Source organism: Leptolyngbya sp. 7M, assembly GCF_018128485.1.
Genome location: NZ_CP070897.1, coordinates 3392842 through 3448887 on the forward strand (window position 1 = coordinate 3392842; position 56046 = coordinate 3448887).

The window sequence follows — 56046 nt, forward strand, 5'->3', positions numbered from 1 at the left end:
TAGTCTCGATTACTAGTACGCTGGTTATAGCAACTGCGAATGAAGGCAAAAAAATCATCGGTTGATAAATCATCAATAGATTCTTTTTTCAGCTTCAGTTTAAGTTTTAGAATGTAATCAATTTCATCAATTACAATAATCAGCTTGCGGTCTGGAAATCGGGTCAACAAGAAGGTTTCAATAAACTTCCCTAGCCGAGCGGAGGGCGTGAGGTGATCATGCTGTTGCCACCAAGCCGATAGGCTAATCTCGGCTAGCTCAAAGCTCTCCTTAAAGTTGTCCAGTATCGTTGTGTACCATTGGTCTAATGACTTTACTTCGGCTCCAACCGAGGACATGTCAATAAAGGCAAACAAAACCCCTTCGGCTTCTAACTTCTTTCTCGTCCGTACCACCAGGCTGGATTTTCCCATTTGCCGTGAATTGAGGACGTAGCAAAATTCACCTGCTTTCAACAGACTATACAACTTTTGATCGGCGGCGCGTTCCACATAGGTTGGATGATTAGGGTCAAGGGTGCCCCCGACTTGGTACTCATAATATGGGTTAAAGCTCTCAGTATCTGGTTCTAGCATCTGTATTGATTCCAACCATAGGGAATAAATAATCTGCCGATTCTAAATTCTAAGGTTACTAACCAGAGCACTTTATAATAAACATCGCTCTGTTTGCCATCCACCCAACTGCTACAAAGCTGCCATTGACCCATCTACCCATCTACCCATTTACCCATTTACCCATCCACATCTAGCTCTGACGCTTGAAATAGTTATAAAAATATCGTTGATAGAGATGACATCGCGGCGCTGCAACATTTTCAGAGGCGTCAATCAGACGGATTAAGCCCATGCTGTATAGCTTAAAGGCATCAACTGCTGCGATGGGCATTGCTTCATTAACCGTAACAATCTCTTTAAATTGAGCTTTTAATTCGGTGCAGCTTTCCAGGGCTGTGGTAATTTGTAGCAGATGATTCGTATAGATGCCAATTTGAGTGCAAGCAGTTTCCGTGATGCGTTTCAGCACCTTGTCTGTTTCCTTTTTTTGATGCTTGATGTAAAGAAAGGCAGTATCTACCAAGTAGGGATGCCCTCCCACCAGTTTCACCAGTTCATCGGTATAATTGCTTTCCCAGCGTAATCGGTATCGTCTGGCCAGTTCCTCGATTTGGTTGTTATCAAACTCTGACAGTTCAACGTCAGTGCCAATCGAGGTGAAAGGAGAGTAATCGATGTCATTCGATAACCCGTAAATATCGGTTGAATAAACTGTGACTAGCCGAAAGTGGCTCCAGATTTTCTGGCTAGCTGCACTGCCTTTGATCACTTTGTCACCCCAGCTCCGCAGTAGAGCACGAAACTCGTCCATAATATCGAGATTCTCAAAAATATGGTCAACCCGATCCAGAACCAGCAGCAAGGAGCTATGCAGGTTAGCCATTTCCGTCAGCACATATTTTTGAAAATAATTAGTAATCTTTTGGCTGGGCGTTAGCTCATCTAACCAGTAGACATCGAGCTTGACCGGCAAATCTAGTTCAATACTGACCGACACACAGAGCCATTTGAAGAAAGCTTCTGTATTAGTGAGCACCTGTCGATCGATGTCTAGTTCGACCTTACGGAAATCAATGCGCTGGCTGAGTTTGGTGAGTACTTCATTCAGGAATAGGGTTTTGCCCATCAACTGCGGCCCCTTGACTCGCACTATCGCTCCTGGCTTCTGTAGGGCGGCGTAACATCGGGCTTCTTCTTCAGTACGGCGAATATAAAATTCGTAGCTGGCTGGTGGGGCGATAACGTTGGCATCCACAATCGTTTCCATCGATAAATCCAATACCTCGGCGATGGATTCAACGGTTGAAGCATCCACATTCTTCATTGCAAAAAACCGATCAACCGTTGCCTTAGAGACTTGTGCCTGTTCGACTAAATCTTCTCGTCGCCATCCTCGCTTTGCCATCTCAGCCTTGATCCGCTCAAGTCCGTCAGTGGAGGCTGGAATGCTGTTTCTATTCCTTTCCTGCTTGTTCATCATCACCCTGCCTTTGATTTGTCATAGATATGAAAAATGCCTAGATTCGTCGCACTGCTCCGCGGCATTAATGTCGGCGGTAATACGATGTTAAAGATGTCAGATCTCAAGCCCTGCCTCGAACGGGCAGGGCTTGATAATGTCGTGACGTACATTAACAGCGGCAACATCGGATTTGACAGCGATAGATCCGAGAGCGATCTAATTGGTGTGGCAGAAGCGGCGATAGCAACAGAATTTGAAAGGCAGGTGCCCGTCATGATCCGTTCGCGAAGTGATGTCGTGAGAATTATTTCGGCGAATCCTTTCGACGGCGAATTTGAAAGTCACAAGGAGATGCATGTGCTATTTCTCAAAGACGAAATGCCTCTCGACAAACAACAGCAACTCATCGAGGCAGCGACGCCGCCTGAACGTTTTGCTATCGTCGGCCGCGAGATCTATTGCCATCTACCAATGGGCGTTGCTGACAGTCTGCTCGGCAAGAGCTACATTGAAAAGAAACTGAAACTTGCGGTTACCGCACGAAACTGGCGAACTGTACAAAAACTTGTCGAGCTCTGATCTTTAGAGCGGTAAATCCGAGAATTCCGGCGGTGTTTTTCTACCTTACAGCAAATGCATTACATCAATTATTCATGCTGCGGCTTGTCAGTTGTCAAAGCTTGAGTTTGACTCGCATAACGCAAGGCCGCCGTCCGATATGGTCGATTCGCAGAGGCGTCTCCCGTTTCAGTGTGAGAGCAGATTAAGAGATCTTAGGTCACGGCCTTGCCTCTAAGATCATATTAAACGGTGTTTCGGTCGCTCTTCTGAATCGCGTAAATCCGCCGTCTGTGGCAATCTGTCGAAGCCTTGCCTCACCGGCCTGAGCTCCCAGCCCCAATCCTACTTCCTGCGAGCGTGACGCGGGGGTGCAGATCAGCGTCGATGCGGAATAAAAGACGCGTCCAACAGGATTGTGGTTTTCTTGATATGTATCCTTGGCAAACGGCTCGACTATCATCCATGTCCCATCGTCTATCAAGGCATTTTTCACATGCCGTGCCGTACCGACTGGATCACCCATATCGTGGAGGCAGTCAAAGAACGTGATCAGATCGTAACCGTCGCCCGGAAAATCTTTTGATGACGCCACCTCAAATTTTACCCGGTCGCTTACTCCCGCAGCATCGGCTTTTTCTTTTGCCTTTTCGATCGAGGCATCGTGATAGTCAAAACCTACGAACTCAGAGTTTGGATAGGCTTGAGCCATGATAATAGTTGAGGCTCCAAGTCCACAACCCACATCTGCTACTCTTGCCCCGAAGCATAGCTTTTCTTCGACGCCTTCTAGGGCGGGGATCCATGAATTTACCAGATTTGCATTGTACCCTGGTCGAAAGAATAGCTCGGTACCGCAAAAAAGATCTGAGTCGTGTTCATGCCAGCCGAGCCCTTCACCGGTTTTGAAGCGCTCTAGCATTTGAGGCACTGCCTTCAAGGCCGCCGCTGCAAGAATGAAGGCTCCGGGTAAGTACGCAGGGTTATCCTCGCTTGTTAACGCGAAAACCTGTTCCTCACTCAAGAAGTACGCGTCTGTATCAGCATCATATTCTACATAGCCGCCTGCGGCGTTTGCATTCAGCCATTCGCGAATATACCGCTCGTTGGTTCCGGTCCGCTTTGCAAGTTCTGCAGCAGTTATGCGCTCGTTCGGAGTAGCCATTGCTTTATACAAGCCAAGCTTTGCTCCGATCACTATCAGCCCGGCATGTAACGTTGCCCCAAGATCACCAACAAATCTACCCAAGAGTTCGTTCAGTTTTTCCTCATTCACGTTCATATTCGTGTCCTCCATATAACACAGATATTTGAGAACAACCGAACCCCCTGCTCGAATCACCCCGCACGCGTATCAATAAAGACCTTGATGCAAATTCACCAGAACGCCGAAATGGTTATATAATGCACCAAGAGCGACAGACATTATATGCCAATTCGGAGGTCTTTCAACTTTAAAAATTGGATCGACGAGCATCGGCATCTGCTCAAGCCGCCGGTGGGTAATAAATGCCTTTATGATAATGAGGATTTCATCGTAATGGTCGTCGGCGGTCCGAACTCGCGAAAGGATTATCATTGGGACGAGGGCGAAGAGCTTTTTTATCAGATCGAGGGTGACATCAAAGTTCTGATCCAAGAAGATGGAAAACCCGTCGAGGTGCCGATCCGTGAGGGTGAGATGTTCCTGCTGCCGCCGCGGATCCCACATAATCCCATCCGCGGTGAGAACACCATCGGTCTTGTCATTGAGCGCAAACGCCGCAAAGGCGAGCTCGACGGGCTGTTGTGGTTCTGCGAGAACTGCAATGAGAAGCTCTACGAGGAGTATTTCCAGCTTGAGGACATAACTACGCAGTTTCAAGGTGTTTTCAAGAAATTCTACGGTTCCGAAAACCTACGCACGTGCAAAAAATGCGGCGTCGTCATGGAGCCGCCGCCGGTCGTATCATAAATGTTCAAGATCGATGTTCATACGCATATCCTTCCCAAAGACATACCCGCGTGGAAGGAGAGATTCGGGTACGGAGGCTTCATAACTCTCGATCACCACAGGCCGTGTTCAGCAACCATGGTGCGGGACGACGGAAAGCAATTTCGCGATGTCGAATCGAATTGCTGGGATCCTGCAAAGCGCATCGAGGAAATGGACAGTTACGGCGTCAACGTTCAGGTCCTCTCGACCGTGCCGGTGATGTTCACCTATTGGGCAAAGCCTGCAGATGGACTTGAGATATCAAAATTCCTGAACGACCACATTGCCGAGATAGCCGGCGAGTTTCCGCTGCGGTTTATAGGACTCGGAACAGTTCCTATGCAGGACACGGCCCTGGCCATTCGCGAACTCGAACGCTGTAAAGAGATCGGAATGGCTGGCGTCCAGATAGGGACGAACGTAAATCAGCTGAATCTTGGCGAGCCACAGTTTCTCGAATTCTTTCAGGCGTGCGAGGAGCTGGAAATGGCCCTTTTCGTTTGTTGGAGACGGCGCGGGCCGTCCGTGATCGTGCTGTGCAGAGACAGCGAGTGAAAACAAAATAATAAATGCGAAAAATCCTAATACCTTCACAAGGTACCTCCTTTGTAAAACGAAAGGCCGCGCCATTGGGCGCGAGCCAATGGCAAATAAACCGCAAAAATAACTTGCGGAAATTTTCAATAGCTTATCTATCGATCTACAGGCGCGGAGGAGCGCGCGAAGGCCCGGAGAAAAGCTCCGGGGGTGAATGATGATCGGGAGAAAAGTGAAAGTCCGGGATGCCAAGCGTACGAGTATAGTTCAGCTCGAAACGAACTGGCATAAAGGCGATCTGCTCGTTATCTTCGACCGTGTTAAAGGATCTTTTTTCAGTTTTTGCGGAAATGGCCGGGATCGGAAGCCGGACAAGGCAATCGCAATCGACGCGTAATGAATCGCCGGATGGCGTCGGCTGTTCGCTTTGGGCCACCGGTGTTCCATGTGCAGATGAGTGACACGATGAGTTGTTTTCTACCGCCGCGATCTCGTGGTGCGAGCAAGCACACGCCGAGATAGCCGATACGAGCAATGCGAATGTCGTCAGTATTAGAAGACAGGTTTTCGAGGTTCGAATAAGCATTAACAGGCTCGAACTCTAAGCATACTATTTGAAGACTTGCTCGTGAAGCGTGCCCGAGGCATTCCCGGTCAACTTTGGATCAAATGAAAAGAAGGTCGGCAAGTCCGGCCCGCGCTTGATTATCCAACCTTCTATAGATACAAATAGCTTGTATGCAGGTTGAATGGAAATTGCCGGATCTTGATCCATATCTTTTTTTTCGTGTTGCAGAATGGCCGGGATTGACCGTGCGAAGGGCGCGGGTTTTGCCGGGGAGCATATCCGAGCATACGAACGATTTTCATGAGATCAGCGTGTCGCTCGCCGGGAAGCTTAAGACCATCAAGAACACTGGAACCGGCCGCCGAAGGATCACGTGCGTTAACGGCGAGAACATTTGTTTGACTCCGGCTGGACAGGCTATGTCCGCCGAATGGGACGAACCGATCGACAATGTCGGGCTATTCATTGACGCGGGATATGTTTCGGATCTTGCGCTCGAGAATGGTTTTTCGCCGCAGGTAAGGCTTCGCGAGATATATCGCGGGAACGATCAGATGATAAAGACCATCGCTCTTTCGCTGATCGAAAATGCCGACGACACACATCTCGACAAGCTATATGCCGATTCTTTGGTCCAATCGCTTTCGCTGCATTTGCTGACCAATTATTCAGAATCGAGCGCTCAGCCACTTCCTAAGATCGGCGGGCTTTCGGGTTATAAGCTTAGCCGCGTAAAGGAATTTATCGAAGCACATCTCGAGAACGATCTTGGCCTCGCGGAGCTTGCCGCAGCAGCCGGATTGAGCACTTTCCATTTTGCTCGTGCCTTCCGCATTTCGACCGGGCAGACACCTCAGCAGTATGTAATGCAGCGCCGAATAGAACGGGCGAAACAGCTTCTTAGCAAACCTGACATTCCGCTTGTCGAGGTCGGTTTGCGGTCCGGTTTTAAGACCCAGAGCCACTTCACGGCAGCCTTCCGAAGACTGACCAGACTTACGCCAAAGACATGGCGTTCTATGCGAGCCGTTTGAATTCAGCAATCTCAGAACATTTTCAGCAATAAGCCGAAAGACCACAGAGGCCGTCATCTTTTAGACTTCTCAGTAGAGTAAATATGCTCAGGAGGGTCAAGAAATGCGCTCTATTTTATTCTTTGTCTTACTTTCTATTCTGGTTCTTCCTTCTAATGGACAGCCGAGCATCGCCTCAGAGTCATTCACGCGAGGAATTGCCGAATCAAAAAGCGGGGATCACGTCTCAGCATTAAGATCGTTTACAAATGCTTTAGAGGTCGCCGAACATGAAACGAATGACCAAAATTTTCTAGCCAGGACGCATTACAACATCGGCGTTTCAGCCTATCATCTTGGCAAGTTTGATCTCGCGATCCCGCATCTGGAGGATGCAATAATTCTTTCCGGATATAAGTACGAAAAAGCCTACTACGCTCTCGGAATGGCCTATGCGGAGACGGGTGATTGGGTGTCGGCTCGCGATGCTTTTGTCTCCGCTCTTTCGATAAATAGCAAGAACGGCGAGGCCTGGTTCGATCTCGCCTATGCGTATCTCGCACTTAACGAAGATAAAATGGCGATGAAGGCTTTTGAACGTTCGATCCGATATAAAACAGTGGATATGCCGATCGCTGAGAATAATCTGGGTGTATTGTTTGCAAAGTCCGGCGATCTCAAAAATGCCGAAAAGCATTTCAAGAACGCTGTGCGGCTATTTGGCAGTTCCTCAAATATCGCTAGCGAGAATTTAAATGTCAGCAGAGAAATGATGAGGAACCCAAACGATGGGCAACGAGGATCAATGTTCGCGTTGATCGAACGCTATACGAAGCTTCAAACCAATTATGAACAAACAAAATGACACAATGGCAATACTGAAGCTGTACGAGCTTCGACGCGAAGAGGCGATGCGGGCCGCCCGGCAATGGTATTTCACTGAGTTTGCCCCGCAGTCTGCGATGGACATCGCAGCGCTGTTTCAGGCGGGCGAACGCGCAAGCGCAAATTTCAGGATGGTCACATCCTATTGGGACACGGCCGCCTCATTTGTGCTCAATGGAGGGATCGACAAAAAGATGTTTCTGGATGCGAACACCGAGCATATTTTCGTCTATTCAAAGATCGCAGATCATCTGGCGGGCGTCCGCGAAGTGTTTGGTGAACCTGATTTTTTGCTCCACTTTGAGACGCTTTGCCGAGAGGTGCCGGATCTTGAGCTAAAGATCGCGGGGCGTAAGCGTTTGGCTCGGCTTTGGTCAAACGCGGTTTCGGGCTAAACAGCAACCGTGCTATAAATGAAACGCTGTATATGGCACGGTATGTATTAAGACGCGAAGCAGGCAATCTACCTGAGAGACTCAGTCGTTATAAAAGCGAGCCATTCATAGTAGGGGGAGATGCAACTAAGCCAATCGTATTTATTTTACAGAAAACAGGCGAGGAGAGGAAAGCTGTTGCACGCTCGGTACAAATTGGTGAACGCGCTAATGGACAGGTGGAGATTCGCTCTGGTCTACAGCCAGGAGATACATTTGTGGTCCGCAGCAATCAACCGCTGAAATCAGGCCAATCTGTGCGCTTGAGTATTCTTTCTGAAACATCACCGTGAGCAATTGCTTGAGCAATCATCGAGAGGTGAAGCCGGAGGACTATTCACCTACGAGCGACTAGCTGCAAGCGACGATACTGCCTCCTGCTCGACCATCTTGCTCAAAATCGCATCCATGTTCTTGCGGGCATCTCCGAATAGCATCCAGGTATTATCTTTATAGAATAGGGAATTCTCAATTCCTGCATAACCGCTAGCTAGGCTGCGCTTCATCACGATCACAGTCGCGGCCTTCCAAACCTCCAGAACCGGCATACCCGCAATCGGACTGTTGGCATCTTCTAGCGCACTTGGGTTCACCGTATCGTTGGCCCCAATTACCAACACTACATCGGTTTTGGGAAAATCCGGGTTAATTTCATCCATCTCTAGGACAATGTCGTAGGGGACGTTTGCTTCTGCCAGCAGCACGTTCATATGCCCAGGTAATCGGCCTGCCACAGGATGGATTCCAAACCGCACCTCGATGCCACGCTCCCGCAGCAGTTTGGTAATTTCTGCCAGAGGATGTTGTGCCTGCGCCACCGCCATGCCATATCCTGGTACCACAATCACCCGCCTAGCATTACCCAATCGATTCACCGTCTCCTCTACCGTTATCATCTGCACTTCACCCGTCGTTTGTTCGCCCTGTGGTGTCGCAACACCAGTTCCAGACCCAAAACCGCCCAGAATCACACTGAGGAACGAACGATTCATCGCTCGACACATGATGTAGCTGAGAATAGCACCGCTGCTGCCGACTAACGCTCCGGTGATAATCAGCAAATCATTGGAGAGCATGAATCCAGCCGCAGCGGCTGCCCAGCCTGAGTAACTATTCAGCATCGAGATGACTACTGGCATATCTGCGCCACCAATCGCCATCACGAGATGAACGCCCAGAATAGAAGCCAGTACAGTCATAATCAGCAAAGACTGTAATCCAGCAGGGAATGCATTAGGTAATCCAGCAGATACCCCACTGCTGAAGTTTATGCTCATAAATTGCGCGCCCAGAGCAATCGATGCTAGTACTAACCCTAGATTTAGCCAGTGACGGGCCGGTAACAGCAAAGGTTTACTGCTAATTAACCCCTGCAACTTTCCAAAGGCAACAATTGAGCCAGTAAAAGTAACTGCACCAATAAAGACGCCAATGAAAATTTCGAGCTGATGAATCGTGGCTTCTGCTCCAGTCAGGGAAGTTGGTTGTAGGTAATTAGAGATGCCGACTAAGACAGCCGCCGCTCCCACAAAGCTGTGCAAGATGGCAACCATCTGTGGCATGGCCGTCATTGCTACCCGAGAGGCCGCCAGCATGCCAACCACAGCAGCGGGCAAAACAACTCCTGCTAGAATTCCGTCACTGTCGATTCCAAGACCCATGGCGGTTGCTACAAAGGCAATTATCATTCCCACCATGCCATAGAGGTTGCCTCGACGCGCCGTTTCCTGGTTAGACAACCCTCCTAAGCTAAAAATGAACAGGACGCTAGCAGCAATGTAAGCGACGGTCTGAAGATTTTCGAGCATGATTGATTCCCACGGTTATTTCTGAATCTATTCTTAGAGCGACTTCTGAACCCGCATCTGAATCTATTTCTGGAATTACTTTTGAAATTATTTCTGAAACATCTTAAGCATGCGTTGCGTCACCCAGAATCCACCAACAATATTGATGGTTCCTATAAAGACCGCAATTGCCCCCAAAACAGTCGTAGCTAATGAGGCATTGGTCAATTGCAGCATGCCACCAATGATAATAATGCCGCTAATTGCATTAGTCACGCTCATCAACGGTGTGTGTAAGGCAGGTTTCACATTCCAGATCACTTGCCAACCCACAAAGCAGGCAAGCACAAAGACTGTGAAATGGGATAAAAACGAGGACGGCACCCAGAAGGCAATCGCAAACAATGCAAAACCTGCCAGGAGCATCCAGATCCATGAGGTAGGAAGCTCTTGTTGCTGGCTGGAGTGATGGGACGAAATTGGTTGGGCAGAGGTTGAGGCGGTCGTTTGCGGCGGCGCAACGGTGTTTTTCTCGTCCAAATTGTTGTTTTGCTGATTGGATGCAGATGCGGCCTGAACCGGCGAAGCAACAGCATTTTTCTTGGGTAAGGGAGGAGGCGGATAGGTAATCTCACCGTTGTAGCTGACCAACGCCCCGCGAATTACCTCATTCTCTAGATCAATCTGGTAGTGCTCTGCTCCGCCGAGTTCTGCTAGCAAATGGCAGAGATTGGTACCGTAGAGTTGGCTAGCTTGTTGCGACATACGGCTGACCAGATCCGTCAGGCCGACAATCGTGACTCCTTGATGGCAAATGATTTTGCCCGGTTGCGTAACAGCGCAATTGCCCCCTTGTTCAGCTGCCATATCCACAATCACCGATCCGGAACGCATGGTTTCTACCATCTCCCGCGTGATCAGCAGCGGCGCTTTGTGACCGGGAATCAGCGCAGTAGTGATAATAATATCGACCTCTTTGGCTTGAGCCGCAAACAGCGCCATTTCAGCTTGAATAAACTCCTCGCTCATGACCTTGGCATAGCCACCTTCACCGCTGCCATCCTCGGCAAATTGCAGCTCCAAAAACTCAGCTCCTAGGCTTTGCACCTGTTCTTTTACCACTAGGCGCGTATCAAAGGCGCGCACAATCGCCCCCAACCCCTTTGCCGTTGCAATTGCCGCTAGACCAGCCACCCCTGCTCCAATCACTAAAACCTTGGCGGGAGGAATCTTGCCAGCGGCAGTAATCTGACCGCTAAAGAACCGTCCGAAGAGAGCAAGCCCTAGAATTTGAGCTAATCGAAAATCTGCAACGCGAGGATCTCAACCCGATTGAAGAAACCAAAGGAATCCTGCAACTGTTGTCCAAACGGCTGCAACTACAGGAAACTCAAGTGATTGCGCTGTTTCAACGCCATGCCTACCTGCAGCAGAATATCGATATTCAGAACACTGATGCGGAGTTTAGCCAGCATTGGCAAACCATCGAACAGTTGTTTGAGGTCATCGGTAAGTTCACCCCCGATAGCTTCCGCGTCAATCGCCTGCCGCTCTTGAATCTGCCAGAGCCGATTTTAGCCGCCGTTAGTCAGGGACAGTTGGAGTACTCCAAAGCTCGGCTAATTGCGCGAGTCAAGGATGAGTCGATACAGGGTCGCCTACTGCAACAGGCCATTGACGAAGGATTAAGTCAGGCCCAGATTCAGCAAACCATCCAACAGCTAAATCAGCAGCTAGATCAGCAATCTAGGTCAAAGACGCCAGCTCAGTTGCATCAGATCCAAACTCGCGCCACCGGCATCGCCAAAACCCTTAAGAAATCTCAAGTCCTCGCCTCCCTCTCCAAACGCGACCAAGCTAAGGTCGAGAAGCTGCTGGATCAGCTCTGGGAGATTATCTCACCGGAGAAGGAGCGATAGGCGAAGGAAGAAGCTAGGAGTCAGGAGTCAGGAGTTCAACTTAGTTCGAGAGCCAAAATCAAGCCATTGCCCACCCGCGCGTCAACAGCAGGCTAGTCGGGGAAGGCTGCGCCTAAAGCAACCTTCTCGCAGAGTGGCAGACTCGACAAGGGGTTTAGTTCACTACCCTGCGGGAAGGCAAGCGGATGAGGGGGCATGCTGGATTAGCCTATGCTTCAGCAACGGGTAGGCGATGCCACAAACGAACACAGAAAAATTCACAGCCTCCTAACATGTAGGGCTGATTGGAGTGCGGGTATCTGGATGAAGCGAGGTGTCTATCGATGCACACGCGATGTGAAGACACTGTAGGATTTGAATCATCATTCTGGATCATCATTCTGGATCATCATTCTGGATCGCCATTCTGAGGGGCTATTTCAGATCCTCCTTCGGTTAGGCTATTGGCTAAACAGCGGACCCAGATCTGATCTGCGGCATAGAATTCTCCCCTTGACTCCAGGGCAAAATTGCCCAACAAAAGCGCCAACCAAACTTTTACTAAAGGCATCTTCAAAGCACGAATCAATTCCAAAAATGCAATTGGCTGCTCCTGCTGGCTCATCCAATCGGCGATGGATTGGCTCCAAGCCGTAACGTTTTCATCGTGGGCTACACCTAGTGCCTGCTGTTTTTCTACTTCCGTCGCCTCAAGCGCAGTCACCATCTCTAGCACTTTCTGTTTGTCTACTACGCCAGCCACCGATTTGTCTGGCCGTGAAACCGTGGAATTAGGTGCAGCAGGACGGCTTCGCTGCCGAGTTTTGACTAGTTCTGCTAGATCGAGATACATTGTGCGCTGGATCAACCCAGCTAGCAAATCTTCTTCCAGGACAGGGCCATCATCATTGTGCTGATCCTGCCAGTCACCCAACAATCGATCCGCTTTGCTGGCATGGAGTTCGGCAAGCTGCACTAGAACGGTACCGGCGATTTGGAGCTGTTCTGCCTCAGACAGATCAGGCAGCATGCGTTCTACCAACTGCCAGAGCGCTACGATATTTGCTACTTCTGGACAAGTCAACGCATGTCGATACGCTTCTACAAACTGCGAATCTACAAACTGCGAACTCAATGGCGCTTCCATGGCGAAATTCAAGTTGAACTCAAGCCATTCTAATGATTCAGTTCCAATCCTTGCCAGTCAATTCTACAGTACTGCCAAGATTAGATCATGTTTCACTTTCTATTCACTCTCTCTCCATCGAGCTATTATTACACTAATTCTTACACTATAATTGGCTATCACCCTAATACCGCAATTATCTTAAGTTGAGGCAACGGCAATGGCGCGTCCGATCAATCCAAAATGCTGGGAATGCAGCCTGCTCGATAGTAAAACGGCCAAAGCACTGCATGGAGAGACTGGAGATGGCTGCTGGGATGATCAGATCTGCCATCGGCGGCGGTCCCACTACCGCAACCGAGCCGACAATAACCAGAAGCGGAAAGGGCAGTACGTCTCGGTGAAGGCAAGCCGTAGAGAAGCACTGAGGGATCGAGATGCTGTCAAACCGGCTGCGCCCCCGGTAGCATTGCTCTACCTATATCGAGAGTCACGTAGAGATGCTCACTTACATGCGTTAGCAATTACCGTCTGGCAGGGGGACCAAAAGCTTAAGGAGCTTCCACCAACCCACTGTATGGGGATGACCAACAGCCAAGTGAGGCAATACCTACAAACCGTTTTGCAAGACTTAAACCAAACCTATGGCATCAAGACCTTTGAGCCAGAAATTCGCTATGACCCCAGCTTCTGCCCAATCGAACCTTGTCCTCTCAAATCTCTGTAGTAACCTCATAACTTGACCAAAAAATTCAGAAGCTGGATTTAGGTCCAACTTCTGAGCTGTAGAACTTCAATTAGGCTTTACATAAACTGGTTCTTATAGCGTATCTAAGCTTCTCTAGGTGTCGATCTAGCCTAGGGGCCAAACTAGGATTAAGCTAGCTGGTCGCCAGTGTACTTTTCACGATTTCATGATTTCACGATTTCACGATTAACTGCTGCTGATAAACAAGTGCTCCCGTTTATTATATAAAGGAGCATTTAGGAGTGAAAAGCTGAGGACATTTTCAGGAATATTTAAGATGAACGTCACGACTGTTCAACTAATGTGCATTTGGTGGAAATTGATCTCCTACGACGCAGAACAAGATTGTTTAATCATTCGCAATTGCCGAATACGGCTTACCTGGTTACGGTCACTCGTGCTCAGTTAAGAGTGATAGAGATTTGGCCAATTAACTTGCAAAATTCACTACCAACGATTCCAGTGCCCTTGAAACCGTCTGGCACAGACGGGCCATTAGTGCTGACAGTCCGCTGGGATTTCGCTTCAATTCTTCCTACGAGTTTGCGGATAGCTCTAGAGACTTTGAGCAAACTGAACTAATATTTGTCGCACCAACAGTGCAATTGATTGCTACCGAAGACACTGATTTGCTGGTCGATCTGGAATATCTCAAATTCAACTCTATAGTACTGCGCCAGAACTTCCTGCGTCGAGTACGGTATTGGATAACCCAAATGGCGAGGTCGATCGCTCTGTCAACTTAGGTGAGCCATCGCTCGCGGAAGGAGAGGATATCATTACCCGCTTGGGATATCGATTTGAGCATCGTTTCAATTCAAACTGGAGGCTGAGAAATGAGTTTTTGCTGTCGCATCGAGAGTCGGAAGGAATTGGGGTGACTCCGATTGAGGATATTCGCACTGATGTAGGGCTGGAGCCAGGATTGCGAACGGTACAGCGGTTGCTCACCATTAACCCCTCAGAGCAAACCAGCGTAACGCTGAACACAAGCCTTTCGGGTCGGTTTGACACCTGGAATATTGAACATCAAGTGCTAGCAGGTGTGGAGCTACTTTCTGATCGTTCTAGAGATCGAATTGTATTTGACGTGCTGGACTCGATTGATATTTTTGAGCCGGAGTATAGTCCAGGCAGTCGCCGCCCACTGACGGTATTTCAGGACGGCATAAGTGAAACCGTTTCAGTCGGATTTTACTTACAGGATCAGATCACGCTACTAGAAAACCTGATTCTAGTGCTGGGCGGTCGATTTGACATTGCTCATCAGACCAATCAAGACTTCCTCGATGAAGGTCTTAGCTTTGAGCAGACGGATCAGGCATTTAGTCCCCGCATTGGACTGGTTTACCGTCCGGTTGAGCCAATTTCTCTCTATGCCAGCTATGTTCAATCGTTTTTGCCCGTGAACGGACGCGAAACTTCACAAGATGCAGCAGGTCAGCGGATTGTTGGTGAGCCGTTTCAGCCTGAGCGCGGTCAGCAATATGAGATCGGAATCAAGGCAGATATTTCAGATCAGATCACTGCGACTCTAGCGCTTTACAATTTGGAGCGAACGAACGTTGTGGCTCAAAGCAGTGATAGAAGGTCACAGTTTCAGGTCGGAACTCAACGCAGTCGCGGCATCGAGTTTGATATTGCTGGCGAAATTTTACCCGGATGGCAGATTATTGCTGGCTATGCCTATACAGATGCTGAAGTCGTTGAAGATGATCGCATCGAGGTAGGGAATCGACTGCCGAACGTACCAGCGCATTCTGCCAACCTCTGGACAAGCTATGAAATTCAGTCCGGGGTGCTGCAAGGACTGGGGTTTGGGATTGGATTCTTTTTCCAGAGCGATCGTGAAGTTGCGCCGGAAAATTTATTTCGCTTACCCAGCTTTTTGCGAACAGATGCAGCAATTTTTTACCGTCGGGATCAGCTTCAGGTGTCCCTGAATGTTCAAAATCTGTTTGATGTCGAATATTATCCAGCCGGTCGAGATTATGTCAGAGTCATTCCCGGACAGCCGTTCACAGTAATTGGCAAAATTAGCTGGGAATTTTGACACGTTTTTGGAATGCAAGGAAAATATAAATTGTTTGAGCCGTATAAATTAGTTTCTCCTATCGAAGAAGAAATTGAAATTCATTTTCAATATAATCCCTGTTAGAACACATACATGAAAGAACGTTCCATTAGTTACAACTTATGATGTAAAAAGGAATCTACTACTTATCTCTCGACAATTTAGAGGATTTTAAGAATGGCAACAATTAGAGGTACCAGTGGAGCGGATAATCTAAACGGCACTAATCAGGCAGATTCAATGTATGGCTACGCAGGTAATGATCAGATCAATGGAAATGGTGGCGATGATTTAATTTATGGTGGTGCTGGTGCAGATCGATTGTACAGTGGCGGTGGGCAAGATCGACTTTATGGCGAAGGCGGCAATGATCAGCTTTGGTCTACAGGAGGCGGTTCTATAGGGATGTACGGTGGTTCAGGTGCAGATTCATTCTGCTAAGGACTGGGATTTCGATTAATTTAATTGATGTTGGTGGAGTCAATACTTTATTTAGATACGAAGTGCGCTATAGTGGTCAAGCAATTATGACTATTTTGGGGCCAGGTGGTGCATCTGCTCCTCCTCTTATTGTTCAATATTACTGAGGTAACGACAAATACTTAATTGAAGTGTCGTGAGAAGATTATGGGGGGTGCGAGTCATTTGCAGCTCCCTATTTAGGTTGTCTGCACAGTTTGGGAGCCTTTAAATCGAATGCGGGACTTCACGATCCTCTGGTTCGGTCAGCTCGTTTCAACCATCGGCAGCTACATGACCGTGTTCGCCCTGCTGATCTGGGTCTGGCAGCAAACCGAATCGGCGACAACGCTGGCCTTGGTGACTTTCTTTTCCCAATTGCCGCGCATCTTGATCACGCCAATCGCGGGGATTATCGTGGATCGGTTTCATCGCAAACGGCTGATGCTGCTGGGGGATATCGTCGCGCTCTTGAGTACCCTGGCGATTGGACTGCTCTATGCCGCCGGCGCACTGCAAATCTGGCATCTCTATATCGTGGTGGCGCTGTATGGCTGCTTTGGGCAGTTGCAAACCCTAGCCTACTCGGCTTCGATTGCCATGCTGGTCTCTAAACAGCACTACACTAGAGCCGAAAGCATGGTCGCAATGGTGGGCTACAGCGGCGCGATTTTCTCTCCCATTTTGGCCGGCAGCCTCTATCCGCTGATCGGGATTGTCGGGATGATTGCCATCGATTTGCTCACATTTTTGGCCGCCCTGCTCAGCTTACTTGTGACACCAATTCCCCAGCCTGCGGTGACTGAAATTGCTACTGAAACCGCTGAAGCCAAAACTACCTGGCAAGACCTCACCTTTGGCTTTCGCTATATCGCCGCTAAACCCGCTCTCACCGCAATGGTGATCGCCTTTACGCTGTTTGCCATTCCCGGCGACATTGGCAAAGCGCTTTATAACCCGAATCGGTTCGCGCTACGTCAATGATTTCAATGCGTTTGGTCGCACCTATCGCGTTTACATTCAGGCGGATCAGCAATTCCGCTCCAATCCAGAACACATTGGTCAGTTATATGTGCGTTCTAGAGGAGGCGAGATGATTCCTTTGAGTAATCTCGTCACTATGACTCAAACGACTGGACCACAAACCATTAATCACTATAATTTGTATCGATCGATTGAAATTAACGGTACAGCCGCGCCTGGGTTTAGCTCTGGACAAGCCATTCAAGCAATGGAAAAATTGGCGGCTGAGGTGCTACCGCCCAACATGGGATTTGAGTGGTCAGGCATCTCTTTGGAAGAATTAGAATCCGGAGGGCAAGCCCCCATCATCTTTGGACTAGGAGTGTTTTTCGTCTTCCTGGTACTGGCAGCTCAGTACAACAACTTTCTTGATCCACTCATTATTATGTTGTCCGTTCCTTTAGCAGTTCTCGGAGCGTTATCGGCTCAATCCTTGCGAGGGTTATATAACGATGTCTATTGTCAAGTTGGGCTTGTTATGTTGATTGGTTTAGCTAGTAAGAACTCTATTTTGATTGTCGAGTTTGCCAATCAATTACACGACCAAGGACTTTCAATTACGAAAGCAGCCGTACAAGCTTCCCAAGAGCGCTTACGCCCAATTCTGATGACAGCAATCTCCACTCTACTGGGCATCTATCCACTGGTTGTAGCAACTGGAGCCGGAGCAACGAGTCGCCAATCCTTGGGAACGGCAGTGTTTGGTGGAATGCTAATCTCAACGTTCCTCAGCCTGTTTGTAGTGCCCATTCTCTACATTGTGATTGGCAAAATTCGAGAACACTTGATGCGATCGAAATCAATCCACGCTTTTGATGAGCAGATATGACGGCTTCGCTTCCCTTACTCCCAGTAGGGTCGATTGCCAAATTGTTGAATCAGAAAATCAATAAACACTTGCACACGTCGCGAGTACTTACGATTGGGTAAATATAATGCATAAATGCCTGTATCTGGATCAGTTTGTGGAGAGATTTGGAAATCAGTTAACACTGCCTGTAATCGTCCAGCTTGAATATCTTCGCCAATCAACCAGGTGGGCATCAAAATCAACCCAATGCCATCTAAACAAGCTTGGAGCAGCAGTTCCGAATGGTTTGCCACTAAAGACCCACTCACTTTTACTTCGCACACTTCTGTCCCACGTTGAAATCGCCAGATTTGAGAACTGGTGGAATAGGCGAACAGCAAACAATTGTGCTGGGTTAAGTCGTTGGGATGAGTTGGTTTACCACATTGGCGAAAGTAGGTTGGGCTACCGCAGACGAATCGATCATACATTGCTAATTTGCGAACTATCAAGTTGGGATTGGATCGATCGAGATTGCCAATGCGGATTACTACATCTAAATCGGCTTCGACCAAGTTTGCCAATCCATCGCTGAGTTGGAGGTCAAGTTTAATGTCGGGATACTGAGCTAGAAAATCACTCAGAATTGGAGCAACATGCAGCCGACCAAACGTGACAGGCAAGCTAACCCGCAAAATACCACGCGGGATCTCACCCTGTTCCATGATGCAGAGATTGGCTTCTTCCACGTCTTGTAGAATTTGGACGGCTCTATCGTAGTATTTCTGCCCCTGTAGCGTCAGCGTGACACTGCGCGTGGAGCGGTTGAGCAACTGGGTGTGCAGCATTGCTTCTAACGCATTGATTTGGCGCGTCACTGAGGAAACGGCTAGCTGTAGCTGCCGAGCCGCTTCTGAGAATCCACCCGTTTCGACGACTTTGACAAACGATCGCATGGCTGCCAATTGATCCACTGCATTCCTCCGAATTGTCTATTGCAAAAAATGCAAAAGTGTTTGGCATATTTAGCACATTAACATTCTTTGTGAATGAGATTAGAGTGAAACTATCAGCCGTTACAGAACAAGAAAGGAGGCAACGATGACGCTAACGATCGCCATTACATCGGATTTCATTTGTCCTTGGTGTTTAGTCGCAGAAACCCGGTTAAGTCAAGCCATCGCACAACTGAATCCGCCTGTCGAAATTGAGCGCCTTTGGATTCCGTTTGAGCTAAATCCGCAGATGCCAGAAGCAGGGATGGATCGCAAAACCTACCGCACTCAGAAATTTGGCAGTTGGGAATATTCACAAGCGTTGGACGCAAAAACAGTACAGGCAACCCAAGCTGATGACATCAACTTTCGCTACGACCTGATGACTGTCACCCCTAATACCCTCAAAGCGCACCGTCTCACTTGGTTTGCGGGCAAGCAGGGCAAAGCGATCGAAATGGCTGAGCACATCCTGGCTGCCTATTTCACGGAAGGTCAAAACATTGGTGATGTTGAGACGCTGGCAACATTGGCAGCAGAGATCGGCATTGATGCAGCACAAACAAAAGCATTGCTGGAATCAGAAGCAGGCATTCAAGAAGTCAAAGCCTTGGAACAACAAGCGATCGCCCAAGGAGTTCATGGTGTTCCCACGATTCGCATTGGTCAAGAGATTATATCGGGAGCGCAATCGATTGAAGTTTTTATTGCCGCTTTGCAAAAAGCAGTGAATGAATTGACAATCGCCTAACTATATTTACTGCGATTACTTTTGTTCATAAGTATCTGGAGGGAAATGGATGAACGCTACCAATCGTCGTGCCATTGTGATTGGTGGATCACTGGCAGGGTTATTTACAGGAACATTGCTGCGATCGATCGGCTGGCAGGTCGATATCTATGAGCGATCGCCCCATACTCTCGACAGTCGCGGCGGTGGCATTGTGCTCCAGCCGGATGTGATTGAAGCATTTCAACGGGCAGGTATTTCTCAAGATAATCTCGGTGTCGTGGCACAGGAGCGCTATTACTTGAAGCGCAATGGCACCATTCAACGAATGCCGATGCGACAGACCTTGACCTCCTGGAACTTGCTCTACACGTCAATGCGGCGACACTTTCCAGACGAGCATTACCATCAGGGACCATGATTGCCCCCTGATAGACCACAAACTACCCACCTATCTTATACCACAATAATGTAAGGGCAAAGTTTGCGTCAAAAGCCCTGTAGCTAACCTTGAATTCATTTTGCACATGCTTCGCCCCTACTAAATTGATCAATTTTGTGATTGGAAAAAAGAGCCAGAAATCAAGTCGAATTCTGACTCCTGACTCTGGCTCCTGAATCACCGATCAAGCTTTCAAACCGTCAACCAACAGGAAGCAATTCTATCTCGTTCTTGGCTCCTGGCTCCTCAGTCCGATAGTAAGTCGCCGATTCCAATCGACAGCCTAAATAGGCTAGCGTATAGAGTTCCTTTAGGTCTTGAATCAGCGGGTAGCGGGGGTTGGCACCCGTACACTGATCATCAAACGCCTGTTCAGCCATGTGTTCGACTTTACTGTAGAAAGCTTGGGCATCGTCGGGCAGAGTTTCTTTGATCGTACCAGGGATCTCAAGCTGTTGTTTTAGCGCTTCGATGGCTTCCACCAGCCGCTCTACTTTTGCTTCAGGAGTGTCGCCGCCCAGCTTCAGATAATCAGCAATTTGGGCATAGCGTTCCTTGGCGTGGGGATATTTGTATTGCGGGAAGATGGCTTGTTTGAAGGGCACATCAGTAGCGTTATAGCGAATCACATGGGAAATCATCAGTGCATTCGCCAAACCATGCGGTACATGAAAGGTAGAACCTAGTTTATGGGCCATTGAATGACATACACCCAGGAATGCATTAGCGAAGGCCATACCGGCAATCGTGGCGGCATAGTGAACTTTTTCGCGGGCTTTCGGATCGTTCGCTCCCTGATGATAGGCACGCGGCAGATACTGAAAGAGCAGCCCGATTGCTTCTAGGGCCAATCCTTCGGTGAATTCGGTCGCCAGTACCGAAACATAGGATTCCAAGGCATGGGTCAGGGCATCGATACCACCGTAGGCAGTCAACTTCTTGGGCATGTGGAGTACTAGCTCTGGATCGACAATTGCCATGTTGGGCGTCAAGGCATAGTCAGCTAAAGGATATTTAATTCCAGCTCGGTCATCGGTGACGACAGCAAAAGGCGTGACTTCGGAACCAGTTCCTGAGGTTGTAGGAATCGCAACCATAATTGCTTTCTGCCCCAGCGGCGGCAGTTCATAGACCCGCTTGCGAATGTCCATGAATCGAGTTGCTAAGCCCTCAAACTCGACCTCTGGATGCTCATACATCAACCACATGACTTTGGCCGCATCCATCGGAGAGCCGCCGCCAATCGCGATAATGACATCCGGCTGATAGCTCTTGAGCAACTCCAGACCTTTGTTGACGTTTGAGAGGGTTGGATCGGGTTCCACCTCATGGAAGACATCGTGCTTGATGCCCATCTCATCTAGTACGGTTGTGACCTTGTTCACTAGACCCAGATCAAACAACGGCTGATCCGTGACGATAAAGGCTCGCTGTTTGCCTACTAAGTCACGCAGCGCTGCCGGCAGGCAGCCATACTTGAAGTAGATTTTGGGCGGAACGCGGAACCACAGCATGTTTTCTTGCCGTTCAGACACAGTTTTGATGTTCAGGAGATGATGCGGTGTAACGTTCTCGGATACGGTATTACCGCCCCAAGTACCACAGCCCAGCGTTAGGGATGGATCGAGTTTGAAGTTGTATAGATCACCAATCGCACCTTGGGATGAGGGCGTGTTGATCAACACCCGCGCCGTCTTAACTGCGTGCTTAAAGTAGGCAATGTCATCCAGATGGGCCGGATCAATATACAAAACCGCAGTATGCCCTTGGCCGCCAAATGCCACTAGCTGTCCCGCTTTCTCGACCGCATCGTGAAACTGACTGGCACGGTACATGGCCAAAACCGGCGACAGCTTCTCGTAGGAAAATGGTTCGTTAGGGCCAATCTGCTCAACTTCAGCAATCAACACCTTCGGCAACGTACAGGGCAAGGGATTCAGCCGCTCGCCGGTTTGGCGCTGCTGGCCCTGATCTTCCAGACAGACTAAACCGATGCCCGCTAACTGAGCAATCTTTGCCACCGACTGTCCCACAATCGCCGGATTTAGATGCCCGTTCTGCAACAGCACCTGCCCCACTTGAGTCTGCTCATCGGGTGATAGGAAATAGGCTCCCCGTGCTATAAACTCTTGCTTCACCTGCTCGTAAACTGCATCCACCACAATCACCGATTGCTCCGAAGCGCAGATCATGCCATTGTCAAAGGTCTTACTCAGCAAAATCGAGCTGACCGCGGTTTGGATGTCCGCCGTGGCATCGATTACGGCTGGGGTATTGCCAGCCCCCACTCCCAGTGAAGGATGCCCAGAGGAGTACGCGGCCTTCACCATACCCGGTCCACCCGTAGCCAAAATTAGCTTGATATCAGGATGCTGCATCAACGCCTGCGACAGTTCAACCGTGGGTTCATCGATCCAACCAATTAAATGCTCTGGAGCACCGGCTGCAACAGCAGCGTCCAGGACAATTTTGGCCGCCGCCGCCGTGGATTGTTTAGCGCGGGGGTGGGGAGAAAAGATAATCGCGTTGCGGGTTTTGAGCGTGATCAGTGCTTTGAACACTGTGGTTGAGGTAGGATTAGTAACTGGTACAATGCCGGCAATCACGCCAACAGGTTCAGCGATTTTCTGGATTCCGTAGGTTTTGTCATCCTCAATCACGCCGCAAGTCTTTTCCTGTTTGTATTTGTTGTAAATGTATTCAGACGCAAAGTGATTTTTGATTACCTTATCTTCAATCACTCCCATTCCCGTTTCTTCGACTGCTAATTTGGCTAAGGGAATCCGGGCCGCATTGGCGGCTAGAGCCGCTTGCTTGAAGATGGCATCGACTTGCGTCTGTGAATAGGTAGCGTAGACTTCCTGAGCGGCTTTGGCTTGCTGAATCAGCGTTTCCAGTTCTTGCAGGTTGGTAATTCTCATCGTTAGCTACTCCAGGTTGGGTGATGAAATTAAAGAAAAATTAGGGATCCAGATCGGATGGACCATCCCTTTCATCTGCATGTCAATCCCTTTCAAGTCCTCAGCCGCAACGGACAGCCGGAACCCTATCGCGCCTGGAAAGATACTGTGATAATCAAAGGTAATGAAACCGTCCGCATCCGAATTCCCTTCCGAAACTTCGCTGGCAAAACAGTTTACCACTGTCATATTCTGGACCATGAAGACTTAGGTATGATGGGACTGATTCAAATCGACACAGTATTAGCCAACGAAAATGAGAATTCTTCTAGTCGAGGATGAACCAGACTTGGGGCGAGCCATTCAACGGGCACTCACTCGGGAAAAGTACATCGTCGATTGGGTTCAGGATGGTAGCGAGGCTTGGAATTATCTAGACAATGCCTGGACAACCTACACAGTGGCAATTTTTGATTGGCTTTTGCCTGGGCTGTCTGGAATTGAGCTATGTCAACGCTTGCGTCAGCAGCAGAATTCACTGCCTGTCCTGATGTTGACCGCTAAAGATCGGTTGGAGGATAAAGTGACTGGGCTAGATGCGGGAGCTGACGATTACTTGGTCAAACCCTTCGGTATGATCGAGCTACTGGCACGGCTGCGGGCTTTACAGCGTCGCTCACCCCAAACCTACAGCCCCTTTCTGCAAGTCGGCCCCCTTACGCTCGACTATGCCACACTTACGGTTTCGGTACAGGAGGGCAGTCAGGCACAAATCATTCAACTCACGGCTAAAGAATTCCAGCTTTTAGAATATTTTATGAAACATCCCCAGCAGATTGTCAATCGCGATCAGTTGATGAATGCACTCTGGGAAGTGCAGGCGGAGCCAATTAGCAATGTAGTCTCTGCCCAGATTCGATTGCTGCGGCGAAAATTAGCCGAATACAATTGTGACGGTATGATTGAAACTGTCTATGGCCTAGGATATCGTTTTAATTTGAGTTAATTTCACCCATGCACCAGAATAAACTGTTTAATTGGACTCGCCTAAAGCTGGCTGGCTGGTATTCGGGCGTCATGGGGTTTATTCTCTGCTTGTTTGGATTTGCCATCTATCAGGTAATGGCGCGGGCGCATTGGTACGGGTTAGATCAGGAATTGGAGGTGGTGTCGGGCACCCTGCATGATGCTCTAGAACCCAACCTGAGTCAGCCCGGTGCAATTAATCCGGCGGTACAAGCGCTCTTGCCTAGCCTGTGTGTTGTGAATACCGACTGTATGGGCTTACAGGCAGAAGAATTAACGCAAACGAATAAGCAGCGCCATATTCTGGGTGTAGTTGGACAAGAAGCTTATTATCTACGATTTCTCAATCCGGCTGGCGAAGTTGTGGCAATCATTGGCAATCAGCCAACTTATGCATCATCTCAATTCTCGTCTCAGCAAACCTGGCAAACTCTGAAAGATACGGATGGCAATCGCTATCATCAAGTCTCGATTCCTTTGAAAACCAAAGACAGCCGCTTTTGGGGCTACATGGAAGTGGGACGCTCGCTCAAGGAGTTTGATGATCACTTGTATACGTTGAAGTGGTTACTGCTGGTGGGCTTGCCGTTTGCCTTATTTTTAGTGGCACTAGCAAGCTGGTGGTTGGCTGGGCTAGCGATGCAGCCGGTTTATCAGTCCTACAACCAAATTCAGCAATTTACTGCCGATGCTGCCCATGAACTGCGAACCCCCTTGGCAGCGATCCGAGCTACTGTAGAATCGGTGTTGCAAACGCCAGAGTTATCAGAAGCAGAAGCCCACACAACGCTACAAATTGTCGAGCGGCAAAATAACCGTCTTTCCCAACTTGTGCAGGATCTGTTGCTGCTTTCACGCATGGATATGCAGAAATTTCACTTCAAACATCAGCCCTGCTGCATCAATGATTTGATTAGTGATGTGATTGAGGAATTTGCTGCTTTAGCCGTAGCCGAAGAGGTTTTGCTAGAAGCTGAAAACGATCAGACAGAACTGCCATCAGAACTTTATGTATCGGGCGACGAAGAGCAACTTTATCGTCTGCTTGCCAATTTGGTTAATAACGCTATCCAATACACTGCTGCCGGTGGAATTGTAAAGATTAAGCTGAAGCGCGAGGAATCTTTTGCTGTGATTGCGGTTCAGGATACGGGCATTGGCATCTCAACTGCTGATCAAGCTCGCATCTTTGATCGGTTTTATCGCGTCCACAGCGATCGCTCGCGGGCAACGGGTGGTTCAGGGTTAGGTTTATCGATTGCTCAGGCGATTACCAACGCTCATCAGGGAACAATCCAGGTGCAGAGCGAAGTAGGTAAGGGAAGCACCTTCACTGTGCGGCTGCCATTACTGACCTATAAACACGGGTCCCTACCCCACTAAAACCAATTGGCTCAAGTAGAGTAGGGAGCCATTCAGTTTATTTGGTGCAGCACCGATGGCGAATAGCTTACCGTCTGACTGCTTACCTTGAACCCGATGTCGCCGGTGCCATCTGGGCAAACAGATTCAGCATCTCTTGATTAAACACCGGAATGTCATCCGGTTGACGGCTCGTAACCCAGTTGCGGTCAACAATCACATCCCGCTCAATCCAGTGGCCGCCTGCATTGCGAATGTCGTCTTGAATCGTGTAATAGCTGGTTAGGGTACGGCCCTTTACTAAATCAGCGGAAATCAGCAGCCAAGGCGCATGACAGATTACGGCAAAGGGTTTGCCAGCCTGCTGCATTTGCTGAAGAAAACTTTTCACCTTAGGTTCAGCTCTCAGTGTGTCGGTATTCAAAGCACCGCCCGGCAGCAATACCGCGTCATATTCGTTAGGCTGTACCTGATCAAGCGAACGATCTACATTAACTGTAATACTCTTGTCGTGATGACGGAAAGCCTGAATTTGTCCAGTTTTGTTTGAAATTACATCAACCTGTGCTTTTGCGTCTCGAAGTGCCCGCACAGGCTCTGTCAATTCCGTTTCTTCGAATCCGTCAGTTGCCAACACGGCTACGCGCAAATTCGTTAAGTCGCTGCGCTATAGTGCAACTAGATTTGAATGCATACTTTGGCATCCTATCCACGATAAATTTACAAATTTTTTAAGATTTATCCAAACTTTACGATGCTAAGTATAAGTACTTACAGAATTTAGCCGTGAGTTTGGCAAAATTTGGGCAATGATCCGCGCCAATGCACTGAGGCCATGCACTGAGGCCATGCACTGAGGCCATGCACTCAAGCAGGGAGGCCAGACTGAGGCCAGACAGGGGCAAACATTCCATTTCGATAGCCTCTCTCTCCCCGGTTAACTCCCACCCCACGTTGCCTCGATAGTCCGGTCTGCACTACTATGAAGAAACCCAACAAAATGTAAACAATTGTTTTGAATTGCTTGACTAACGGTTCAAAAGTTCCACTGGGGGCATTTTTAGCCCAGGGGTTGATGCCAAGATCGTCCATTCACTTGAAAGCCACCACCGAGAGAGGATAGCGCCGCATGATTCAGACTGTCGAGCTTGATTTAGCCACTATCGTAGAAGCCTATTTTCAGCAGTCAGAGGGCGAGTGGGAATCGCATCGGCGCTACTACACCCTCAAGGATGGCGAGACGCAAGAGGTGATCAGTTATTTAACCGTGCAGTTTTTGCCCCCGGGCAGCGAGCCATTGATTCAGTTGGCCCGGATGCACCAGTTAGAGGATGAAACCGTGCTGACCTCCGGAGCCTTAACCACCTGGCAGAGCAATTATATTGGTCCGAGTCCCAAAACCCTGACCGGTTCGACCTTGTTTGGCGTCTTGGGCAATTTGCTGTATCGCGATCGCGGCTTTTCCACCGGCAAGCCGATCACCGCTCAGTTTTACATGCGTGATCCTAAAACGATGTGCCTCAAGACCGAATACAGCGGCAACTCGTTTGAAGAAGAAGTCAAACTAATTGGCACTCAGTACCGCACCCGCCAGACCATCATTTCGCGGGCTGGGGAAGAGCAGATGATTGGGCAGTATCTCGAAAAGCGGTTGAAGTAGGTGAAAGGGCAGGAGAGCAAAGTCTTCCCATGAGTATAACCATCACGGATCTTTCCGTTACGACGATTGAGGGTCACACCAGAGCGTTGAGCGATTACCTCGGCCAAGTGCTGCTGATTGTCAACGTCGCCTCTTACTGCGGCTACACGTCTCAATATCAAGGGTTGGAAGCGCTGTATCAGAAGTATCGCGAGCAAGGATTGGAGATTCTGGCCTTTCCTTGCAACGACTACGGCATGCAGGAACCCGATAGCCTCGACAAAATTCAGCAGTTTTGCCAGACCCGCTATGGGGTGACCTTTCCCCTATTTGACAAAGTGCATGCCAAAGGTGCCCAGCAGCATCCGCTTTATGCCAAACTCACCCAGACCGACCCCAAAGGAGACGTAGCCTGGAACTTCGAGAAATTTTTGATCAACAAACACGGTGCAGTTGTGGCCCGCTTTAAAAGCGCGGTAGCTCCTGATGCGCCAGAACTGATCCGCGCCATCGAACGCGAATTAGCGGCTTGAGGAGCAGCGGTGCAGGTGCCCAGCAACCGCAGCGGTCCTGTTTCAGGAGCGGTCAGCGTTGCCCAAGGTCGCCTGCTGCTCGCGCAACGATTGCAGCGCCGCATCAATTTTGGCTAACTCAGGTTCGAGTTTGGCCATCACGGTTGCTTTTGGCATTTTGGCCCGTTGGGCCGTTTCCAGCGTTTCGTTGACCAATCGTTCGCGATACTGCTCAAATTCGGCAATTACTTCGGCCAATTCTTCTGCCGTGGCCGGTGAAGATTGTAACGGTTCGCTCATAATCAAAAGGTCCTACCCAAGGAGTGCAACAAGTGACCAGCGAATCGCCTCACCCCAGCGCTCAAATCACAGCGAGGCTAGTGGTCTGACGGCGAGTCAGGGGGTGGTCTATCTTGTTTCATTGTCTCAGGTTGTTGCCGTGTTTCAGATGGATTGTCGCTGGATTGTTTGACATCCTCCACCGCCCTCAAGGGCGAGGATTCCCTAGCAAGCAAACAGGCTAAGTTGACCTTTGTACCTGTGCTGAGCACCGCGAAGGTTTTTAGTCCCAAATCGATGCCGATAGACTCGTTTTGAGCGGGATTGATTTCCGGCTCAATCTCAATCACGAAGCTAACAAAGTAGCGTCCTGCGGTGTCTTTGATGACGGTGACTGAGCTTGGTTCGGAAGGCAATGGTCTAGACCATTTGGTTTTGATATAGCCAATCTTGGCCAAAGAGACCTTTGCCGCCTTGATGGAAAATCCACCCCGACGATAGCGGGCTGATTGCTGATTAGCCTTCTTCTTGAACCGAGGCGGCTTAATTTTTGGCCCCTTCCTCTCACCTCTACAGGACTTGAAAAAGTTGCTGTATGCCGTTCCCAAATCTTGAATTGACTGTTGCAAAGGGATACAGAACACTTCACTCAGCCATTCCCGCTCAGCCGTCTTTTTCGCCTCGGTGATGCACAACTTTCCCAGCTTGGCATGGAACTTTAACTTATCTTTTAACGTTCAAGCACGAGAACGCATTCATCGGCGGGATTTAGTCAATAGTTTGTTGATTGGCATCGGACTCGGAGCCTTATTGTTGGGTGCTCCGCTCGGATGGTTCGCCCATCGGGTTTATGCCCAGCAGCGCACGGCCCAAGTCTTGCTTTGTCGGCAGCAGCATTTTGGATTATCCGAAACCGAGTTGCAGTCCCGCTGTGGTCAACCCTATTAGGGCCGCCTCCCCTTCAGGGTTTTGAAATTCAAAGACTCTGACAAGTTTACTGACTTGCCGTCAGAGAAATGGAGCAGTAGCGAATCAGCCGCTCAAGCCTCCGGTAACGGAACCGTCATCGAGGCAGCCAAATCCCGAAACCGGCGCGGATCCCCTTCGGGTAGGGGCCGTTCTTGCGATTTGCGGCGATAGAGATTTTCCAGCGTTGAGCGCCAGTTGGCAATTACCTCGTGGATTGGTTCGGCCCCGACCGACGTTGGCGGTTGCCTTTCCTTGTTGCACATCGAACCGGACTAAGGCAATGTTGCGCAGGTCGGCACTGCCAAGATCGAGGGAAAGCGTTGATATGGCATCGACAAAACTACTGCCATTCGGTAGCTGGACACTGCCAATCGAGCCACCTCCCCGTGCTCCAGTTGCGTAATTGAGGACGCGCACGTTGATCTGGGGCTGGGCCAGGGTTGAACGGGCAATCAGGTTGCGGTCGTAGTCAGCGTTGGCAGTTAAGGTTGGGACGACAATCGTATCGCCATCGGCCAATTGCAGATCAGGAATCGGTGAGGCCGTTTGCAGCGGCGTAAACAGATCCACATCTTTCTCGACAATCGAACCATCCACAAGCTGGCGACGCACTCGCACCGTCCGCAAATCGGCTCTTGTGGTGGCGCCTCCTGCCGACACCAGCGCTACCGAAAGTTGGGGAGCCGCCAACGGATACAAACCGGGGCGAACCACCTCACCCAACAACGTTACCTGCACGGGACGCTGAGCAATCAGAATCACATCCACCTGCGGATCAACAATGAACTGATCCAGGGCAATGCGAATTTGCTCCCGCGCTGCGGCGACCGTTAATCCTTCTAGCGTCATGGCTCCCACTAGGGGAATTAGCATGCTTCCTTCCAGATCAATCGTGTTTTGAAACGACAGGTCGGGAAAGCGCAGCACATTCACAAACAGCGTGTCACCCGGACCAAGCCGGTAGGATGCAAAGGCATCTTGACCAGGACTTTCACCAAGTTCTGCATCAGGTGTATTCTCTAATAAACGCCGTCTGGCATCTTCTAATAGCTCACGAGGTGAGGCCGGTTGGGCGATCGCAGGCATCGCTTGAGCAGCGACAGAAGTGTGCCACATCAGCCCAAGCAGGATGCTGGGCAAAGCAGCTACAACACTGTATAGCGAGGATAGGGCACAGAGACTGAATCGAGATACAGCGGGACGTAACAGGGTAACCATAGGGGCAAGGTCAACAAATTAGAAGTTTGACGGAGTTGTAAAAATCAAAATCGAAATAGCCCTAATCGAATTGGAAAACTAAAATTGATTAATCAGTAAACTAAAGATAGATAGCTCAAGATACAGATTTAGATATAGCAAACGAGATGAAACTATCTACCTGCCCAACTGTGTCGTTCTTCCGCAGTGATTTCATCAGCGTTGTTTGCACCAACTGAGCCAAAGCTTTGGCTTCCGCTTCTGCTGTCTTGATGTCCCCCAGTGGCTTAATCGGTATCTGGATGCTCACCGCTACCCAAGGTAAATGCTGGCGATGACGCAATTGCTGAAGTTGATCGGCCCAGAACCAGTGACTGGGAGCAGGATGACCTCCATCTGGCCAAGCGTACCACTGCATCACCGCATCGGTTCGTCGTTGGGTCCAACCACGAAAGAATCGAGCCTTTACGGAGTAGGTTCGGTTGGGCTGGGATTGACTATCAGCGACGGGCAGCGTAAATTCGAGTGCCTTGCGTGAATCAGCCGTCCACTGTCGCACTCCATTGATATCCATCCAATCCACCTGCGGCAAATCTCGTGCCCAAGTCTGGGGCCGTAACAATAGCCAAACGGGCTGTGAATCCATCTGCAAATCTACTTGTGAATCTACTTGTAAATCTATCTGTGAATCCACTGTGGCTAGAACAATTTCCTGCGCCGACCATTTGTGACCGCCAATTTCGACAGTTCTTTGGCTGAGAGTTTGCCAACCCGGCAACGACAGACCGTTTTTTTGCATGTCCTTAAGTTGCTTGAGTTGGCTGATTTCTGGTACTTTTTGCCAAGGCCATTGACTCGTCAAGTAGCTGGGAATTGCGCCCGCTAAAGCAATTGCCAAAATCATTAAAACGACGAGTTGTTTGATCAAGGTTGATCGATAGAAGGAATCAAGTTGAGATGGCAGCATGATTTGTTTCGCTAATAATTCAAGCTTCTGACTCTAATGCATCACCTGATTCCGTTTCCAATGCAGGAATTAATTCATCTGTGACAATCCAACGATTGATTCCTTGCAAAAGAAAAAGTAAAAGCCCTAACATGGCGGTGGAATAGAGATCGCCACCCCAACCATCGTGTAGCCAATCAAATGCCTGCGCCTGTCCAGTGCCGTGAAAGAAGGTTAATAGCGTATTGCGAATAATGTTGGCCGTTACGCTCAGAGCAATCACACCGCTGTAGAACCAGATCACCTTGGTGCGAGAATTCCAGGCTCCGGTCCAGTAGAGCAAGATCAGGCCGACATACAGGCTGGTGAACAGCATCTTGAGGCCAGCGCAGTAGGGGGCTACCTCAACAATCCGGTCATTTACGAACAGGTAAATCTGATCTACCCGCACTTCCATACCAATCTGGAACAAAATAAACCCAGCCATTCCAGCAATGAACTGTTGCAGCGGCAGCGTGTAGGGTGCTATCAGGTAGGGAATTTGATTCGGCGTTGCTAACAGAACCAACAGCAGCGAAAACGTTTGAAGCCGCAGACCCGGCACACCCTTGAACCACAGACAGAGACCAGCCAGGATGACAACCAGCGATAGATTCACTAAGTCAGTCAAATTACTCAGATAGCAGCCAACTCCAACCACCAACAGCCCTAATCCGGCCATGTGAGTTTGATTCGGTAGCTGCTGCCATTGCTGTCGGTTTTGCCAGGCTAGATAGGTCGCAAATGGCAAGCCAATCAACCCGTGGCTAAAATATTCATGCTCGGTGCTGATGCTTTTATTGAGCCACCCATCAACCCAGTGCAGTAGCAATGGAACATAAAGCAGTGCCAATATTACCCCGATCGCTGTTTCAGGATAATGACGCTGAAAACGCTCAAAAATAGACACCAGCTTGCGGCTAATCTGCATGATTGTTCGGAGGCATTTGGCTTGATTGCAGCTTCCTTAGAATGCCCCAGAAATGCGATTGAGCAACAAGCTGGAGGAAGGGTGTTTAGGTTGTCACTGAGAAATCATTAGAAGCTCCGTGCGCGTGGTCAGCTGCGCAGGTTGGTCTAGAATGTATTCCTGGTGGGAAAGCTCCGCAGAAGGGACGGAACGCGGGCTATGTCGAAACTTTCTTCGCGCCATAATTTTCGGCGTGGATATTTTGTCAAGACGGGCCACACCATTTGCCCGCCCGAATGCCCTTCCGGGCATCGCTGGATTCGGCTCTTCAAAGCCTCATTTCATTGAAACACGGCAACTGGGAATTGTAAACCCGGACATTGTAGTGTGAGATGGCCTTATGTGAACGTCAAAAAAATGTGTCGCATAAATTTGGCTGTCGAAATAAAATGAACTTTCGTAGGTCTGGTAACCCATCAGGTCTCGGGGCTTGAACGAACATCGGTTGAGGCTTAGACTTTGAGAAGTCGTGAACCTGCCAAACTATCTTACACTTGCTCGTATTTTGATCGTCCCTTTATTGGTCGTTGTATTGCTTACGCCCGTCTCTGAGGCTTGGTTCGGGATCAGCGGATACGCCCTTGCGATAGTGATCTTTTTGGCAGCCTCGCTAACAGATATTCTGGATGGGCACCTTGCTCGTCGTCGCAATCAGGTATCGACGCTCGGAAAGTTCCTTGACCCCATAGCGGATAAGCTTCTTGTTTCCGCTGCCCTTATTGTCCTAGTCGAAAAACACCTCGCTCCATCCTGGGCGGTGGTCATAATTCTTGGACGTGAATTTGTCGTAACAGGTCTTCGTTCGGTGGCGGCCGCAGAAGGTATCATTATCCACGCTCAAACTTCCGGAAAGATAAAAATGTGGGCCCAGTGTGTTGCGATAGTAGCACTCCTTGTCGCCGCTGCTACCGGGCAGCCGCCCGTATCCAATTTTGGACAAGACTATCCGGCGATCAGGTTTTGGGAAGTGGCAGAAGTTAGGACTGCGTTCGTGAATCTAGCGACCTTGTCGTTAACCTCGAATGATTGGAAAGTATTCGGCTATTTGATCGGCCGCGGAGCATTGTGGATAGCCGTCGCAATGGCGGTGTGGTCGCTCTACGATTATTTGAGGTACTTTCTTCGCAAGAAACAGGAACCTTTAAACAATGATTAGTATGATGATGGGTTTGAAGCGGTTTGTGTTCTTGTGGCAGCTCCTCCTATGACAGGTGCCCGTGGTCCTGCAGGCTTACCCTGATTCGATCCTGAGCGAAGCTGGTTATCGGTAGTTGAATAATAGAACGAATGGTCTCCTTCCGAGGAAGACAGCGGTAGCGCATGGATCTCACAGCCGCCTTCTGCGAGTGGTTCCACATAGAATCGGTAACCGTCACTTTCAGGCCGTGCAGTATCGAGATCCAATAGAGTAAGTCCCGGCATTACCTCCAGATCGCCGCAGGCTCCATTGCCAACACTTTTGATATAAGTCTTCTGCGCAATTGCTATACGTTTTAACTTCAAAAGTGCTGCTTCTTCATTCGCTGCCCGTCTCGATTCAAGAAAGCTTGGGATGGCAATAGCAGATACCAACGGGAAAAGAAGCAAACCTGCTCCGCTGATCGCGATGCCCGGCAATGCGGTCTTGCGTGGAGCATATCGTTTAGGATCAATGATCGCATTGCGGAACGCCCATATTCCCCATGCAAGTCCGCCAATGATCAAGATAAGACTTAAAGCAACCCCAAGAATAAGCTCTCTGTGTCCTAAATGGGTTACATAAAACCAATTGATATACAATCCGATCAAGACCCATATCATCGGGAACCCAGCAATTCCGAGTATTACTGACCAGATCGCAGCCGCCGAGCTCTTTGGCCTTCGTTTTAGTTGAACCGTTCTGCCAAACGCAGAGTGATGAGAGTATTCAGACCCTAGCCCTGCGACTTCGGAGGAACTGACCGTATGCGAGCTACTATCCTGTCCGATATCTGGGCGGGCTGTTTCGAGACCAAACCAAACACTATTTATATCGGGCGGCGCGTCCATTTTTCCGCCGCAGCGTATGCAAGCAACCGCTTTGGAAGCATTTAAGAGATCGCAATGCGGACACGCAGCCGATTCCATCTATCCTCCGAAAAGATCCTAAAACGACCTGCCGCCTTTCCACACTATGCAGTGGAATCAGCCACAGGTCGATCTGCGTTTTCTTATTGAACCTCTACCCAGTCGCCGGTATGTATCTCTTGGGCTGTACGCACGACCATCGCAGTCGCCGTTCGTTCTTTAACGTTTAGGATCACCAACTCGCCTACCACTTTGCGTAGATCAGGACGTCCGTCCTTTGCACGTCTGGTCGTCACAACTCGTCCGCGAGCTTCGTTACCACTCTTTCGTGCCGATTGATTTGAAAACTTTCCGCCGCGGTAAACATTACTCTGATAGTCATAATCACGAGCGCTTACTGATTCGTTCGGTCCAAGCAAAAGATTGCCCTTCCCAAGCGGACGATATACTGTTAGATAGTCTCCGGCACGGACATTGTCCTCAGCTCCAAGATCAATGTACACGATCTGTTCACGTCCTAACATTTCGTGCATATCTCTTGCCATAAAGATACGACCGGTAGCTTTTCCTGAGGGATCGGCAAAAAGATCGAGAGCCGGTCTTTGCGTAAACATCGGAGCTGTTCGCTGTTGGAATGGTTGCACTAGGTCGCCAAGAAGAAAGTTGTCACACGACATCTTCACCTTGCCAACTGAGACCTGATTCTTTACACGCACGATCTCGATAGTGCCAACCTCTTGCACGTAAAAGCCTAGACGTCCTTTTCGCGTCCATTTCGTTTTCACTTGGCCGCGTGGCCTAACAACGGACATAACATCGCCGACCTGAACCCCTTTGTTTGCGCCTGCATTAATGTAGATGTAGTCCCATTCACCATAGAGAAACTGATCTGCTTCATCATTTGCACCGACAACTCGGTTCTCCGTTGAGATCGGCGAACTTTGAACATAGCCCGCACAATATACGTTGTTGCGCTCTGCTACAGCCATGGGACGTGTCAGGTAGCGGCAGCTAAGCTGTTTCGTGCCCGAGTTGATGCATCGAACCAGTGGATTTTTCTCTGCTCCGTCTGTTTGCCTATCTTAAAAGAAAATAACCCCCATTATGTCTATGGGGGCACTTGGAAGGCGGCTAAGAAACGATAGCTATAGATTTTGTCGTTGAGTTCAGGCCCAACGGTCCAATTCAGCTTGCTAGATACTCGCGAATATCAGCCCGCCGCTTGCGCAGTTTAGTCAACGCCTCCCGCTCAATTTGGCGTACACGCTCCCGGCTAATATTGAGCCGATCGCCAATTTTGGCCAGGGTCAACGACTGACCGTCTTCTAGTCCAAACCGAAGGGACAACACTTCCCGCTGCTGAGGAGTTAGATCGGCTAAGAGCTGCTCCAACTCACCTCTAAGAGCTGACTGAGAAGCAAAGTCTTCTGGCGAAGGACCCGTATCTTCCAGTAGCTCGCCCAATTCGGTGTCTTGATTATCTCCTACTCGCAGATCCAGGGACAGAGGTTGGCGTGCTCGCTCCAGGTATTCCCGCACCTGTTTAGTTGTTAGATCTAATTCTGCTGCCAGCTCAGATGCCGTAGCCGCCCGTCCTAACTTTTGTGCTAACTGCCGCTGCGCTTTCTTAATCTTGTTCAACTTCTCGGTGATGTGGATCGGCAGACGAATCGTGCGTCCTTTCTCAGCAATGGCACGGGTAATGGCTTGTCGGATCCACCAGTAGGCGTAGGTCGAAAACCGATAGCCCTTGGTTGGATCAAATTTCTCGACGCCTCTCTGCATGCCAATCGTGCCTTCCTGGATCAGATCCAACAGATCAACATTGCGCTTGATATACTTTTTCGCCACCGAAACTACCAAACGCAAATTGGCTTCAACCATTTTGCGCTTAGCGAATTCACCTTCAGCTACAATCTGCTGCAATTCTGCTACCGAAATCTTGGCTTGTTGAGACCATTCCTCTACATCTGGTTCCCGTCCAACCTTGGCAATGAACTCTTCCTTAAGCTCATTAAGGGCTGCAAGGCGCTGCACCTGCTTACCAAAGAGAATTTCCTGCTCATGGCTCAGTAACGGCACTCGTCCGATTTCTCTTAGATAAGCGCGCACCATATCAGGGGAAGTTGAAGTCGTATTCATAGCGCCAAATCCAAAGTATAGAAGAGAAGTTTAGAACATTTGTACTATTTTGAGAAGTGGCAACCCATGTTTCTAGGCACCAAGTCCAGGGATCAAAATCAAGTCAGAACCCTAAAAACGTTATTGAACTTAGTAATAAATACAACAAGCGTTTAAACCTGATCACTGGACTTTCTAGTTCTGTAAACTGAGACTCGCTCAGCTCCGCCTATGGTGTGTAAACCCCACTCCAACAAAGAGTATTACCGACTAAAATGTCACACTTTATACTGCTAAGCCAACAGCGACAGCGAGACTTTACAGTTAATTGGTGCATTGCTCGGCTGCCGCCAGCCAAACTTTCGTTAAGCTGAAACTCAGTTTTAATCACCCGCGGATTGATGATTTTCTCAAAATTGTAACATTTGTTCATGAAGCTGTCACATGTTTTGAAGCCTACCGTGGGTTCGTTGATTTCCCAAACGTAGCTCTAGAATACTGGTTGAATCTAATTAACGAATGCATCCTGAGGAACAAAATGGCGGTTTTTTATTGATCCTAGGCTCTACCCCACGGGTGAGAAATTTTCATTTTTTTTAATATTTGATAGTTCGTCGTCTAGAGATCTAATTCCCAAGAGCAGCAAGAGAAGCGAAAGCACAGCCATTGCGTGAGAGCCAGCACTTACAGGAATTTACTAGTCTGTAACGAGTCGATATCAAACAGCCAGCATGTAAAGCACCAACGTTCAATTGTTAACCTGCTCAGCCTCTAGTTCAGCCTTAGTCCTTCTATGAATGACAACGAATAATGTTATGCTTAAGAAGACTCGGACTCATGCGGTCACAACGCCCAAACCTTGTCAGGACCGGAAGGTAGCAGCAATACGGGATGCTTGTGACAGGCGTGATCTCCGGGTCACTTTTTGTAGTTTCCTCCTATCCTAGAGACATGGCTCCATATTAAAAGGAGTCCGATGGCATAAAGGAGTGAAAAACGCGATGCCTGGTTTTGGAGATATCGTACAAAAGGCATTTTATTTAGGTGTAGGAGCAGCCTCCTATGCAGCAGAGAAGGCAGGCATCACCTTGTCAGAGCTAAAGGTGCAAGCCCAAAAGATTGCCGATGAAATGGTGGCTCGCGGCGAAATGACCACCGAAGAAGCAAAACGCATGGTGGATGAGATGGTGAGCCGAGCACAGCAGGTGCCGCCCTCATCTGAAGCCGACCGGCCTTCTGAACCTCGTAGAATCGAAATTTTGGTAGAAGATGTCGAGGACGAGTCGGTCTCCACTCCTCGATCTGAAGCTCCTCAATCGCAGGTAGATGATCTGCGGAAACAAGTGGCCAAGTTACAAGAAGAACTGCGACGGCTGAAGCAGGACTAAGAAAGTAGTTTTAAGTTTTGTAGCTTGCTTCTGCGTAGCAGTGCTTTAAGCTTTGAGTTGAGTCTGTGTACAGGCTTAAAGCTGAGAGCTATGTTTTCCCATTCTGCTTCGCCTTCAAACTTAGACTACATGCTTGAATTACGTGCTACGCCGCTAACACTTAAAACCCTGCGGAAAATCGGTAACAAGTCAACTTAAAACTCAAAACTTAACACTTAATATAAACTATGGAAAATTGGCAACAAGACTGGTTTAAAGCCTTTGAAACCATTGCGGCGGAAGTGGGTCAGCTGTTTGAAGCAGTAGGGCGCGACTTGGCAGAAGCTACCGATGCGCTGCTTGACCTGTCGGAAGAGGTCGCAGACGACGTAGAGGACACCCTTAATCAAATTGATGAAGTATTAGCTCCGAAGCTTGAGCAGCTTGATGAGCAAATCGGACAGTGGCTTGATCCAGTGCGTTGCGGCTACAGTCATCCCTTGCTCTCCATGCGTTATATCCAGTGGGGACAGTCTAACAGACCCTCACTTTTTACTCTACCGAGCCGCAAGGGATTTATTCCGTATCGGGATGCATGATCTGGGTGGGCAATGGGCTACGTTGGGTTGGCGTCACCCCTATTCTGGTTCAAGATTTCTACTTGCTGTACGGATAACTGTAAGGCGTCTGCGACTTGCTCAACGGTTAATCCCAGCGCCAGCAAGCGTGGTATTGCCAATCGTCTGGCCTGTTCAGCCTCTGCTTTGGCTTGTTCGGCTTGGTCTCTAGCTTGTTCGGCTTGGTCTCTAGCTTGTTCGGCTTGGTCTCTGGCTTGTTCGGCTTCTTCTTTGGCAAGTTCGGCCTGTTCTTTGGCGAGTTCCGCGAATGCTTTGGCCTGTCGGGCTTCTTTGTAGTTGGGCAGTTTTTCGCCGGTGTTGGGATCGAAAAAGCGCAGCTCGCGCCGGATGGCATGGCCGTTGTCAAAATTAAACAGCAGCGAGAATTCGGACTCGATTAACCATAGCTCTAGTCCTAACACCTGGCTGGAAATGCAGAGTAGCGCATCGGGACGGGTTTCTACCGGAATCGGCTGGTATTGGCCTTCCACCAGTCGAAAGCCTTTGAGCTGGGGCTGGAGGTAGTCTCCGGTTGGGTCGTATTGAAAATATTCCTGCACGCCAAGCTGGGCATAGAGCGATGGCTTGTCTCGTTCGTCTTCAATTCTTGTTGTTTTGGACGTAATTTCCATGACAAAATCAGGCAGCTTGTTGTTCTCTTTCCAGGCTTGGTAGCTGCGCCGCTTGCGTTTACTGGCACCAAACACCACAAACACATCCGGAGAGACGACCGCTTTGGGATCGCCCTGCCGGTAGTAAACAAATAGATTGCCTGAGACGTAGACGTTTTCCCGGCTCTGAAAATGAAGATCCAGCGCTTCTACGCAATACACTAGATAATCGCGGGTTGGATCACTTTCCGTCATCGGTTTGCCATCAGACTCTGGATATTCAATTAGGTCAAGCTGTTGATCGGTGGTCATAACCGCTATCCCTCCTAGCAAATGGATTGGGATGTTTTTCTAGTATGGTGCAAGTATGGTGCAAAACGACAAATTCACTTTTATTGAGTCAGCGCTAACCGAGAGAGTGCAAAGCCAACGCTTGCGATCGCTCCAACCGCTCCAGCCGATTGATGTGGTGCATGTGGCCCGCTCTGGCCAGGTGTTGCTCAACTTTAGCTCGAATGACTACTTGGGGTTATCGAAGCATCCAACCTTAATTGCGGCAGCTCAGCAGTATACGGAACAGTACGGCACTGGGGCAACGGCGTCTCGGCTGGTGAGCGGCACCTACGAGATTCACCAAAACCTAGAGGAAAAGCTGGCGCTGGCCTGTGGACGGGAAGCAGCATTGCTATTCAACTCTGGCTTTCAGGCCAACTCAACAATTTTGGCGGCGCTCTTGGATCGGCAATCCTTGGTGCTGTGTGATCGATATGTACACAATAGTTTGCTACAGGGAATTCTCGCCAGCGGTGCCCGGTTTAAGCGCTATGCTCACAATGATTTACATCAATTAGAAGCCGCGTTGCAGCAAGCTCAGCAAAACTACAGCCGCATTTTGATCGTCACCGAAACGGTGTTTAGTATGGACGGAGATTGCAGCGATCTAGATGGGCTGATTGATTTGGCCGAGCGCTATGACGCGATCTTGTATCTCGATGATGCCCATGCTGTCGGGGTTCTGGGTCAAGCCGGTATGGGGTTAGCAGCCCATCGGGCGGGTGTGGATCTGGTAGTCGGCACCTTTGGCAAAGCGTTTGGGGCATTTGGGGCGTTTGTCACCTGTTCGAGAAAACTGTGTGATTATTTGATCAACTGCTGCCCTGGTTTCATCTATACTACAGCCTTACCACCAGCGGTGATTGGAGCGATTGAAGCAGCCCTACTTCTGATGCCAACCCTAGAGTCGGAGCGGCAATTTCTGAGGCAGCAATCGAACCGTTTGAGGACCGAGTTGCAAGCGTTGGGCTATGATACGGGCGCATCCAGCTCGCAGATTATTCCAGTCCTCTTAGGTACAGAGGAGAAAACGCTGTCTCTATCGCGCTGGTTAGATAAGCAGGGAATTTTAGCAACTGCGATTCGCCCTCCAACGGTGGCTGCGGGCACGGCACGGATTCGATTAGCGCTATCAAGCTGTCATACACCAGAGCATCTAGATAGCTTAGTTGCAGCGATTTGCATCTGGGACAATATTAATCATTGATCATATGGATAATTTTATTTAAGTTTGCTTAGAGTTCTGGTACATGATGATTCATAGTGATTGTTCTTTCTACAGAGCCGAGGTCCTTGCCTATCACGGATGGGGCTTTGATTATTCCTGTTGGCAAGGGTGGCAAACATGGTTAGAGAAACAGGCTTGTTGTTTGAAAGCTGCGGATCGAGGATATTTTGGCGCTAGCAAATTAGTAAATTTCACAAGTGATATCAAAATCCTCTTTGTTCACTCCTATGGATTGCACTGGTGTCCGGTAGAGCAGCTTCAGGCAGATGTTTTGGTTATTTTCAGTAGCTTTTGTGCGTTCCATCCAGAGGAGCCACCCAGTCTCAAAACGCGCTCGCAAACGACAGTACAGCAAATGCTCGGTCAACTTTCCTCTGATGGAGCAAGTCATTCAACTCGTGATCCCCGGCTGATGTTGCAAAAATTTCAGACCAGAAGTTATCATCCAGTTGCATGGCATGGCCCGATACCAGAATCGCTCAATATTGAACAACTGCGGCAGGATTTGCAGCAGCTCAACAGGGCCGCAATTGATCTAGCCCTCTTACGTTCGGTGCCCCAAGTTGTCATCCTACATGGCTCAGCCGATCGAATTGTTTCACCCGCAAAAGGCAAAGCACTGGCTGCACAGTTGAAATGCCCCTATTTTGAGATCCCCGACGCCAGCAGCGCCCGCAAACTGCTCGTCTATGCCTTCGCCTACGAAATTCTCAGCCAAATTCCCCTAGAACCCCTCCGCCAAAGCCTCACCTCCCAGCTTTAACTCAAAACTTAAAACTCCTAAACTCTTCCCCTCCCGCTGTTGCCATGACCTTCACTCAAGAAAGAACACTCGCTGCTCAAATCCGTGCTGATTTCCCAATTCTGGATCAGCAAGTATACGGCAAGCCCCTGATCTACCTCGACAATGCCGCCACATCGCAAAAGCCAACGGCGGTGCTAGAAGCGTTGCAGACCTATTACCAGGGCTATAACTCCAACGTCCACCGAGGCGTTCATGCCCTCAGCGCCCTAGCCACCGACGCCTACGAGGCGGCCCGCGATAAGGTGGCTGCCTTTGTCAATGCCGCTAGCCGCAACGAGATTGTCTTTACCCGCAATGCTAGCGAAGCAATTAACCTGGTAGCCTACAGTTGGGGCATGAACACGCTGATGCCCGGAGACGAAATTATCTTGACGGTGATGGAGCATCACAGCAATTTGGTGCCTTGGCAACTCGTGTCCCAGCGGACTGGAGCTATCCTCAAGTTCGTGGAGCTAACTGACACCCAAGAGTTTGATTTAGAGCAGTTCAAGTCGCTCATCACCGACAAAACCAAGCTAGTCGCGACGGTTCATGTTTCGAATACTCTAGGCTGCATCAACCCGGTGCAAGAAATTGCCGCCATCGCCCATCGCCACGGGGCCAGAGTGCTGCTGGATGCCTGCCAGAGCATCCCCCATCTACCCGTCGATGTGCAGGCGCTGGACTGTGACTGGTTAGTCGCTTCCGGACATAAAATGTGCGCCCCGACCGGCATTGGTTTTCTCTACGGCAAACTGGAGCTGCTGAAGTCGATGCCTCCCTTCCTGGGCGGCGGTGAAATGATCGCGGATGTGTTCCTCGATCACTCGACCTACGCTGACTTGCCTCACAAGTTTGAAGCCGGTACCCCTGCTATTGGAGAAGCCATTGCCCTGGGTGCAGCTGTGGATTACCTCACCGGCATAGGCATGGACAAAATCCACGCCTATGAACAAGAGCTGACGCTTTATTTGTTCGAGAAGCTGATGCAGATTCCAGAAGTCCAGCTCTATGGTCCCAAACCCAACGCTACCGCCAGCAACCGAGCTGCTCTAGCCTCTTTTACTACCGGTGCCGTCCATCCCAACGACTTGTCTACCCTACTGGATCAGGAAGGCATTGCCATCCGCACCGGGCACCACTGCACCCAGCCCTTGCACCGCTACTTGGGCGTTTCTGCCACCGCCAGAGCCAGCCTCTACTTCTACAACACGCGGGAAGAGATCGACGCCTTTATTGTGGCCTTGAAGGAAACCCTCGATTTCTTTGGGGGCATCCTGAATTAGCCTGACTGCCGCAGTTCGCCTACTACCGACAAGATGCTTGCAGTCTAATAGTTTCACAAACCAAAGAGGGGATTTCTGTTAAGGCAGATCCCCTCTTTTAGAATTCATTTTTAATTCGATTTCGTATTCAGATCCGGTTGATTCGCCATTGGTTCGGTAGGGGCGAAGCAGTTGCTCATAGATCTGTCTGACTGCACTCTGGACTGTTTGGCAACTGCTTCGCCCTTACTGATAGATCTAGATCTGTCTGACTGCACGCTAGACTGTTTGGCAACTGCTTCGCCCTTACTGATAGATCTAGATCTGCCTGACCCCACGCTAGACTGTTTGGCAACTGCTTCGCCCTTACTGATAGATCTAGATCTGTCTGACTGCACGCTAGACTGTTTGGTCGGTGGGGGCGAAGCAGTTGCTCATAGATCTGTCTGACTGCACTCTAGACTGTTTGGCAACTGCTTCGCCCTTACTAGATCACACTGAGACACTGAGACCTGGCTTATTGACTTTACCCAAACCGCCTCAACCTACACAAATGTTTGGCAAAATAGTATCTATGTACTATCCTTAAAGCTATTCCTTGGGGAGCAGTGCCATAATTTGGTCAACGAACTGCTGATGATCGACAACCGGCTTGGAGATGTAATCATCAGCCCCACTTTGCTGTAGGAAGTTTTCCCGATCGCCCTCCATGGCGTGAGCCGTCACCAAAATAATCGGTAAGCTGGAGGTTTGCGGATCAGCCTTCAGCATTTGGGTAATTTTAATTCCGTCTACGGGTTTGCCCTGGTAGATGCTATGAGAGAGGGAGACATCCATTAAGATAATATCCGCCTCACGGGCCTGCGCAATTTTCATCACCTCGTCCACGTTCTCGGTATGCTTAACTTCCAACCCACCCCGTTTTGTCAGAATCTTGGAGAAGACCCGCGCGTTGATCAAGTCATCTTCAACAATCAGAACCGTTTTCATAACATCTATACCCTACCTACCTAATCTCATAATCTCAGGATGGACACGGTTTATCTCTTTTGATGCTAGGTAATTTAGTAATACTGTGAAATTACTGTGAAATGTATTTGGCGTCCTCCGCTTGTGATATCACGCTAGGACATCCTGTCCGGAATGACAACCCCTAACCCCTGAAAACTCTGCGTCAAGTAACGAAAAAGGAACCGAACTCATGGCTGATCAGTTGAGCATTCTTTCATCGGGGCAAGTGATTCCCACCGCCCTCCATGCCGAAGTGCAGCGGTCATATCTGGAATATGCCATGAGTGTAATCGTGGGACGGGCGCTACCGGATGTCCGCGATGGCCTCAAACCGGTGCATCGTCGCATTCTGTACGCCATGCATGAGTTGGGCCTAACCCCAGACCGGCCTTACCGCAAATGCGCCCGCGTCGTCGGAGATGTGCTGGGTAAATACCACCCCCACGGGGATCAGGCGGTTTACGATGCCTTGGTGCGGATGGTGCAGGACTTTTCCAGCCGCTATCCGCTGCTGCAAGGGCACGGCAACTTCGGCTCCGTGGATGACGATCCGCCTGCCGCCATGATGGCGGCGCGGTTGGGGCAGGTACAGCAGCAGCAGATCATTCAGAGTGGAATGCGGTTGATCGATCCCGTTGAGGGAGTACGGGCACTGGAACGGTTGCTGCAAAAAAATGTCACGCAGGTGAGTGTACTGCCAATGGACTGGCCTACTTTCCGCATGCAGATGCCTAACCGAACATTGCCGCTGGTGCGGGACCTTGTGTCCGAAGTGCCAATGGCTGCATCGCAGTCGAGCCAGTTGCCAACCAGTCAAGCACCGTCAAGCCCAATAGCATCAAATCCGGTATCATCAAACCCAGTATCATCAAACTCAACATCACCAGTGTTGCAGCTAGCCTCAACGACCGATCAGGCTGCGGCACTGCAAAATCAGATTCGGGAGCAGTTGGCGCGAGTGTTGGGCTTTAGCTCAGCAGAAGCAGTTGATCCACAAGAGAATTTTGGCGATCTGGGCATGGATTCGCTGATGGCGGTCGAGTTTAGAAACCGCTTGGAAGCTAGTCTGGGCTGCCCAATTCCGCAAACCCTTGCCTTTGATTATCCTACCGTTTCTCTGTTAACCGACTACTTGTTGATGCAGCATCTCAACGAGGGAAGCCAACATTCTTTCAGGAATGGGGCGGGTGGAATAGAATCGGCCCCATTCGCAACTAATTCACCGAGCGCTGTGTTACCCAAAGCCGCGCCGAATTCTGAAGTTGAGCCAGCTAATGGGTTAAGCACGGAACTAGTTCCTGAATTAACTACTGAGTCAATTCCTGAGTTAACAGACTCTCGTTTAATTGAAGCTGAACTCAATATTCCAGCCGCGTATTATCACTTTGAACTAACACCCGAATATCTCAACCTATGCTCGGATCTGGAACGGGTGGAACAGCTCGGCAATCCATTCTTTGAAACCCATGAAGGCATCGCCAGAGATACAACTCAAATCCACGGTCAGCAGTTGCTGAGTTATTCCAGCTACAACTATCTGGGCCTATCGGGCGATCCCTTTGTCACCGCTGCGGTAAAGCGAGCTGTAGAGACTTATGGGACATCGGTTTCAGCTAGTCGAGTTGTGGCTGGAGAACGTCCGATTCACCGTGAACTGGAACAGGAAATTGCCAATTTTCTGGGTACAGAAGATTGTATTGTTTATATCGGCGGACATACCACTAACGTCACTACAATCGGTCATTTGTTTGGTGAAAATGATTTGATTATTTATGATACCCTGAGTCATAACAGTATTCGTCAAGGCTGTGAACTAGCAAAGGCAACGGCAATTGAATTTCCCCACAATGATTGGAAGACATTAGAGTATTTACTGGCGCAAAAGCGTCGTTGTTACCAAAAGGTATTGATTGCTATCGAGGGAATATACAGTACTGATGGCGATCTGGCTCCACTGCCGGAGATCGTAGCGCTCAAGCGAAAGTACAAAACCTTTTTACTGGTGGATGAAGCTCATTCGATTGGCGTTTTGGGGCCGACCGGACGCGGCATCGGTGAGCATTTCGGCATTTCGGCGGCCCAGGTGGATCTGTGGATGGGGACGCTGAGTAAATCCTTGGCGAGTTGTGGTGGCTATATTGCCAGCAGTAAGGCAGTGGTGACATACCTGAAATACACAGCTCCTGGATTCGTCTATAGCGTCGGCATGTCTCCAGCCAATACAGCAGCAGCCTTAGCAGCGCTCCAACTGCTCCAGCAAGAACCAGAGCGAGTCATCCAGTTGCAGCAGCGCTCTCAGCTTTTCCTGTCGCTGGCCCAACAGCGGAGACTGAATACTGGCAACAGTCAGCAATCGCCGATTATTCCTGTAATTGTAGGAGAACCCCACAGGGCTGTAAAACTCTCCCATGCGCTGCGTCGGCGGGGGATTAATGTTCAGCCAATGGTGTATCCGGCCGTGCCCTACCATGCGGCCAGATTACGATTCTTTATCACTTGCCTCCACAGTGCTGATCAAATTGCCTCTACGGTGAAGGTAATAGCAGCAGAACTAGAAGCGCTAAGCAAAAAGGAATAGGGTTTGAATGAGCAAACAGTATCGTGTGGTTGCCCTACCAGGTGAAGGAATTGGTCCAGAAATCATGAGTGTAGCGCTGTTGGTGCTTGACTGTGCAGCGCGGTTACATAATTTCTCCGTTCAGATCAACTGGGCGCTAATTGGTCCACCGGCCTTAGCCGCCTGTGGTAGTGCTTTGCCCCAGGAAACCGGGCAACTCTGTCGAAAATCCGATGGCATTGTATTTGGAGCTGTTTCCCAAGGAGGATTGCTAGAGCTACGCAAACAGTTTGATCTATTTGCCAATTTGCGCCTAGTTCGCCCTTCTCCTTTCCTGTTTCATTGCTCGCCGTTGAAGACGGAACAATTGCAGAACGTTGACATTCTATTTGTAAGAGAACTGGTGAGCGGCATCTATTTTGGTCCATCGGGGCGAGGAATGGATAGCAACGGAGAGTATGGCTATCACACAATGCAGTACTACGATTGGGAGATTCGCCGGATTGCTAAAGTCGCCCTACGTCAAGCTCACTATCGACGGGGTTTGCTAACAGTCGCCCATAAGGAAAATGCGTTGCCCCATATTCCCTGGAGCCAACTTGTGGCCGAAGAGGCGCTGATGTTTCCCAATGTAATTGTTGAGTACATGTTGGTTGATAATCTGGCGATGCAGTTAGTGATGCAGCCTCAGCATTTTGATGTGATTTTAGCTGGAAATCTATTTGGCGATATTTTGAGTGATATCGGTGGAGCGTTGGTAGGCTCGGTTGGCCTGTTGGGATCAGCCAGCTTGAACGAAGATGGATTCGGCCTTTATGAACCGATTCACGGCACTGCTGCTGATCTTGCCGGTAAAGGAATTGCCAACCCACTTGGAATGATCAACAGTATTGTTATGATGTTGCAGCAATGGGAAGAACAGGCCGCCGCCAATTTAATTCTGCAAGCGCAGGACCAGCTTCTATCCCAAGGTGCAAGGTACAGTATCGTCATTCCGGGTCCCGCCCCGACCTCTCTGACCAGTTGCTCGCCGCTCTCGCGCATATTTGCGGCAATGCGAGCAAAATCGCCCTTTTCCCAAAGGGCTTTGTTGGGATTCATTGATGTTTCCGGGTTCATTTCAACTCCTGTACGACTAAATGAATGATGTGCGCGGAAGTTGGCATTTTAAGTTTGATATACTTCCGATAAGCATTAACGAATTACGTCAACGATTACGGACAAACAAGGGGGACTTTTTTGTGACAAAAAAAATAAGGATATTGGGCATATCGGGCAGCCTCCGTGAGGGATCATTCAATACTTATGCATTGAACGCGGCCAAAAAGCTGTGTCCTGAGAGTGCCGAAATAGAGATATTCAGCATTGCGGGGTTTCCTGAATTTATTCAGGGGCAGGACGAGGATCCGCCTGAGATAGTAACGAAATTTAAGGAGGCGATCCGTTCGGCTGATGCCGTCCTGGTATCGTCACCTGAATACAATTATTCGGTGCCGGGTGTTCTTAAGAACGCCATTGACTGGGCCTCGCGGCCCTACGGAGACAGCGCTTGGGAAGGAAAAACGGCGGCAATAATGGGAGCCTCGCCGGGCGCGATCGGAACCGCCAGAATGCAGTATCACCTTCGGCAGATAATGGTATTCCTTGACATGCATCCGATAAACAAGCCGGAGGTAATGATCAACAACTGTGCAGAAAAGTTCGATGAGAGCGGCGAACTTATTCACGAAGGCACACAGAAGATCATCCGTATGATGCTTGAAGCCCTGATCGAACACGCAAAGCGGTTTGCGTAACCGTTCGGTCATTTGTGGAACCTAGGGTTGGTCCGTCACTTGAAATATAGATGTCAGCAGGGTTCGCCGGGCCTGTTACCTAGCGAACCCGTCTGAAGATGTGTGTGCCTTCTTTTAGGCTGCCGCCATTCCGATACATCAAACCTTTTCGGCGAAGGGACACATCGATCTTACCCAAATGATTCGGCAAAAAAGCGGGCAGCCGGGCCGCCCGCACAATGGAGTAAAGACAAAGATGATCACGGATCGATCTTATAATCCGGCCAGCAAGAGGTTGGGTTGTAGTAAAGCTCCAAAAACTCTAGAGCTTGCCTATTGACGTTCACACCGGGTGCGGCCACGCCGGCGAATTGCGGATTCAGTATCTTTGCGATCTGATCGCGAACCGCCTCAAGGTGTGCCCGCGTTGCTTTATCTGTGGTTCGGGCCATTGCCGAAGCAGCCGAATTGCTTATCGCCTGAAGTTCCGCACGATAAAAGGCTCGTTCATCGCCGCTTGATATGAACATCGCCGCAAATCCCGGCGGAAGCCCCTGCGGCGTCTGTTGAGCGGGTGCATTCAGCTTCGTGTTGGCTATATCCAAGTAGGCCCTGTGGAGATTCCGCCTGTAAGCATCAACGACCGGACGCGGCGAAGAAAGTTCACTGAATACTCCGCTGCGAACATCGGCCAAGAACTCAGCAGGTTGATACGCCATTGAACCATCCAACGTTTGCTGTTCGACCAGCCGTGCAAAGCGCGCACTTGAAAGCAGATTGTTCAGCACGCTATTCTGAGCATTTCTAACTCGGTTCAACGCACCAATCGGTTCAATGCGCCTTAATATCTCTTTGTCGATCGCCCACTCCGGCGTTTTGAATGCATTCTCGTTGAGGAATTTTACGGCTGCCACCTGCCGGGCTTTCGGTATGAGGTTGAATCTGACGCCGCTTTGGCCGATATGTTTCTGCTGCGAATCAAATCCTCCGACGATGGCCGCAACGTGATTCATCTCAAGCGTCCATTGCCCCATCATACGCCCGTAGAGTTCGTTAAGGTCATTGTAGGGCTCCCCACGTTGCTGCGAGGTTGCCGGCACCAAAAGTTTTGCGATCCTCTGCAGATTCCGAAGCCCTAGTGTAGTTGAGTAGATCGCGTCCGCATCGCCGACCGCTTCCGTTAATTCACCGGGATCGCTTCCGGCCGACCCCTGCGTCGAAAAACGGAACCAAGGCGTTTCGTCCTGCTGGCGTGCCCACTGGTCAAGCATCGGCTTTTCCTGATCGGGCGTTCTTGCTCCGGGAATGGGTTTGTATCCCCACATTGTCGCCCAAACATCGTAAGGGCCGATCTGTGGAACCAGGTCATCGGGGTCAATATTGTCTTCGGGCTGTGCGACATAATTGAACCGCGAATAATCCATAAGCGTGGCAACGTGCCCGTTCTTCTTCACCCATTCGCGGTCACGCACTTTCTCCGCAGGATACATCGAGCTCGCTTTCATATTGTGCTGGAAGCCGAGCGTATGCCCTACCTCATGTGCGACCACGTATTCAACAAGCGTCCCCATAAGGTCATCCGGCATCGGCAGCTTATGAACACGCGGATCTACGGCTCCGGCCTGCAGAAAATACCATGAACGCTGCAGGTTCATTATGTTGTGATGCATTTGGATGTCGGATTCAAGTATCTCGCCCGTCCGCGGATCGTTGATGTGCGGGCCCGAAGCATTTTCAACGGTTGAGGGCAGCCAGCGGATCACCGAATAGCGCGCGTCTTCTGGATGGAACTCAGGATCTTCCGCTTTCGTCGGTGCCATCTTTGCGATGATCGCATTCTTGAAACCAGCGGCTTCAAAAGCTTTCTGCCATTTTTCAACTCCACGTTTGGTGAACGGTACAAGCCATGCCGGGGTCGCGCGGTCGATATAGTAAATGATCGGCTTTACAGGTTCTGATAGCTCAGCATTCGGATCTTTTTTTTCCAAGCGCCAACGCGTTATGTAGCGACGCTGCTGGGCCCGATGCTCGGGACGACCGTAGTCCATCTGCGTAACCGAAAAATATCCTACGCGCTCGTCGAACAGCCGCGGCATCATCGGATTCTCCGGAAGTTTTACCATGCTATGGTGCAGTACGACCGTTGCACTTCCTGGCGGATTTTCCCCAAGATGCGTAACCTGACTGAGGATGACCTTGTTGCGATTGCGGGGCACATTCTGCTGCAACCGAAGGTGGTTGGTGTGAAATGGGGCGGCGGCAAGATCTATTACTAAGCCCAATCTATTGCTGAAAATCTGGACGGGTTTTCGGTAATAGGATAGTCCTTGCAGCACGGCATTCTGACATTAAGATTGCTGTGCTGCTCTAGCTTAGAACAAGTTAAACATCATTAGGCTGAACATCAAAGTTAGAAGTAGGTTGTTGCCCTGCCATGCCATTTTTGCCTGGGCGTAACGTTTGTCTGCGTTTTGCAGCATTTCTGTTATTTGTTGGCTGCGGCTTGTTCGGCTTCGGCTCGCCAAGTTGGGCAAGTAGTAAGGCAAATAACGTTGATCCCTATGTCCGCCGCTATTTGGATGTGCAAGAACCTGTGTCGTTGGTAATGAATGCCGAGGGGCAGACTCGCGTCTTTTCAGCAGCAGAGATGTCAGCCGGGAAGCGGTTCTTTGAGGACAATTGCAAGAATTGTCATGTTGGCGGCACAACCTTGCCCAATCCCACAGTGCCCCTGTCGCTAGAGGCACTGCGTGGGGCTACCCCTCCTCGCGATATGGTTTTGAACTTGGTCACCTTCTTAAGGCAGCCCATGACCTACGACGGTAGTGAAGAAACCTATGCTTGCCGTCAGGTGCCAGAGAGTTGGCTGTCGCAGGAAGAGGCCGAGAATGTCTCTGCGTTCATTTTGCGCTCAGCTCAAAAAGCGCCCGGTTGGGGAAATACTACCTTTTGAAAAGGGTAGTCAGGATGGTAAAGGGTAGCATTCAAGATAAAATTTTCAGTGAGAATGAATTTAACTTAAATCTCCGAGGTATTTCATGAAACTGATTTCTTCTGTCTCGCGGAGTTTAAGTCTCGCCCTGTGTGCGGTTGTATTGGTGATTGGCAGCTTTTTCATGGCAGTTTCTCCTGCTGCTGCTGATACCGTTACCGTCAAAATGGGTGCTGACAGCGGTATGTTGGCCTTTGAGCCTTCGACTGTAACGATCAAAGCGGGCGACACTGTTAAGTGGGTCAATAACAAACTCCCTCCCCACAACATCGTGTTTGAAGGGGATGCGGCTAATAAGTCTCACGATCAGCTGATGTTCTCGCCGGGTGAATCCTACGAAGTCACCTTCGATACGCCAGGAACCTACAGCTACTACTGTTCTCCTCACCGGGGAGCAGGCATGGCTGGCAAAGTTGTTGTCCAATAGTTGTTCAATAATTTTGCTGTAGAAACTCTAGATTAGAGTTTGAACGCCGTGTGGTAGCAAACTGGTCTCAAAAACACGAAAAAGCAGAATAGGGCAAGAGTTAAGTCGTCTCTGGGTTAGGCATTTACCGCACCTGAGTAAGATTTGATTCTTGCCCTATCTCGTTTGAATAGCAGTTCGCCAACCAACCCCGCAGAAAATTTTGCAAATACTATCTCCCTTGCCTGCACCTCTGGTACTATTCTTTTAGTACTTATGTATTAATTTTTGCGCTCAAGGAAAATATGGGTGAAGCAGATAGCCTAGAAGTGTTGCTCAACCGTCTGAAGGAGCAGCAGCGGCGTGAGGCAAGAGGTCTGACAGGTTTGAACGATTTTTCGCAGGTGGAAGGAGAACTGCCGATTGATTCGTCATTAGAATTAGCCGTTCTCACTCTAGTTCACTATCGCTATCGGGATGTTCCTCAATGGCGGATTCAGCAGACCTATAGCTTCACCTGCGAAGGAATTTTTCGGCGTACTTATGTGGAATCGTGGGAACCCGGTATACCCATTCGGTTTACGCCTGAAGAAGCGATTGTGATTGCGCGTCATTTGAGTCAGCAGGATTGTGCAGAGTGGTAGCTGGCCCAGAGTTGCCATAACGTTAAGTTTTGAATCAATTCAAGATCTGTCAGAAGTTGGACGCGCCAGCGATTCCGAATGATCTCATCTCCCCTTACAATGCTTTTATCGACAATTGAGGGCATCGCTGTGGTTCCAATTCGCGACGAAAATCCAGGCCAAACCACGCCTTACGTTACCTACGGGCTGATTATCCTAAATATTTTGGCCTTTTTGTACGAAGCTAGTTTGATGGGGCCGAGCCTAGAAACTTTTTTTCATAGTTGGGCGGTTGTACCGGCAGAGCTGACGGCTAGTCTTCAAGGAGTCCCAGGCTATTCGGTTGCGGGAGAAGCCGTAACGCTGGTTACCTCGCAATTCCTCCATGCTGGTCTGCTGCATCTAGGCGGTAACATGCTGTATCTCTGGATTTTTGGTAACAATGTCGAAGACCAGATGGGGCATGTGCGGTTTCTGGTCTTTTATCTACTGTGCGGTATTTTAGCTGGGTTGGCCCAGTATTTCTTTGCGGCGAATTCTGGCATTCCTTCGCTGGGAGCAAGTGGCGCGATTGCGGGTGTGTTAGGAGCCTATGTATTGCGCTTCCCACAAGTCCGGATCCTGGGACTTGTGCCAATTTTCCTATTCTTTTTCACGTTTCGCGTACCGGCAGTGGTGTTTTTGGGGATTTGGTTTATCCAACAGGCGCTCTATGGCTTTGCTAGCTTGGGTGCACCGGCCAATATTGGTATGGAAAACGGGGGGATTGCCTACTGGGCGCACGCTGGTGGTTTTGTCGTAGGAGCAATCTTGGGGCCAATCTTTGGGTTATTCTCAAGTGCAGGCACGAAAACCTTTTCCGAGGATACGACGAGCTTGTAGAGGTAGGGCTTCTACAGTGAATTTAATTTCAGGTTAGATCAAAACAGGCTTGAGGGGCGCATAGCCCAGGAAATTCTAGGGTGCTGACGGTCAGCGTTTTCAGATTGACGCGCCGAATCGTGTGGTTATTGGTGTCGGCAATAAACAGCCAGTCGCCAGCAATGCTTAGCCCAGAGGGTTCGTAAAAACTAGCCGCTAAACCCTGTCCGTCTCGCAGGGGGGCATCTGGAGCGCGGCAACGGCAAGGTTGCTCTGCAAGATGTGCGACTACTGACCGCTCAAGTTGAAGTTTTGAAAGGGTTAGAGATCTTGAATCTGCTCGACGCTCAGCGAGAAGTTCGGGCCACTGATGCCGATGTGCAGCAAATTGCCAACTTCTGCATTCAGCACAGTCAGGATATTAAAACGCTATTCAACCTGACCGTCTCAGACCGCATGACGCCAATCGAAATTATTCAAGCACTATTGAGTAAATTGGGCCTGAAGCTAGCCTGCATCCGGCGAGATCAAACCATTGATGGCCGCCGGGGCGGATTGCGTGTGTATCAGTACGATCCGCCAAACGATCAGCGAGATGCAATATTCAGACACTGGCAAACCCGAGACGCCATCTACACCAACAGTTCATCCCCGACCTCCGTTACCTCCACAAGTAGCGCTAGCATCTCTGATCCACCCCTAGATATATTAGATCTAGATCATTCATTGACTGGATCAACACCGGACAAGGCTAACCCAGATGATCCAAATACAGATGATCCAAATACAGATGATCCAAACTCACAAAATAACGCACAGCCTACTGCAGCCCGTACTCAACCCAATAAAAACCTTAGAGCACCTCTAGTTAAACAGAGCAAAGAGGAAGCCAACAAGCGAAACTTAGGGGCTATTTTGAGTCCAGAACTACATGAAAAGTACCTCTTAATGTACCCTAACTAAAACCAACCATGCCTCGCACCAAAGCTGTACCCACTCTCAAAACCATCACAGCTCAAGCTGCCCAGCTCTCACGAGGGGAGCGGTTGGAGTTAATCTCCATTCTGCAAGCAATGGAAGAGGCAGAAGCAGCTCAGCAAAAACCTGATAAACAGAGCCGTAAACAAATTGCTTTGGAACGAAAAGGCATTCGCGGCGGAAGAGGCAGTTTTGAAGATAAGTATATTAATGGTTATGGCCCTTACCGTTACTTACGTTATTGGTATGGCAAAACTCACAAAAGCGTTTACCTCGGTCGAGTCAGACCTTCGCAGATAGGTGAGCCAACCGAGGAGTGAGCATTCTCATTAAATTCTAAACAAAGTCGAGATATGCCTTTGTTTACTGCTAAACCAAAAGCTTAAGGATTGCTGAGGCTTTTAAAAGCTAGTTTCATCCTAAATATCTTAGGAAATAGGCTACTGAATATTTTTGGCATATACCCCAGTTTAGTAAAATGAAATATAAGTTCGATTTAGAGAACGAAGGAAGTTAGGTTTAGATATAATCCGGTGAAAGTTGAAGTAGATTGTCCAATCAAAGTTAGATTAGTAGCACTAGCTTTTTGGCAGATTGCGTTTTATCGCCATCTTTTTCTGCTTTTTCCGCTTGGGTAGTTGGTTTATGGTTCCCAACCTCGTGATGGTTACCCTGTTGTAACGTATGGTGTTTTCTAGAGATTGAAGTTTGAGTCAGGTGTTGATGGGTTGTTTCATTCCATCCCTCTAACTCATGCTGGCGTTGTGTATAATATTGTGCCTTATCTTGATGCCGAGACTCGTAATAGCCAATTAGCTTAGTGCAGGCATCCATGGCAAGCTGATGGAAACACTGGCGATGCAACATCACCCAGTCTTTGAGAATTTTGCTATCTGGTAGTCGGACTTGACCGAGAAAGGGTCCTCGGTATAGGGCTATAGCTTGCTCTAGGTTGGATATGTGGCTTGCATAAAACATACTAGGCTGAAGCACATATTGATGGTAGGAATGTATCTGTTCTGTAAATATGATGGTATCTAGTCTACAGCAATTTCCTCTAAAATTAAACTGAACAGTGTTGCGTGTCGCAAAAAAGAGTGGAGCATCGCTGGGTGAACTGTTTAGCAGACGGCGCAGTATATATAGGGCTTTGCGCAGATTGCTGCGGGCATCTGCTTCATCCTGATCGGTCCATAATAGTGACGCTAGATGTTGACGGTGATGACGCCGGTTAGATTCTACCATTAGATAAGCCAGCAGCACCTGTAGCTTTTCATAGGGGAAGGTGATCTGCTGGCCGTTTAACGTAGCTTCTATTGGCCCTAACAAGTTCAATGTGATGTCAATCATGACGTTTTCTAGGGGGGCTTACTTGGACCTTTAGTTTTAGGTTAAACCAACGATCTATATCTGTCGGTCGGAAAAGGTCAGAAAAGGTCGGATTAATTTTATTTAGTTTTCAAGTCATTCAGCTTAATGATCAGCTTAATGAAACGATCAAGGGAGTGCGAGTGTCTTGCCCACCGCAAATAGTATATTCGTACTCTATTATTGTTTAATTGGATGAATGACTTAGTTAGGGTACATTTACTTGTTTAATGCTGGGTTAGTTCTACTCATTTCGTTGTTAAATGTACCCTAAGTTACGCCTCGACCTCTTGAGCTGGAACCTCCAGGCTGACGGCATTCATCTCCATTTCTAATTGCTCCACTGTGGGAAGATTGCTTTGCAGCGTTTCTGGCAATCCTTGCATTTGGTGGGTGGAAATGCCAATTGGTTTGTTGACATCGCGCAGGGCGTATTCTGCTACGGCTTTGTTTTTCGATTTGCACAGAATCATGCCGATAGTTGGCTGGTCGTCTGGATGGCGCAGTAGATCATCGACAGCAGAGACATAGAAGTTCATCTTGCCCGAATATTCCGGCCTGAATTCAGCCATCTTCAGATCGATGACAACAAAACAGCGTAATCGCAGATGGTAAAACAATAGATCAATATAGAAATCCTCGCCGCCCACTTCTAGATGATATTGGCTGCCGACAAAGGCGAAACCAACGCCTAGCTCCAGCAGAAACTCACGGATGTGATTTACTAAAGCTTTTTCCAGATCGCGCTCTTGCACCTCTTTGCCCAAGCTGAGGAAATCGAAGTTGTAGGGGTCCTTGAGAAGCTGATGGGCCAGATCCGACTGAGCTGGCGGTAGGGTTTGCTCAAAGTTTCGAGATCGTAACTGCCATGCGTACAAAGCATCATGTCTCGAATGTGACTGGTTGCTTGTCGGTAGTGCTCAAACTGAGATAGCTGATCCGATTGCTTCAGGAGCGCCGTTGCCAACGGGATAATCTTCTCTTGAGGAATCAGGAATTCTTGTTTCTCGTAATGAGCAAAGCGTTCAGTTGGTCGCTGATAGTGCAGTATGCGGGCTTGATTGGGGTGTGAGTCATAATCAGGAACGATCGCTAAGACTCTAGCGCTAATGCCCTGTTCTTGATGTAACGCTTTTGCCATTTTGTGAATCACACCAAGCTGAGGATGCTCGTAAACCGCGTTTGCTGACCAGGGTTCCGGCA

Annotated in this window: 61 protein-coding genes, 1 other RNA gene and 2 pseudogenes (2 of these 64 cut by a window edge); 40 read left to right on the plus strand and 24 right to left on the minus strand. The window is 49.3% G+C overall.

Features of this window, described 5'->3' with window-relative positions; translation table 11 throughout:
- A protein-coding gene (locus JVX88_RS16895; protein WP_211628433.1) for an AAA-like domain-containing protein crosses the window boundary here: on the minus strand, positions 1 to 575 show its start. Its footprint begins 970 nt before the window's first position; only the first 575 of its 1545 coding nucleotides appear in the window; it begins with the start codon at positions 573 to 575; the stop codon falls past the left edge of the window.
- Positions 576 to 747: 172 nt separating this feature from the next.
- Complete coding sequence (locus JVX88_RS16900; RefSeq protein ID WP_211628434.1) at positions 748 to 2037, minus strand: AAA-like domain-containing protein; 1290 nt, start codon at positions 2035 to 2037, stop codon at positions 748 to 750.
- A gap of 33 nt (positions 2038 to 2070) precedes the next feature.
- Here JVX88_RS16900 and JVX88_RS16905 point away from each other — a divergent pair, with 33 nt between their 5' ends.
- Positions 2071 to 2598, plus strand: coding sequence for a DUF1697 domain-containing protein (locus tag JVX88_RS16905; RefSeq protein ID WP_211628435.1), 528 nt, complete (start codon positions 2071 to 2073; stop codon positions 2596 to 2598).
- Positions 2599 to 2797: 199 nt separating this feature from the next.
- Here the strand turns inward: JVX88_RS16905 and JVX88_RS16910 are convergent, their stop codons facing one another.
- Positions 2798 to 3859 carry a class I SAM-dependent methyltransferase gene (locus JVX88_RS16910; RefSeq protein WP_211628436.1) on the minus strand — a complete coding sequence of 354 codons (1062 nt, stop codon included), beginning with the start codon at positions 3857 to 3859 and terminating at the stop codon, positions 2798 to 2800.
- 147 nt (positions 3860 to 4006) lie between these two features.
- Between JVX88_RS16910 and JVX88_RS16915 the strand changes: the two genes are divergently transcribed.
- Both JVX88_RS16915 and JVX88_RS16920 read left to right on the plus strand, forming a co-directional pair.
- Positions 4007 to 4531: a 3-hydroxyanthranilate 3,4-dioxygenase gene (locus tag JVX88_RS16915; protein WP_211628437.1), complete on the plus strand. Its 525-nt coding sequence runs from the start codon at positions 4007 to 4009 to the stop codon at positions 4529 to 4531.
- Positions 4532 to 5107: an amidohydrolase family protein gene (locus JVX88_RS16920; protein ID WP_211628438.1), complete on the plus strand. Its 576-nt coding sequence runs from the start codon at positions 4532 to 4534 to the stop codon at positions 5105 to 5107. It abuts the gene before it with no gap.
- A 145-nt stretch (positions 5108 to 5252) separates the two neighbouring features.
- Here JVX88_RS16920 and JVX88_RS16925 read toward each other — a convergent pair whose 3' ends face one another.
- Positions 5253 to 5675 carry a hypothetical protein gene (locus JVX88_RS16925; protein WP_211628439.1) on the minus strand — a complete coding sequence of 141 codons (423 nt, stop codon included), beginning with the start codon at positions 5673 to 5675 and terminating at the stop codon, positions 5253 to 5255.
- Positions 5676 to 5827: 152 nt separating this feature from the next.
- Here JVX88_RS16925 and JVX88_RS16930 point away from each other — a divergent pair, with 152 nt between their 5' ends.
- From JVX88_RS16930 to JVX88_RS40740, 4 genes are all read left to right on the plus strand, one after another.
- Complete coding sequence (locus JVX88_RS16930) at positions 5828 to 6691, plus strand: helix-turn-helix transcriptional regulator (RefSeq protein ID WP_211628440.1); 864 nt, start codon at positions 5828 to 5830, stop codon at positions 6689 to 6691.
- 103 nt (positions 6692 to 6794) lie between these two features.
- A complete protein-coding gene (locus JVX88_RS16935; protein ID WP_211628441.1) occupies positions 6795 to 7535 on the plus strand; it encodes a tetratricopeptide repeat protein in 741 nt (246 codons plus the stop codon).
- On the plus strand, positions 7519 to 7950 hold the full coding sequence (locus JVX88_RS16940; RefSeq protein WP_211628442.1) for a hypothetical protein: 432 nt from the start codon (positions 7519 to 7521) through the stop codon (positions 7948 to 7950). Before JVX88_RS16935 ends, JVX88_RS16940 begins: the two co-directional genes overlap by 17 nt.
- Positions 7926 to 8282, plus strand: coding sequence for a hypothetical protein (locus tag JVX88_RS40740; protein ID WP_211628443.1), 357 nt, complete (start codon positions 7926 to 7928; stop codon positions 8280 to 8282). Before JVX88_RS16940 ends, JVX88_RS40740 begins: the two co-directional genes overlap by 25 nt.
- A 48-nt stretch (positions 8283 to 8330) precedes the next feature.
- Here the strand turns inward: JVX88_RS40740 and JVX88_RS16950 are convergent, their stop codons facing one another.
- A complete protein-coding gene (locus JVX88_RS16950; RefSeq protein WP_211628444.1) occupies positions 8331 to 9797 on the minus strand; it encodes an NAD(P)(+) transhydrogenase (Re/Si-specific) subunit beta in 1467 nt (488 codons plus the stop codon).
- A gap of 87 nt (positions 9798 to 9884) precedes the next feature.
- Positions 9885 to 11066 carry a Re/Si-specific NAD(P)(+) transhydrogenase subunit alpha gene (pntA, locus tag JVX88_RS16955; protein WP_211628750.1) on the minus strand — a complete coding sequence of 394 codons (1182 nt, stop codon included), beginning with the start codon at positions 11064 to 11066 and terminating at the stop codon, positions 9885 to 9887.
- 71 nt (positions 11067 to 11137) lie between these two features.
- Between pntA and JVX88_RS16960 the strand changes: the two genes are divergently transcribed.
- The gene (locus JVX88_RS16960; protein ID WP_211628445.1) at positions 11138 to 11695 is read left to right on the plus strand and encodes a hypothetical protein; all 558 of its coding nucleotides are present in this window, start codon (positions 11138 to 11140) and stop codon (positions 11693 to 11695) included.
- Positions 11696 to 12083: 388 nt separating this feature from the next.
- Here the strand turns inward: JVX88_RS16960 and JVX88_RS16965 are convergent, their stop codons facing one another.
- Positions 12084 to 12821 (minus strand): hypothetical protein, encoded by a 738-nt coding sequence (locus JVX88_RS16965; RefSeq protein ID WP_211628446.1) that lies wholly within the window; start codon positions 12819 to 12821, stop codon positions 12084 to 12086.
- 199 nt (positions 12822 to 13020) lie between these two features.
- On the opposite strand from JVX88_RS16965, the gene JVX88_RS16970 reads away from it, so the two are divergent.
- From JVX88_RS16970 to JVX88_RS16995, 6 genes and pseudogenes are all read left to right on the plus strand, one after another.
- Positions 13021 to 13527: a hypothetical protein gene (locus tag JVX88_RS16970; RefSeq protein ID WP_211628447.1), complete on the plus strand. Its 507-nt coding sequence runs from the start codon at positions 13021 to 13023 to the stop codon at positions 13525 to 13527.
- Positions 13528 to 13851: 324 nt separating this feature from the next.
- Entirely contained in the window at positions 13852 to 14130 is a 279-nt protein-coding gene (locus JVX88_RS44170; protein ID WP_225931439.1) for a DUF4058 family protein, read from the plus strand.
- A 121-nt stretch (positions 14131 to 14251) separates the two neighbouring features.
- Positions 14252 to 15601 (plus strand): TonB-dependent siderophore receptor, encoded by a 1350-nt coding sequence (locus tag JVX88_RS16980; RefSeq protein ID WP_211628449.1) that lies wholly within the window; start codon positions 14252 to 14254, stop codon positions 15599 to 15601.
- A 198-nt stretch (positions 15602 to 15799) separates the two neighbouring features.
- Positions 15800 to 16063 (plus strand): calcium-binding protein, encoded by a 264-nt coding sequence (locus JVX88_RS16985; RefSeq protein ID WP_211628450.1) that lies wholly within the window; start codon positions 15800 to 15802, stop codon positions 16061 to 16063.
- Positions 16064 to 16309: 246 nt separating this feature from the next.
- Positions 16310 to 17065 (plus strand): annotated as a pseudogene (locus JVX88_RS16990) (MFS transporter); the annotation flags it as partial.
- Positions 17019 to 17933 (plus strand): efflux RND transporter permease subunit, encoded by a 915-nt coding sequence (locus JVX88_RS16995; RefSeq protein WP_317134650.1) that lies wholly within the window; start codon positions 17019 to 17021, stop codon positions 17931 to 17933. The pseudogene JVX88_RS16990 and the gene JVX88_RS16995, both read left to right, overlap by 47 nt.
- A 14-nt stretch (positions 17934 to 17947) precedes the next feature.
- Here the strand turns inward: JVX88_RS16995 and JVX88_RS17000 are convergent, their stop codons facing one another.
- The gene (locus JVX88_RS17000) at positions 17948 to 18868 is read right to left on the minus strand and encodes a LysR family transcriptional regulator (protein ID WP_211628452.1); all 921 of its coding nucleotides are present in this window, start codon (positions 18866 to 18868) and stop codon (positions 17948 to 17950) included.
- Positions 18869 to 18995: 127 nt separating this feature from the next.
- Here JVX88_RS17000 and JVX88_RS17005 point away from each other — a divergent pair, with 127 nt between their 5' ends.
- Together JVX88_RS17005 and JVX88_RS17010 are read left to right on the plus strand one after the other, a co-directional pair.
- Positions 18996 to 19640, plus strand: coding sequence for a DsbA family oxidoreductase (locus tag JVX88_RS17005; protein ID WP_211628453.1), 645 nt, complete (start codon positions 18996 to 18998; stop codon positions 19638 to 19640).
- Positions 19641 to 19689: 49 nt separating this feature from the next.
- Positions 19690 to 20040, plus strand: coding sequence for an FAD-dependent monooxygenase (locus JVX88_RS17010; protein ID WP_211628454.1), 351 nt, complete (start codon positions 19690 to 19692; stop codon positions 20038 to 20040).
- A gap of 221 nt (positions 20041 to 20261) precedes the next feature.
- Here the strand turns inward: JVX88_RS17010 and adhE are convergent, their stop codons facing one another.
- The gene (gene adhE, locus JVX88_RS17015) at positions 20262 to 22982 is read right to left on the minus strand and encodes a bifunctional acetaldehyde-CoA/alcohol dehydrogenase (RefSeq protein WP_211628455.1); all 2721 of its coding nucleotides are present in this window, start codon (positions 22980 to 22982) and stop codon (positions 20262 to 20264) included.
- Between the two features lie 39 nt (positions 22983 to 23021).
- Here adhE and JVX88_RS17020 point away from each other — a divergent pair, with 39 nt between their 5' ends.
- Genes JVX88_RS17020 through rppB form a run of 3 tightly spaced genes read left to right on the plus strand, consistent with a single transcriptional unit; the run spans position 23022 to position 25370 of the window.
- Positions 23022 to 23303, plus strand: coding sequence for a multicopper oxidase domain-containing protein (locus JVX88_RS17020; RefSeq protein WP_263975598.1), 282 nt, complete (start codon positions 23022 to 23024; stop codon positions 23301 to 23303).
- A complete protein-coding gene (rppA, locus tag JVX88_RS17025) occupies positions 23278 to 23967 on the plus strand; it encodes a two-component system response regulator RppA (protein ID WP_211628456.1) in 690 nt (229 codons plus the stop codon). Before JVX88_RS17020 ends, rppA begins: the two co-directional genes overlap by 26 nt.
- Before the next feature lie 8 nt (positions 23968 to 23975).
- Positions 23976 to 25370 carry a two-component system sensor histidine kinase RppB gene (rppB, locus tag JVX88_RS17030; protein ID WP_211628457.1) on the plus strand — a complete coding sequence of 465 codons (1395 nt, stop codon included), beginning with the start codon at positions 23976 to 23978 and terminating at the stop codon, positions 25368 to 25370.
- An 82-nt stretch (positions 25371 to 25452) separates the two neighbouring features.
- Here the strand turns inward: rppB and JVX88_RS17035 are convergent, their stop codons facing one another.
- Positions 25453 to 25983: a type 1 glutamine amidotransferase domain-containing protein gene (locus tag JVX88_RS17035; protein WP_315875332.1), complete on the minus strand. Its 531-nt coding sequence runs from the start codon at positions 25981 to 25983 to the stop codon at positions 25453 to 25455.
- Positions 25984 to 26478: 495 nt separating this feature from the next.
- On the opposite strand from JVX88_RS17035, the gene JVX88_RS17040 reads away from it, so the two are divergent.
- Positions 26479 to 27009 carry a phycobiliprotein lyase gene (locus tag JVX88_RS17040; protein ID WP_211628459.1) on the plus strand — a complete coding sequence of 177 codons (531 nt, stop codon included), beginning with the start codon at positions 26479 to 26481 and terminating at the stop codon, positions 27007 to 27009.
- A 35-nt stretch (positions 27010 to 27044) separates the two neighbouring features.
- A complete protein-coding gene (locus JVX88_RS17045; protein WP_211628751.1) occupies positions 27045 to 27521 on the plus strand; it encodes a glutathione peroxidase in 477 nt (158 codons plus the stop codon).
- 42 nt (positions 27522 to 27563) lie between these two features.
- On the opposite strand, the gene JVX88_RS17050 is transcribed toward JVX88_RS17045, so the two are convergent.
- Together JVX88_RS17050 and JVX88_RS17055 are read right to left on the minus strand one after the other, a co-directional pair.
- Complete coding sequence (locus tag JVX88_RS17050; protein ID WP_211628460.1) at positions 27564 to 27800, minus strand: hypothetical protein; 237 nt, start codon at positions 27798 to 27800, stop codon at positions 27564 to 27566.
- Positions 27801 to 27877: 77 nt separating this feature from the next.
- Positions 27878 to 28474, minus strand: a complete 597-nt coding sequence (locus tag JVX88_RS17055; RefSeq protein ID WP_211628461.1) for an RNA-guided endonuclease InsQ/TnpB family protein — start codon at positions 28472 to 28474, stop codon at positions 27878 to 27880.
- Between JVX88_RS17055 and JVX88_RS17060 the strand changes: the two genes are divergently transcribed.
- On the plus strand, positions 28467 to 28727 hold the full coding sequence (locus JVX88_RS17060) for a hypothetical protein (protein ID WP_211628462.1): 261 nt from the start codon (positions 28467 to 28469) through the stop codon (positions 28725 to 28727). The genes JVX88_RS17055 and JVX88_RS17060 overlap by 8 nt on opposite strands.
- 84 nt (positions 28728 to 28811) lie before the next feature.
- Here JVX88_RS17060 and JVX88_RS43105 read toward each other — a convergent pair whose 3' ends face one another.
- The 3 genes from JVX88_RS43105 to crtB form a co-directional block, all read right to left on the minus strand.
- Entirely contained in the window at positions 28812 to 29966 is a 1155-nt protein-coding gene (locus JVX88_RS43105) for a polysaccharide biosynthesis/export family protein (RefSeq protein ID WP_211628463.1), read from the minus strand.
- 115 nt (positions 29967 to 30081) lie between these two features.
- Positions 30082 to 30912, minus strand: a complete 831-nt coding sequence (locus JVX88_RS17070) for a cyanoexosortase B system-associated protein (protein WP_211628464.1) — start codon at positions 30910 to 30912, stop codon at positions 30082 to 30084.
- A 19-nt stretch (positions 30913 to 30931) separates the two neighbouring features.
- Positions 30932 to 31861, minus strand: a complete 930-nt coding sequence (gene crtB, locus JVX88_RS17075) for a cyanoexosortase B (RefSeq protein ID WP_211628465.1) — start codon at positions 31859 to 31861, stop codon at positions 30932 to 30934.
- A 151-nt stretch (positions 31862 to 32012) separates the two neighbouring features.
- On the opposite strand from crtB, the gene JVX88_RS17080 reads away from it, so the two are divergent.
- Together JVX88_RS17080 and pgsA are read left to right on the plus strand one after the other, a co-directional pair.
- Positions 32013 to 32231 (plus strand): hypothetical protein, encoded by a 219-nt coding sequence (locus tag JVX88_RS17080; RefSeq protein ID WP_211628466.1) that lies wholly within the window; start codon positions 32013 to 32015, stop codon positions 32229 to 32231.
- Positions 32232 to 32369: 138 nt separating this feature from the next.
- Positions 32370 to 33056: a CDP-diacylglycerol--glycerol-3-phosphate 3-phosphatidyltransferase gene (gene pgsA / locus JVX88_RS17085; RefSeq protein ID WP_211628467.1), complete on the plus strand. Its 687-nt coding sequence runs from the start codon at positions 32370 to 32372 to the stop codon at positions 33054 to 33056.
- Here pgsA and JVX88_RS17090 read toward each other — a convergent pair.
- The 3 genes from JVX88_RS17090 to JVX88_RS17100 all read right to left on the minus strand — a co-directional run bounded on the left by JVX88_RS17090 (position 33053) and on the right by JVX88_RS17100 (position 36088).
- Positions 33053 to 34006 (minus strand): hypothetical protein, encoded by a 954-nt coding sequence (locus tag JVX88_RS17090; protein WP_211628468.1) that lies wholly within the window; start codon positions 34004 to 34006, stop codon positions 33053 to 33055. The genes pgsA and JVX88_RS17090 overlap by 4 nt on opposite strands.
- An 83-nt stretch (positions 34007 to 34089) precedes the next feature.
- Positions 34090 to 34935, minus strand: coding sequence for a hypothetical protein (locus JVX88_RS17095; RefSeq protein WP_211628469.1), 846 nt, complete (start codon positions 34933 to 34935; stop codon positions 34090 to 34092).
- Positions 34936 to 35131: 196 nt separating this feature from the next.
- Complete coding sequence (locus JVX88_RS17100) at positions 35132 to 36088, minus strand: RNA polymerase sigma factor, RpoD/SigA family (RefSeq protein ID WP_211628470.1); 957 nt, start codon at positions 36086 to 36088, stop codon at positions 35132 to 35134.
- Positions 36089 to 36893: 805 nt separating this feature from the next.
- Here JVX88_RS17100 and ffs point away from each other — a divergent pair.
- The 3 genes from ffs (at position 36894) to JVX88_RS17115 (ending at position 38033) form a co-directional block, all read left to right on the plus strand.
- An RNA gene (gene ffs / locus JVX88_RS17105) (signal recognition particle sRNA small type) lies at positions 36894 to 36990 on the plus strand.
- 78 nt (positions 36991 to 37068) lie between these two features.
- Entirely contained in the window at positions 37069 to 37455 is a 387-nt protein-coding gene (locus JVX88_RS17110) for a phasin family protein (protein WP_211628471.1), read from the plus strand.
- A 227-nt stretch (positions 37456 to 37682) separates the two neighbouring features.
- Positions 37683 to 38033, plus strand: a complete 351-nt coding sequence (locus JVX88_RS17115; RefSeq protein ID WP_211628472.1) for a hypothetical protein — start codon at positions 37683 to 37685, stop codon at positions 38031 to 38033.
- A gap of 17 nt (positions 38034 to 38050) precedes the next feature.
- Here JVX88_RS17115 and JVX88_RS17120 read toward each other — a convergent pair whose 3' ends face one another.
- A complete protein-coding gene (locus JVX88_RS17120) occupies positions 38051 to 38974 on the minus strand; it encodes a Uma2 family endonuclease (RefSeq protein WP_211628473.1) in 924 nt (307 codons plus the stop codon).
- Positions 38975 to 39029: 55 nt separating this feature from the next.
- Here JVX88_RS17120 and bioF point away from each other — a divergent pair, with 55 nt between their 5' ends.
- Genes bioF through JVX88_RS17135 form a run of 3 tightly spaced genes read left to right on the plus strand, consistent with a single transcriptional unit; the run spans position 39030 to position 42293 of the window.
- Entirely contained in the window at positions 39030 to 40202 is a 1173-nt protein-coding gene (bioF, locus tag JVX88_RS17125; protein ID WP_211628474.1) for an 8-amino-7-oxononanoate synthase, read from the plus strand.
- 43 nt (positions 40203 to 40245) lie between these two features.
- Positions 40246 to 40986, plus strand: a complete 741-nt coding sequence (locus JVX88_RS17130; RefSeq protein WP_211628475.1) for a hypothetical protein — start codon at positions 40246 to 40248, stop codon at positions 40984 to 40986.
- 44 nt (positions 40987 to 41030) lie between these two features.
- Complete coding sequence (locus JVX88_RS17135; protein WP_211628476.1) at positions 41031 to 42293, plus strand: cysteine desulfurase; 1263 nt, start codon at positions 41031 to 41033, stop codon at positions 42291 to 42293.
- A 570-nt stretch (positions 42294 to 42863) separates the two neighbouring features.
- On the opposite strand, the gene JVX88_RS17140 is transcribed toward JVX88_RS17135, so the two are convergent.
- The gene (locus tag JVX88_RS17140; RefSeq protein WP_036003775.1) at positions 42864 to 43262 is read right to left on the minus strand and encodes a response regulator; all 399 of its coding nucleotides are present in this window, start codon (positions 43260 to 43262) and stop codon (positions 42864 to 42866) included.
- Between the two features lie 301 nt (positions 43263 to 43563).
- On the opposite strand from JVX88_RS17140, the pseudogene JVX88_RS17145 reads away from it, so the two are divergent.
- The 3 genes and pseudogenes from JVX88_RS17145 to JVX88_RS17155 form a co-directional block, all read left to right on the plus strand.
- A pseudogene (locus JVX88_RS17145) lies at positions 43564 to 45810 on the plus strand (aminotransferase class I/II-fold pyridoxal phosphate-dependent enzyme); the annotation flags it as partial.
- Between the two features lie 58 nt (positions 45811 to 45868).
- Complete coding sequence (locus JVX88_RS17150; RefSeq protein ID WP_211628478.1) at positions 45869 to 46987, plus strand: isocitrate/isopropylmalate family dehydrogenase; 1119 nt, start codon at positions 45869 to 45871, stop codon at positions 46985 to 46987.
- A 94-nt stretch (positions 46988 to 47081) separates the two neighbouring features.
- Positions 47082 to 47636 carry an NADPH-dependent FMN reductase gene (locus JVX88_RS17155; protein WP_211628479.1) on the plus strand — a complete coding sequence of 185 codons (555 nt, stop codon included), beginning with the start codon at positions 47082 to 47084 and terminating at the stop codon, positions 47634 to 47636.
- Positions 47637 to 47875: 239 nt separating this feature from the next.
- Here JVX88_RS17155 and JVX88_RS17160 read toward each other — a convergent pair whose 3' ends face one another.
- Entirely contained in the window at positions 47876 to 49831 is a 1956-nt protein-coding gene (locus tag JVX88_RS17160) for a zinc-dependent metalloprotease (RefSeq protein WP_410503772.1), read from the minus strand.
- Here JVX88_RS17160 and JVX88_RS17165 point away from each other — a divergent pair.
- From JVX88_RS17165 to JVX88_RS17195, 7 genes are all read left to right on the plus strand, one after another.
- Positions 49787 to 49891 carry a hypothetical protein gene (locus tag JVX88_RS17165; protein WP_317134651.1) on the plus strand — a complete coding sequence of 35 codons (105 nt, stop codon included), beginning with the start codon at positions 49787 to 49789 and terminating at the stop codon, positions 49889 to 49891. The two genes, JVX88_RS17160 and JVX88_RS17165, sit on opposite strands and share 45 nt — an antisense overlap.
- Before the next feature lie 158 nt (positions 49892 to 50049).
- Complete coding sequence (gene psbV2, locus JVX88_RS17170) at positions 50050 to 50568, plus strand: photosystem II cytochrome PsbV2 (RefSeq protein WP_211628482.1); 519 nt, start codon at positions 50050 to 50052, stop codon at positions 50566 to 50568.
- Positions 50569 to 50653: 85 nt separating this feature from the next.
- Positions 50654 to 51034: a plastocyanin gene (gene petE / locus JVX88_RS17175; protein WP_211628488.1), complete on the plus strand. Its 381-nt coding sequence runs from the start codon at positions 50654 to 50656 to the stop codon at positions 51032 to 51034.
- A 284-nt stretch (positions 51035 to 51318) separates the two neighbouring features.
- Complete coding sequence (locus JVX88_RS17180) at positions 51319 to 51657, plus strand: hypothetical protein (protein ID WP_035997139.1); 339 nt, start codon at positions 51319 to 51321, stop codon at positions 51655 to 51657.
- A 99-nt stretch (positions 51658 to 51756) separates the two neighbouring features.
- Entirely contained in the window at positions 51757 to 52518 is a 762-nt protein-coding gene (locus JVX88_RS17185; RefSeq protein WP_225931440.1) for a rhomboid family intramembrane serine protease, read from the plus strand.
- Between the two features lie 261 nt (positions 52519 to 52779).
- On the plus strand, positions 52780 to 53460 hold the full coding sequence (locus tag JVX88_RS17190; RefSeq protein WP_211628490.1) for a hypothetical protein: 681 nt from the start codon (positions 52780 to 52782) through the stop codon (positions 53458 to 53460).
- A gap of 8 nt (positions 53461 to 53468) precedes the next feature.
- Positions 53469 to 53795 (plus strand): hypothetical protein, encoded by a 327-nt coding sequence (locus JVX88_RS17195; protein ID WP_211628491.1) that lies wholly within the window; start codon positions 53469 to 53471, stop codon positions 53793 to 53795.
- Positions 53796 to 54039: 244 nt separating this feature from the next.
- On the opposite strand, the gene JVX88_RS17200 is transcribed toward JVX88_RS17195, so the two are convergent.
- From JVX88_RS17200 to JVX88_RS43110, 3 genes are all read right to left on the minus strand, one after another.
- Positions 54040 to 54825, minus strand: a complete 786-nt coding sequence (locus JVX88_RS17200; RefSeq protein WP_211628493.1) for a BTAD domain-containing putative transcriptional regulator — start codon at positions 54823 to 54825, stop codon at positions 54040 to 54042.
- Positions 54826 to 55118: 293 nt separating this feature from the next.
- Positions 55119 to 55598 carry a DUF1016 domain-containing protein gene (locus JVX88_RS17205; protein WP_317134652.1) on the minus strand — a complete coding sequence of 160 codons (480 nt, stop codon included), beginning with the start codon at positions 55596 to 55598 and terminating at the stop codon, positions 55119 to 55121.
- Positions 55568 to 56046, minus strand: partial view of a sucrase ferredoxin gene (locus tag JVX88_RS43110; protein WP_317134653.1) — the 3' portion only. 115 nt of this gene lie beyond the right edge of the window; the window shows 479 of its 594 coding nt (coding positions 116–594); its start codon lies off the right edge, out of view; the stop codon is at positions 55568 to 55570. The genes JVX88_RS17205 and JVX88_RS43110 overlap by 31 nt, the downstream gene beginning before the upstream one ends.

What these genes read in the sequence shown, in the direction of transcription:
- JVX88_RS16900 (WP_211628434.1), bottom strand. Translation starts at nt 2,037, where the DNA reads ATGATGAACAAGCAGGAAAGGAATAGAAACAGCATTCCAGCCTCCACT.
- JVX88_RS16905 (WP_211628435.1), top strand. Translation starts at nt 2,071, where the DNA reads ATGCCTAGATTCGTCGCACTGCTCCGCGGCATTAATGTCGGCGGTAAT.
- JVX88_RS16910 (WP_211628436.1), bottom strand. Translation starts at nt 3,859, where the DNA reads ATGAACGTGAATGAGGAAAAACTGAACGAACTCTTGGGTAGATTTGTT.
- JVX88_RS16915 (WP_211628437.1), top strand. Translation starts at nt 4,007, where the DNA reads ATGCCAATTCGGAGGTCTTTCAACTTTAAAAATTGGATCGACGAGCAT.
- JVX88_RS16920 (WP_211628438.1), top strand. Translation starts at nt 4,532, where the DNA reads ATGTTCAAGATCGATGTTCATACGCATATCCTTCCCAAAGACATACCC.
- JVX88_RS16925 (WP_211628439.1), bottom strand. Translation starts at nt 5,675, where the DNA reads ATGCTTATTCGAACCTCGAAAACCTGTCTTCTAATACTGACGACATTC.
- JVX88_RS16930 (WP_211628440.1), top strand. Translation starts at nt 5,828, where the DNA reads ATGCAGGTTGAATGGAAATTGCCGGATCTTGATCCATATCTTTTTTTT.
- JVX88_RS16935 (WP_211628441.1), top strand. Translation starts at nt 6,795, where the DNA reads ATGCGCTCTATTTTATTCTTTGTCTTACTTTCTATTCTGGTTCTTCCT.
- JVX88_RS16940 (WP_211628442.1), top strand. Translation starts at nt 7,519, where the DNA reads ATGAACAAACAAAATGACACAATGGCAATACTGAAGCTGTACGAGCTT.
- JVX88_RS16950 (WP_211628444.1), bottom strand. Translation starts at nt 9,797, where the DNA reads ATGCTCGAAAATCTTCAGACCGTCGCTTACATTGCTGCTAGCGTCCTG.
- JVX88_RS16965 (WP_211628446.1), bottom strand. Translation starts at nt 12,821, where the DNA reads ATGGAAGCGCCATTGAGTTCGCAGTTTGTAGATTCGCAGTTTGTAGAA.
- JVX88_RS16970 (WP_211628447.1), top strand. Translation starts at nt 13,021, where the DNA reads ATGGCGCGTCCGATCAATCCAAAATGCTGGGAATGCAGCCTGCTCGAT.
- JVX88_RS16985 (WP_211628450.1), top strand. Translation starts at nt 15,800, where the DNA reads ATGGCAACAATTAGAGGTACCAGTGGAGCGGATAATCTAAACGGCACT.
- JVX88_RS17005 (WP_211628453.1), top strand. Translation starts at nt 18,996, where the DNA reads ATGACGCTAACGATCGCCATTACATCGGATTTCATTTGTCCTTGGTGT.
- JVX88_RS17010 (WP_211628454.1), top strand. Translation starts at nt 19,690, where the DNA reads ATGAACGCTACCAATCGTCGTGCCATTGTGATTGGTGGATCACTGGCA.
- adhE (WP_211628455.1), bottom strand. Translation starts at nt 22,982, where the DNA reads ATGAGAATTACCAACCTGCAAGAACTGGAAACGCTGATTCAGCAAGCC.
- rppA (WP_211628456.1), top strand. Translation starts at nt 23,278, where the DNA reads ATGAGAATTCTTCTAGTCGAGGATGAACCAGACTTGGGGCGAGCCATT.
- rppB (WP_211628457.1), top strand. Translation starts at nt 23,976, where the DNA reads ATGCACCAGAATAAACTGTTTAATTGGACTCGCCTAAAGCTGGCTGGC.
- JVX88_RS17040 (WP_211628459.1), top strand. Translation starts at nt 26,479, where the DNA reads ATGATTCAGACTGTCGAGCTTGATTTAGCCACTATCGTAGAAGCCTAT.
- JVX88_RS17050 (WP_211628460.1), bottom strand. Translation starts at nt 27,800, where the DNA reads ATGAGCGAACCGTTACAATCTTCACCGGCCACGGCAGAAGAATTGGCC.
- JVX88_RS17060 (WP_211628462.1), top strand. Translation starts at nt 28,467, where the DNA reads ATGCACAACTTTCCCAGCTTGGCATGGAACTTTAACTTATCTTTTAAC.
- JVX88_RS43105 (WP_211628463.1), bottom strand. Translation starts at nt 29,966, where the DNA reads ATGGTTACCCTGTTACGTCCCGCTGTATCTCGATTCAGTCTCTGTGCC.
- JVX88_RS17070 (WP_211628464.1), bottom strand. Translation starts at nt 30,912, where the DNA reads ATGCTGCCATCTCAACTTGATTCCTTCTATCGATCAACCTTGATCAAA.
- crtB (WP_211628465.1), bottom strand. Translation starts at nt 31,861, where the DNA reads ATGCAGATTAGCCGCAAGCTGGTGTCTATTTTTGAGCGTTTTCAGCGT.
- JVX88_RS17080 (WP_211628466.1), top strand. Translation starts at nt 32,013, where the DNA reads ATGTATTCCTGGTGGGAAAGCTCCGCAGAAGGGACGGAACGCGGGCTA.
- JVX88_RS17090 (WP_211628468.1), bottom strand. Translation starts at nt 34,006, where the DNA reads ATGGAATCGGCTGCGTGTCCGCATTGCGATCTCTTAAATGCTTCCAAA.
- JVX88_RS17095 (WP_211628469.1), bottom strand. Translation starts at nt 34,935, where the DNA reads ATGGCTGTAGCAGAGCGCAACAACGTATATTGTGCGGGCTATGTTCAA.
- JVX88_RS17100 (WP_211628470.1), bottom strand. Translation starts at nt 36,088, where the DNA reads ATGAATACGACTTCAACTTCCCCTGATATGGTGCGCGCTTATCTAAGA.
- JVX88_RS17110 (WP_211628471.1), top strand. Translation starts at nt 37,069, where the DNA reads ATGCCTGGTTTTGGAGATATCGTACAAAAGGCATTTTATTTAGGTGTA.
- JVX88_RS17115 (WP_211628472.1), top strand. Translation starts at nt 37,683, where the DNA reads ATGGAAAATTGGCAACAAGACTGGTTTAAAGCCTTTGAAACCATTGCG.
- JVX88_RS17120 (WP_211628473.1), bottom strand. Translation starts at nt 38,974, where the DNA reads ATGACCACCGATCAACAGCTTGACCTAATTGAATATCCAGAGTCTGAT.
- bioF (WP_211628474.1), top strand. Translation starts at nt 39,030, where the DNA reads ATGGTGCAAAACGACAAATTCACTTTTATTGAGTCAGCGCTAACCGAG.
- JVX88_RS17130 (WP_211628475.1), top strand. Translation starts at nt 40,246, where the DNA reads ATGATGATTCATAGTGATTGTTCTTTCTACAGAGCCGAGGTCCTTGCC.
- JVX88_RS17135 (WP_211628476.1), top strand. Translation starts at nt 41,031, where the DNA reads ATGACCTTCACTCAAGAAAGAACACTCGCTGCTCAAATCCGTGCTGAT.
- JVX88_RS17140 (WP_036003775.1), bottom strand. Translation starts at nt 43,262, where the DNA reads ATGAAAACGGTTCTGATTGTTGAAGATGACTTGATCAACGCGCGGGTC.
- JVX88_RS17150 (WP_211628478.1), top strand. Translation starts at nt 45,869, where the DNA reads ATGAGCAAACAGTATCGTGTGGTTGCCCTACCAGGTGAAGGAATTGGT.
- JVX88_RS17165 (WP_317134651.1), top strand. Translation starts at nt 49,787, where the DNA reads ATGCGTAACCTGACTGAGGATGACCTTGTTGCGATTGCGGGGCACATT.
- psbV2 (WP_211628482.1), top strand. Translation starts at nt 50,050, where the DNA reads ATGCCATTTTTGCCTGGGCGTAACGTTTGTCTGCGTTTTGCAGCATTT.
- petE (WP_211628488.1), top strand. Translation starts at nt 50,654, where the DNA reads ATGAAACTGATTTCTTCTGTCTCGCGGAGTTTAAGTCTCGCCCTGTGT.
- JVX88_RS17180 (WP_035997139.1), top strand. Translation starts at nt 51,319, where the DNA reads ATGGGTGAAGCAGATAGCCTAGAAGTGTTGCTCAACCGTCTGAAGGAG.
- JVX88_RS17185 (WP_225931440.1), top strand. Translation starts at nt 51,757, where the DNA reads ATGCTTTTATCGACAATTGAGGGCATCGCTGTGGTTCCAATTCGCGAC.
- JVX88_RS17195 (WP_211628491.1), top strand. Translation starts at nt 53,469, where the DNA reads ATGCCTCGCACCAAAGCTGTACCCACTCTCAAAACCATCACAGCTCAA.
- JVX88_RS17200 (WP_211628493.1), bottom strand. Translation starts at nt 54,825, where the DNA reads ATGATTGACATCACATTGAACTTGTTAGGGCCAATAGAAGCTACGTTA.